This window comes from Labrys sp. (in: a-proteobacteria) (genome assembly GCF_047605565.1).
Classification (GTDB): Bacteria; Pseudomonadota; Alphaproteobacteria; order Rhizobiales; family Labraceae; genus Labrys; species Labrys neptuniae.
In genome coordinates, this window is record NZ_JASGFM010000013.1 from 1 (window position 1) to 57,325 (window position 57,325).

At 65.5% G+C, this 57,325-nt stretch carries 50 protein-coding genes (1 of these 50 cut by a window edge); 20 read left to right on the forward strand and 30 right to left on the reverse strand.

Annotated elements, in window-relative coordinates:
• Positions 1 to 233: 233 nt before the first annotated feature.
• Genes QM672_RS13620 through addA form a run of 4 tightly spaced genes read left to right on the forward strand, consistent with a single transcriptional unit; the run spans position 234 to position 7,589 of the window.
• Positions 234 to 704 carry a hypothetical protein gene (locus tag QM672_RS13620; protein ID WP_367625481.1) on the forward strand — a complete coding sequence of 157 codons (471 nt, stop codon included), beginning with the start codon at positions 234 to 236 and terminating at the stop codon, positions 702 to 704.
• Positions 705 to 707: 3 nt separating this feature from the next.
• Complete coding sequence (locus QM672_RS13625) at positions 708 to 995, forward strand: type II toxin-antitoxin system RelE/ParE family toxin (RefSeq protein WP_149253385.1); 288 nt, start codon at positions 708 to 710, stop codon at positions 993 to 995.
• A 43-nt stretch (positions 996 to 1,038) separates the two neighbouring features.
• On the forward strand, positions 1,039 to 4,149 hold the full coding sequence (gene addB, locus QM672_RS13630; RefSeq protein ID WP_415083166.1) for a double-strand break repair protein AddB: 3,111 nt from the start codon (positions 1,039 to 1,041) through the stop codon (positions 4,147 to 4,149).
• Entirely contained in the window at positions 4,146 to 7,589 is a 3,444-nt protein-coding gene (addA, locus tag QM672_RS13635) for a double-strand break repair helicase AddA (RefSeq protein WP_415083168.1), read from the forward strand. The genes addB and addA overlap by 4 nt, the downstream gene beginning before the upstream one ends.
• Before the next feature lie 212 nt (positions 7,590 to 7,801).
• Here addA and QM672_RS13640 read toward each other — a convergent pair whose 3' ends face one another.
• On the reverse strand, positions 7,802 to 8,188 hold the full coding sequence (locus QM672_RS13640; protein WP_311937958.1) for a helix-turn-helix domain-containing protein: 387 nt from the start codon (positions 8,186 to 8,188) through the stop codon (positions 7,802 to 7,804).
• A gap of 97 nt (positions 8,189 to 8,285) precedes the next feature.
• On the opposite strand from QM672_RS13640, the gene QM672_RS13645 reads away from it, so the two are divergent.
• Positions 8,286 to 9,263 carry a quinone oxidoreductase family protein gene (locus tag QM672_RS13645; RefSeq protein ID WP_415083170.1) on the forward strand — a complete coding sequence of 326 codons (978 nt, stop codon included), beginning with the start codon at positions 8,286 to 8,288 and terminating at the stop codon, positions 9,261 to 9,263.
• A gap of 9 nt (positions 9,264 to 9,272) precedes the next feature.
• Here QM672_RS13645 and QM672_RS13650 read toward each other — a convergent pair whose 3' ends face one another.
• From QM672_RS13650 to QM672_RS13705, 12 genes are all read right to left on the reverse strand, one after another.
• Positions 9,273 to 10,067 carry an ABC transporter ATP-binding protein gene (locus QM672_RS13650; protein WP_311937962.1) on the reverse strand — a complete coding sequence of 265 codons (795 nt, stop codon included), beginning with the start codon at positions 10,065 to 10,067 and terminating at the stop codon, positions 9,273 to 9,275.
• Between the two features lie 10 nt (positions 10,068 to 10,077).
• On the reverse strand, positions 10,078 to 11,019 hold the full coding sequence (locus QM672_RS13655) for an ABC transporter permease (RefSeq protein ID WP_367625486.1): 942 nt from the start codon (positions 11,017 to 11,019) through the stop codon (positions 10,078 to 10,080).
• A 182-nt stretch (positions 11,020 to 11,201) separates the two neighbouring features.
• A complete protein-coding gene (locus tag QM672_RS13660) occupies positions 11,202 to 12,182 on the reverse strand; it encodes an ABC transporter substrate-binding protein (RefSeq protein WP_311937966.1) in 981 nt (326 codons plus the stop codon).
• Between the two features lie 96 nt (positions 12,183 to 12,278).
• Positions 12,279 to 13,244: an ABC transporter substrate-binding protein gene (locus tag QM672_RS13665; RefSeq protein ID WP_311937968.1), complete on the reverse strand. Its 966-nt coding sequence runs from the start codon at positions 13,242 to 13,244 to the stop codon at positions 12,279 to 12,281.
• Between the two features lie 482 nt (positions 13,245 to 13,726).
• Positions 13,727 to 15,424, reverse strand: coding sequence for a 30S ribosomal protein S1 (gene rpsA / locus QM672_RS13670; protein WP_082980020.1), 1,698 nt, complete (start codon positions 15,422 to 15,424; stop codon positions 13,727 to 13,729).
• Between the two features lie 313 nt (positions 15,425 to 15,737).
• Entirely contained in the window at positions 15,738 to 16,103 is a 366-nt protein-coding gene (locus QM672_RS13675; RefSeq protein WP_311937971.1) for a cupin domain-containing protein, read from the reverse strand.
• A 32-nt stretch (positions 16,104 to 16,135) separates the two neighbouring features.
• Positions 16,136 to 16,390, reverse strand: a complete 255-nt coding sequence (locus tag QM672_RS13680) for a formate dehydrogenase subunit delta (protein WP_311937973.1) — start codon at positions 16,388 to 16,390, stop codon at positions 16,136 to 16,138.
• On the reverse strand, positions 16,380 to 17,210 hold the full coding sequence (gene fdhD / locus QM672_RS13685; RefSeq protein ID WP_311937975.1) for a formate dehydrogenase accessory sulfurtransferase FdhD: 831 nt from the start codon (positions 17,208 to 17,210) through the stop codon (positions 16,380 to 16,382). Before fdhD ends, QM672_RS13680 begins: the two co-directional genes overlap by 11 nt.
• A gap of 165 nt (positions 17,211 to 17,375) precedes the next feature.
• Positions 17,376 to 20,207: a formate dehydrogenase subunit alpha gene (fdhF, locus tag QM672_RS13690; protein WP_415083175.1), complete on the reverse strand. Its 2,832-nt coding sequence runs from the start codon at positions 20,205 to 20,207 to the stop codon at positions 17,376 to 17,378.
• An 18-nt stretch (positions 20,208 to 20,225) separates the two neighbouring features.
• On the reverse strand, positions 20,226 to 21,779 hold the full coding sequence (locus tag QM672_RS13695) for a formate dehydrogenase beta subunit (RefSeq protein ID WP_415083177.1): 1,554 nt from the start codon (positions 21,777 to 21,779) through the stop codon (positions 20,226 to 20,228).
• Positions 21,776 to 22,249 (reverse strand): formate dehydrogenase subunit gamma, encoded by a 474-nt coding sequence (locus tag QM672_RS13700; RefSeq protein ID WP_105863428.1) that lies wholly within the window; start codon positions 22,247 to 22,249, stop codon positions 21,776 to 21,778. Before QM672_RS13700 ends, QM672_RS13695 begins: the two co-directional genes overlap by 4 nt.
• A gap of 183 nt (positions 22,250 to 22,432) precedes the next feature.
• Entirely contained in the window at positions 22,433 to 22,897 is a 465-nt protein-coding gene (locus tag QM672_RS13705; RefSeq protein WP_068293965.1) for a hypothetical protein, read from the reverse strand.
• Positions 22,898 to 23,411: 514 nt separating this feature from the next.
• Here QM672_RS13705 and QM672_RS13710 point away from each other — a divergent pair.
• Positions 23,412 to 24,452: a carbohydrate kinase family protein gene (locus tag QM672_RS13710; protein ID WP_415083180.1), complete on the forward strand. Its 1,041-nt coding sequence runs from the start codon at positions 23,412 to 23,414 to the stop codon at positions 24,450 to 24,452.
• Positions 24,453 to 24,454: 2 nt separating this feature from the next.
• Here the strand turns inward: QM672_RS13710 and QM672_RS13715 are convergent, their stop codons facing one another.
• Both QM672_RS13715 and QM672_RS13720 read right to left on the reverse strand, forming a co-directional pair.
• Positions 24,455 to 24,988, reverse strand: coding sequence for a DUF2569 domain-containing protein (locus QM672_RS13715; protein WP_415083182.1), 534 nt, complete (start codon positions 24,986 to 24,988; stop codon positions 24,455 to 24,457).
• Positions 24,989 to 25,084: 96 nt separating this feature from the next.
• Positions 25,085 to 26,284 (reverse strand): MFS transporter, encoded by a 1,200-nt coding sequence (locus tag QM672_RS13720; RefSeq protein ID WP_311937986.1) that lies wholly within the window; start codon positions 26,282 to 26,284, stop codon positions 25,085 to 25,087.
• A gap of 163 nt (positions 26,285 to 26,447) precedes the next feature.
• Here QM672_RS13720 and QM672_RS13725 point away from each other — a divergent pair, with 163 nt between their 5' ends.
• Positions 26,448 to 27,350, forward strand: a complete 903-nt coding sequence (locus QM672_RS13725) for a LysR family transcriptional regulator (protein ID WP_415083184.1) — start codon at positions 26,448 to 26,450, stop codon at positions 27,348 to 27,350.
• Positions 27,351 to 27,473: 123 nt separating this feature from the next.
• On the opposite strand, the gene QM672_RS13730 is transcribed toward QM672_RS13725, so the two are convergent.
• The 5 genes from QM672_RS13730 to QM672_RS13750 form a co-directional block, all read right to left on the reverse strand.
• Positions 27,474 to 28,658: an ABC transporter ATP-binding protein gene (locus QM672_RS13730; RefSeq protein WP_367625495.1), complete on the reverse strand. Its 1,185-nt coding sequence runs from the start codon at positions 28,656 to 28,658 to the stop codon at positions 27,474 to 27,476.
• Positions 28,658 to 29,704, reverse strand: coding sequence for a Gfo/Idh/MocA family protein (locus QM672_RS13735; RefSeq protein WP_367625496.1), 1,047 nt, complete (start codon positions 29,702 to 29,704; stop codon positions 28,658 to 28,660). Before QM672_RS13735 ends, QM672_RS13730 begins: the two co-directional genes overlap by 1 nt.
• 6 nt (positions 29,705 to 29,710) lie before the next feature.
• Positions 29,711 to 30,544 (reverse strand): carbohydrate ABC transporter permease, encoded by an 834-nt coding sequence (locus QM672_RS13740; protein ID WP_311937994.1) that lies wholly within the window; start codon positions 30,542 to 30,544, stop codon positions 29,711 to 29,713.
• A gap of 11 nt (positions 30,545 to 30,555) precedes the next feature.
• Entirely contained in the window at positions 30,556 to 31,473 is a 918-nt protein-coding gene (locus QM672_RS13745) for a carbohydrate ABC transporter permease (protein ID WP_415083188.1), read from the reverse strand.
• 274 nt (positions 31,474 to 31,747) lie between these two features.
• Positions 31,748 to 33,184, reverse strand: coding sequence for an extracellular solute-binding protein (locus tag QM672_RS13750; RefSeq protein ID WP_394314653.1), 1,437 nt, complete (start codon positions 33,182 to 33,184; stop codon positions 31,748 to 31,750).
• A gap of 347 nt (positions 33,185 to 33,531) precedes the next feature.
• Here QM672_RS13750 and QM672_RS13755 point away from each other — a divergent pair, with 347 nt between their 5' ends.
• Complete coding sequence (locus tag QM672_RS13755) at positions 33,532 to 34,803, forward strand: ROK family protein (protein WP_415083190.1); 1,272 nt, start codon at positions 33,532 to 33,534, stop codon at positions 34,801 to 34,803.
• 7 nt (positions 34,804 to 34,810) lie between these two features.
• Here the strand turns inward: QM672_RS13755 and QM672_RS13760 are convergent, their stop codons facing one another.
• The gene (locus tag QM672_RS13760; RefSeq protein WP_415083192.1) at positions 34,811 to 35,584 is read right to left on the reverse strand and encodes an SDR family NAD(P)-dependent oxidoreductase; all 774 of its coding nucleotides are present in this window, start codon (positions 35,582 to 35,584) and stop codon (positions 34,811 to 34,813) included.
• A 453-nt stretch (positions 35,585 to 36,037) separates the two neighbouring features.
• Between QM672_RS13760 and QM672_RS13765 the strand changes: the two genes are divergently transcribed.
• The 6 genes from QM672_RS13765 to QM672_RS13790 all read left to right on the forward strand — a co-directional run bounded on the left by QM672_RS13765 (position 36,038) and on the right by QM672_RS13790 (position 42,741).
• The gene (locus QM672_RS13765; RefSeq protein WP_311938003.1) at positions 36,038 to 36,871 is read left to right on the forward strand and encodes a DeoR/GlpR family DNA-binding transcription regulator; all 834 of its coding nucleotides are present in this window, start codon (positions 36,038 to 36,040) and stop codon (positions 36,869 to 36,871) included.
• 19 nt (positions 36,872 to 36,890) lie between these two features.
• Positions 36,891 to 37,691, forward strand: coding sequence for a BtpA/SgcQ family protein (locus QM672_RS13770; RefSeq protein WP_311938005.1), 801 nt, complete (start codon positions 36,891 to 36,893; stop codon positions 37,689 to 37,691).
• 102 nt (positions 37,692 to 37,793) lie between these two features.
• Entirely contained in the window at positions 37,794 to 39,293 is a 1,500-nt protein-coding gene (locus QM672_RS13775) for an FGGY-family carbohydrate kinase (RefSeq protein WP_415083195.1), read from the forward strand.
• Complete coding sequence (locus QM672_RS13780) at positions 39,290 to 39,952, forward strand: HAD family hydrolase (protein ID WP_415083197.1); 663 nt, start codon at positions 39,290 to 39,292, stop codon at positions 39,950 to 39,952. The genes QM672_RS13775 and QM672_RS13780 overlap by 4 nt, the downstream gene beginning before the upstream one ends.
• Positions 39,953 to 39,962: 10 nt before the next feature.
• The gene (locus QM672_RS13785) at positions 39,963 to 40,283 is read left to right on the forward strand and encodes a hypothetical protein (protein ID WP_311938526.1); all 321 of its coding nucleotides are present in this window, start codon (positions 39,963 to 39,965) and stop codon (positions 40,281 to 40,283) included.
• A gap of 193 nt (positions 40,284 to 40,476) precedes the next feature.
• Positions 40,477 to 42,741, forward strand: coding sequence for a N,N-dimethylformamidase beta subunit family domain-containing protein (locus QM672_RS13790; protein ID WP_415083200.1), 2,265 nt, complete (start codon positions 40,477 to 40,479; stop codon positions 42,739 to 42,741).
• Positions 42,742 to 42,770: 29 nt separating this feature from the next.
• Here the strand turns inward: QM672_RS13790 and QM672_RS13795 are convergent, their stop codons facing one another.
• Both QM672_RS13795 and QM672_RS13800 read right to left on the reverse strand, forming a co-directional pair.
• Positions 42,771 to 43,691, reverse strand: coding sequence for a hypothetical protein (locus QM672_RS13795; protein ID WP_415083202.1), 921 nt, complete (start codon positions 43,689 to 43,691; stop codon positions 42,771 to 42,773).
• Between the two features lie 79 nt (positions 43,692 to 43,770).
• Positions 43,771 to 44,277 carry a DUF2569 family protein gene (locus QM672_RS13800; RefSeq protein ID WP_415083204.1) on the reverse strand — a complete coding sequence of 169 codons (507 nt, stop codon included), beginning with the start codon at positions 44,275 to 44,277 and terminating at the stop codon, positions 43,771 to 43,773.
• A gap of 296 nt (positions 44,278 to 44,573) precedes the next feature.
• Between QM672_RS13800 and QM672_RS13805 the strand changes: the two genes are divergently transcribed.
• The 6 genes from QM672_RS13805 (at position 44,574) to QM672_RS13830 (ending at position 51,046) form a co-directional block, all read left to right on the forward strand.
• A complete protein-coding gene (locus QM672_RS13805; protein WP_311938534.1) occupies positions 44,574 to 45,617 on the forward strand; it encodes a LacI family DNA-binding transcriptional regulator in 1,044 nt (347 codons plus the stop codon).
• A 73-nt stretch (positions 45,618 to 45,690) separates the two neighbouring features.
• Entirely contained in the window at positions 45,691 to 46,968 is a 1,278-nt protein-coding gene (locus tag QM672_RS13810) for an extracellular solute-binding protein (RefSeq protein ID WP_415083206.1), read from the forward strand.
• Between the two features lie 18 nt (positions 46,969 to 46,986).
• A complete protein-coding gene (locus tag QM672_RS13815) occupies positions 46,987 to 47,835 on the forward strand; it encodes a carbohydrate ABC transporter permease (protein ID WP_415083208.1) in 849 nt (282 codons plus the stop codon).
• A complete protein-coding gene (locus tag QM672_RS13820; RefSeq protein WP_394314643.1) occupies positions 47,832 to 48,671 on the forward strand; it encodes a carbohydrate ABC transporter permease in 840 nt (279 codons plus the stop codon). The genes QM672_RS13815 and QM672_RS13820 overlap by 4 nt, the downstream gene beginning before the upstream one ends.
• A gap of 11 nt (positions 48,672 to 48,682) precedes the next feature.
• Entirely contained in the window at positions 48,683 to 49,720 is a 1,038-nt protein-coding gene (locus QM672_RS13825) for an ABC transporter ATP-binding protein (RefSeq protein ID WP_415083211.1), read from the forward strand.
• A 42-nt stretch (positions 49,721 to 49,762) separates the two neighbouring features.
• A complete protein-coding gene (locus tag QM672_RS13830; RefSeq protein WP_367625507.1) occupies positions 49,763 to 51,046 on the forward strand; it encodes an MGH1-like glycoside hydrolase domain-containing protein in 1,284 nt (427 codons plus the stop codon).
• A gap of 6 nt (positions 51,047 to 51,052) precedes the next feature.
• Here QM672_RS13830 and QM672_RS13835 read toward each other — a convergent pair whose 3' ends face one another.
• The 7 genes from QM672_RS13835 to QM672_RS13865 all read right to left on the reverse strand — a co-directional run.
• Complete coding sequence (locus QM672_RS13835; protein ID WP_415083213.1) at positions 51,053 to 52,543, reverse strand: HAL/PAL/TAL family ammonia-lyase; 1,491 nt, start codon at positions 52,541 to 52,543, stop codon at positions 51,053 to 51,055.
• 87 nt (positions 52,544 to 52,630) lie between these two features.
• Positions 52,631 to 53,410 carry an ABC transporter ATP-binding protein gene (locus QM672_RS13840; RefSeq protein WP_068293909.1) on the reverse strand — a complete coding sequence of 260 codons (780 nt, stop codon included), beginning with the start codon at positions 53,408 to 53,410 and terminating at the stop codon, positions 52,631 to 52,633.
• Positions 53,411 to 53,421: 11 nt separating this feature from the next.
• On the reverse strand, positions 53,422 to 54,144 hold the full coding sequence (locus QM672_RS13845; RefSeq protein WP_311938549.1) for an ABC transporter permease subunit: 723 nt from the start codon (positions 54,142 to 54,144) through the stop codon (positions 53,422 to 53,424).
• 8 nt (positions 54,145 to 54,152) lie between these two features.
• Positions 54,153 to 54,899, reverse strand: coding sequence for an ABC transporter permease (locus QM672_RS13850; protein WP_311938616.1), 747 nt, complete (start codon positions 54,897 to 54,899; stop codon positions 54,153 to 54,155).
• A gap of 149 nt (positions 54,900 to 55,048) precedes the next feature.
• The gene (locus QM672_RS13855) at positions 55,049 to 55,903 is read right to left on the reverse strand and encodes a transporter substrate-binding domain-containing protein (RefSeq protein WP_311938551.1); all 855 of its coding nucleotides are present in this window, start codon (positions 55,901 to 55,903) and stop codon (positions 55,049 to 55,051) included.
• Between the two features lie 172 nt (positions 55,904 to 56,075).
• Positions 56,076 to 56,933, reverse strand: a complete 858-nt coding sequence (locus QM672_RS13860; protein WP_415083301.1) for a transporter substrate-binding domain-containing protein — start codon at positions 56,931 to 56,933, stop codon at positions 56,076 to 56,078.
• A gap of 36 nt (positions 56,934 to 56,969) precedes the next feature.
• A protein-coding gene (locus QM672_RS13865; protein WP_367625510.1) for a formimidoylglutamate deiminase crosses the window boundary here: on the reverse strand, positions 56,970 to 57,325 show its final stretch. The gene runs 1,039 nt beyond the window's last position; the window shows 356 of its 1,395 coding nt (coding positions 1,040-1,395); its start codon lies off the right edge, out of view; it ends in the stop codon at positions 56,970 to 56,972.

The window sequence follows — 57,325 nt, forward strand, 5'->3', positions numbered from 1 at the left end:
TCTCTCGCCCGCACCAATCCTGACACAGTCTAACTACACAGGGTGCACGGGCATCCTGCCCGTTCTTGGAAACGCAACATTCACGGGAGAAGAAGAACGGGCAGGATGCCCGTGCACCCGGGTAAGGCCGACAATCCTCCAGCATTCGGAGGCGGCGGCTCCACAATCGCGATTGTCCTGCATCCGGAAGTTTATATAATAAGCTTCCGGAAATCATTGAATGAAAGTCAGGCATGGATAAGCCCGCCAAGACACCCGATCTCATCGACAGCAAGGCCGTGAAGGAACTGGTGGCGGCGCGCGCTTTGCGCGGAGCGACCGTGCTGGGGCGACCGGGCGGCTGGGGTGTGTTGGTACGCTACGGCAATGCCGAGCGCGCCGTCGCGGGCCAGAAATCGCGGCGCATGCGCCTGTGGCGCCATGCCGACAGCGCCATCGGCTTCGTGCGCAGCGAACTGGGCATGGACTGTTTCGACGTCGATGCGCAGGATTATCGCCCCGACGAAAGCGGGCGCCGGCGCCCGGATGCCTCGGAGCGGTTGAAGCGGCAGCAGGCGGTCATCGAGCATGATCGCTGGTTCCGCAGCCAAGTCCAAGATGCGATGAATGCCATAACAGAGGGAACGAATCCTCTGGTGGCTGAAGATGACCTGGCGAAGCGCCTCGGCTCACTCCGCGAGACTCTCAAGCGCAAGGCGGGCTGAACGATGCGAATCGTTTGGCGCGAAAGCGCGCTTGCGGATGTCGAGCGGGCGATCGGCTACATTGCACTGGAAAGCCCGAGGAGCGCAGAGCAACAACTGAGCCGCATCGAGCATCACGTACAGGTCCTCGTCGATCATCCGCGCATGGGCCGTGTCGGGCGTGTGACCGGGACGCGGGAACTTGTGGTCCCTCGAACGCCCTTCGTGATCGTCTACAGCCTGGGTGAGGACGTGGAACTGATACGTATCCTGCATGGTGCGCAACAGTGGCCTCCGGAAGCTGAAGCCTGACACCTCTTGTCATCGCGGCGATCGCGCTGTTTATCTCTGCCCCATGGCGTATCGCCCGAATCTCCTGACCATCGCCCCTGGCTCGCCTTTCCTGGAAACGCTGGTCGACGCCCTGCTGGATGGAAGGCTGGTACCGGGCTTCGCGCCGCGCGGGGACCCGCTCGCGCTGGCGAGCGCCACGCTCTATCTGCCGACCCGCCGCGCCATCCGCGCCTTGCGCGGCATCTTCCTCGACAGGCTGGGGAGCGAGGCCGCGCTGCTGCCCAATCTGAAGGCGCTTGGCGAGATCGATGACGACGAGGTCGCCTTCGCCGACGCCAGCGACGACCTGCCCGAACCCGTTGCGGGGCTCGACCGCCAGATCGCCCTCACGCGCCTGATCCTGCAATGGAGCGCGGCGCTGAAGCAGGCCCTTCTGCCTATTCCGGGTGAAGCGGGCGCCGAGCCGTTGCTGATTCCCTCTTCGCCCGGCGATGCGGCGGGGCTCGCGGCCGAACTCGGCAATTTCCTGGATGGCCTGCAAATCGACCGGGTGCCGCCGGAGGCAATCCTCAATCTCGGCGAGAGCCATGCCGGGCTCTATGACAAATATTGGGACATCACGCTGCGCTTCCTCGAGATCGCCACCCTGCATTGGCCCGAGCATCTCAAGGAGATCCGCCGCAGCGACGCCGTGCTGCTGCGCAATGCCCGCATGGAGCGCGAGGCCGCCAGGCTTGCCGAGCGCCCCAAGACGGGCCCGGTGATCGTGGCCGGTTCGACCGGCTCCATCCCGGCCACCCGCGACCTCATCAAGGCGGTTGCCGCCCATCCCCGGGGCGCCGTCGTCCTGCCGGGGCTCGATCTCGACCTCGATGCCATCGGTTGGAACGCCATCGGCAAGGGCGAGGGAGCTCCCGGCCATCCCCAGGCCGGGCTTGCCGCCTTGCTGGCCGATATCGGCGCAGAACGCGCCAGTGTCACCGAACTCGCCTCGACGCCCGCGCCCCTGGCGCTGCGTGCGGCCCTGGTGTCGCAGGCCTTGCGGCCGGCCGAGACCACGGATCTGTGGACCGGCCAGCACCATGCCGATCCCGTGGCGGTGGCCGAGGCCTTTGCCGGTATCGCCCTGATCGAAGCGGCGCATGAGGGCGAGGAAGCCCTGGCGGCTGCCCTGGTGTTGCGCGAAGCCCTGACGGTGCCTGGCCGCAAGGCGGCCCTGGTGACGCCGAACCGCCAGCTTGCCGAGCGCGTGGTCACCGAACTCGGCCGCTGGGGCATCGAGGCCGATGACAGCGCCGGCCAGCCGCTGACGCAAACCCCGCCCGGCCTGTTTGCGCGCCTGGTGCTCGACGCCGCGCTGCATGATTTCGATCCCGTCACCCTGCTGTCCCTGCTCAAGCATCCGCTCGCGCGCCTTGGCCTGCCCCGTGCGGATCTGGAGCGGGCGGTGACGGCACTGGAGATCGGCGCCTTGCGCGGTCCCAGGCCGGCCGGCGGTCCGGCCGGCCTCGCGGCAGCCCTGGCGCTCGGCAAGGCCTCGCTCGGCGATCCCCATTGCCCGCCCGCCCGGCTGGCCCTCGGCGAGGAGGATTGGGCTGGGGCGGAGGCCGTGATCGAGGCCCTGGTGGTCAGGCTCGAACCCTTCGCGGCGTTGCTGCGCCAGTCCGATCCCCTGCCGGCCGCCAGCTTCTTTGCCGCACATCGCACCGCCGTCGAGGCGCTGGGGGAAGCGGCGCCTGGCGAAACCGATGCGCTCGGGGAAGGCGAGGCGGGAGAGGCGCTTGCGGGCTTCCTCGACGATCTCGGCACCATCACCCCCGAGGCCCTTGCCTTGCCGGCGCATGAATATCCCGGCCTGTTCGCGGCTCTGATCGCCGGGCGCTCGGTGCGGGGCGGCGACCCCAAGCATCCGCGCATCGCCATCTACGGCTTGCTGGAAGCCCGCCTGCTGCCGGTCGACCGGCTGGTGCTGGCGGGGCTCGACGAGAGCGTCTGGCCGCCCGACGTCAAGACAGATCCCTGGCTGAACCGGCCGATGCGGGCGGCGATCGGCCTCTCGCCGCCGGAAAAGCGTATCGGCCTTGCCGCGCACGACTTCGAGCAGGCGCTCGGCTATGGCGACGTGGTGATCACGCGCTCGCTCAAGCGCGGCGGTTCGCCCAGCGTGCCGTCGCGCTGGCTGCAGCGGCTCGGGGCCTTCCTGGGCCCAGCCTTCGACGCCATGCGCAGGCAGGGCGAGCATTATTGCGCCCTCGCGCGCCAGCTCGATGCGGCGGAAGGGCCGCCACCCGTGCTCGGCGCGCCCAAGCCGACTCCGCCTCTCGCCCTGCGTCCGACCCGCCTGTCGGTCACCCAGATCGAGCACCTCGTGCGCGATCCCTATACGATCTACGCCCGCCACATCCTCAAGCTCGAACCGCTGGACGAGATCGCCATGCCGCCCGGAGCGGCTGAAAGAGGCACGCTGATCCATGGCGCGCTCGAGCGTTTCGCCGCCCTGTGCGCCGATGGCGTGCCGCCGGATGCCCTCGCGCTGATGATGGCTGTAGGCGAGGAGCTCTTCGTCCCCCTCGCCGATTTTCCCGAGGTCCTGGCCTTCTGGCGGCCGCGCTTTGCGGCCATCGCCGAATTCCTGGTGGAATGGGAGCGCGAGCGCCGGCCACGCCTTGCCCGCGTGCTCAGCGAAATTCCCGGCAAGCTCGCCTGGCCGACCCTGGCCGAGAGATCCTTCACCTTGTCCGCCCGCGCCGACCGCATCGAAGTCGCTGCCGATGGCCGGGTCGCCATCCTCGACTTCAAGACCGGCCAAGCCCCGACCGCCAGGCAGGTCGAGACGGGGCTCGCGCCGCAATTGGCGCTGGAAATGGCGATGCTGCTCGAGGCTGGGTTCAGCGGCATGCCGGCGCCTCAGGCGTTGGGCGATCCCGCCATCGTGCATCTTGCCGGCGGCGTCAAGGGGCCGAGCGAGAAACCGCTGATCTTCAAGGATACCACGCCGATCGAGGTCGCCCTGCAGAGCCTCGAACGGCTCAAGGCGTTGATCGACCGCTTCGAGAATGAGGAGACGCCCTACGCCTCGCTGCTGCACCCGATGTTCAAGGGGCGGCGCTATGGCGATTACGACCATCTCGCCCGGGTGCGCGAATGGTCCGTCAGCGCGGAGGAAGCATGACCCCGCGCAAGCCTTCCGCCGATACGGTTCACAACCAGCGCCTGGCCTCCGACCCCTCGCTGTCGGCCTGGGTGTCGGCCAATGCCGGATCGGGCAAGACCACCGTGCTGACGCGGCGTGTCATCCGCCTTTTGCTCGCCGGGGTCGATGCCTCCGCCATCCTCTGCCTCACCTTCACCAAGGCCGCCGCAGCGAACATGCAGAACCGCATCTTCGCCACGCTCGGCCAATGGGCCGTCGAGGAGGAGGGCAAGCTGGTCGCCGCGATCGAGGGCATCACCGGCTTCAAACCTGACGCAGCCGGCCTCAAGCGCGCACGCCAGCTCTTCGCGGCGGCGATCGAGACGCCCGGCGGCCTGAAGATCCTCACCATCCATGCCTTCTGCGAGCGTGTGCTGCACCTCTTCCCCTTCGAGGCCAATGTCCCCGCACAGTTCTCGGTGCTGGACGACAGGGCCGCGCGCGAATTGCTCGACACGGCCCGCACCAGCCTGATCCTGGAGGCGAACGCGCATCCCGAAGGCGGGCTCGGCCGCGCTATGGCGCGCCTCCTGGAGGATACCGGCGAGGGCGCCTTCGACGGGCTGCTCGCCGAGATCACCTTCGAGCGCGAAGCGCTGCGTCCCTTCCTGGGCGAGAAGGGCGCCGCGGACGCCCTCGACCAGTTGCGCGGCCTGCTCGAACTGGCGGAGGGCGAAAGCGTCGCCGCGATCGAGGCCGAGATCGACGAGGCCTCGATCCCCTTCAGCGAATGGGCGGCGATCGAGGCCGCTATGCGGGACTATGACGGCAAGCGCATCCTCGATCTGGCCGACAGGCTCGGCGCTGCCATCGCGGCGGCGCCGGCACGGCGTGCCGAGGCCTGGCGCGCTATCTACCTCACCGGTGCCGGCGAGGCGCGCTCGGCCAATGCCTTCCTGGTCAAGGATTTCGCCAAGGACTACCCCGCCTATGCCGAGCAGCTCCTTGCCGAGCTGGAGCGCATCGCCGGGCTGCTGCTGCGGCGCAAGGCGGCCTCGGCCTATGAGCGCAGCGAGGCGCTGATCACTGTCGCTGCCGCCCTGCTCGGTCGCTACAAAGCCGGCAAAGTCATGCGGGCGGCGCTCGATTTCGACGATCTCGTGCAGAAAACAGCCGAGCTTCTTGGTAGGGCTGAATCAGCATGGGTACACTACAAGCTCGATCGCGGCATCGACCATATCCTGGTCGACGAGGCTCAGGATACCAGCCCTGCCCAATGGCATATCATCGCCAAACTGGCAGAAGAGCTCACCTCTGTCACAGGCGCGCGCAGCGAACGGCGCACCATCTTCGCGGTGGGAGACGAGAAGCAGTCGATCTTCTCGTTCCAGGGCGCCGCGCCGGCGGAATTCGCCCGCATGCGCAGCCATTTCCGACGCAAGGTGGATGAAGCCGAGGAGCGTTTCGAGGCGATCGAGCTCAAGCAGTCCTTCCGCTCGACGCCCGACATCCTCAGGGCGGTCGACCATGTCTTCGCCGCCGCCGACAATCGCCGCGGCCTGTCTTCGGACGACGTCGCCACCGTGCATGAGACCGTGCGGGCCCTCGATCCCGGCCGCGTCGAGGTCTGGCCGGTGGAAAAGCCGCAACCGGCGGCCGAGATCACCGCCTGGGACGCGCCGTTCGACGAGACGCCCGTCACCAGCCCGGTGGTACGGCTGGCCCGCAAGATCGCCGCCGAGGTCGCGAGCCTGATCCGCGAAGGCGATCCCGCAACGGGCGCGAGCTACGATGCCGGCGACGTCATGGTGCTGGTGCGCAGCCGCAACGCCCTGTTCGAGGCGGTGATACGCGCCCTGAAATTCGCCGGCGTGCCGGTGGCCGGCGCCGACCGCATCGTGCTGACGGACCATATCGCCGTGATGGACCTGATGGCGCTCGCCCGTTTCGTGCTGCTGCCGGCCGACGACCTGACACTGGCGACGGTGCTCAAGACCCCGCTGATCGGGCTCGACGACGAGGATCTCATCCGCCTGGCGCCGGGCCGCAAGGGCACGCTCTGGACCGCCCTGGGCGAAGCGTCGCGGGAGGATGAGCGCTTCGCCGCCGCCTTTGGCCGCCTCGCGGCCTGGCGCGCGGAGGCGGCCGGCAAGACGCCCTTCGCCTTTTTCGCCGACATCCTGGCGCGTGATGGCGGCCGGCGCATCATGCTCGCCCGCTTCGGCGCGGAGGCCGCCGATGCGCTGGACGAATTCCTGCGCGTGGCCGGCGATTATGAGCGGGCCAACACGGCCAGCCTGCAGGGCTTCCTCGCCTGGCTCGCCGAGGCCAAGGCCGAGATCAAGCGCGACATGGACGTGGCGCGCGGCGAAGTGCGCGTGATGACGGTGCATGGTTCAAAGGGGTTGGAGGCGCGCGTTGTCATCCTGGCCGACACCTGCAGCGCGCCGGACGGCCGGCACGATCCCAAGCTGTTTTTCCTGCAGGCGCCGGGAAAGCCTGCGGGTAGCGAGATCCCGGTCTGGTCGCCCAGCAAGACTGCGGACCCGGCGCCGGTCGCCGCCGCCCGCGATGCGATCCGGGCCGAGAACGAGGCCGAGCACCGCCGCCTGCTCTATGTCGCCCTGACGCGGGCCGAGGACCGGCTGGTCATTGCCGGCTTCGAGGGCGCCACCGCGCGGCGGCCGGGCAACTGGTACGACATGATCGCCGAGGCCCTGCGTGCGGCGGGCGCCAGGATCGAACCCGATGGCGAAGGTGAGAGGCTGGTTTATGAGCCGACGCCGCGGCGTGCGGTCGAAGGCCGGCCGGCAAGGGATGAGGAAGCGGCGGTACCGGCCCCGGCCTGGCTGCGCCAGAAGGCGGTGGCGGAGCGGGCCGAGGAGGTCGCTCTCAGCCCGTCCGAGACGGAGCATCCCGAAGAGTTGGCCGGGGTGGCGGGAGCCTTGCCGGCCGATCCCCGCACCCTGCGGCGTGGGGCGCTGATCCACGCTTTGCTGCAATATCTGCCCGATATCGAGGCGTCGGTACGTCGCGACCAGGCCCTCGCCTTCCTCGGCCGGGCGGCAGCGCAATGGCCGGAGGACCACCAGGCCTGGGCCGAGGAGGCCCTGGCGGTGCTGGCCCTGCCTGATCTCGCACCGCTCTTTGCACCCGGTAGCCGCGCCGAGGTTGCCCTTGCAGGCCGCATCATCAGGCCGGGCCGGGCCGACTATGCCGTGTCCGGGCGGATCGACCGACTGGCCGTCGGGTCGGACACGGTCTGGATCGTCGACTTCAAGACCAACCGCCAGCCGCCGCGGGGGCTCGACGCGGTGCCGCAGGCCTATCTCGGCCAGCTCGGGCTCTACCGGCACCTGATGCTGCGGCTCTATCCGGGCAAGGAGGTGCGGGTCGCCCTGGTCTGGACCGCGACGGCCGCGATCTCGGAATTGCCGGCAGAGCGGCTGGAAGAGGCCGTGCAGGTGATTGTGGGGTGATTCCATACGCGGTGCGATACCCCTCATCCGGCTGCCGCCACCTTCTCCCGCAAGGGGAGAAGGGACTCGGGTGGTTCAAGTCGAGTTCAACCGGAGGGTCTTAAGGTGCCGCATCCAGAGCCCAATAAGCTCCCTTCTCCTCTTGCGGGACCCGGCACTTTCCTATGGAAGTGCCTTGGGTGGCGGCAGCCGGACGAGGGGAGAGGCTCCATCTAAGCCGCTCCTACCTCCCTCACCGGCCTGATGATGCAATCGCGTGTCTGGTCGAGCTCGTCGAGTTCGGCGGCGTGTCGCTGGCCCCAGTCGCACAGGGCCAGCAGCACCGGTTCGAGGCTCTGGCCGAGCGGGGTCGCCGAATAGTCGACGCGCGGCGGAACCTGCCGGAAGATCTCGCGATGGACGAGGCCGTGCTCTTCCATCTCGCGCAATTGCTGGATCAGCACCTTCTGGCTGATCTCGGGCACCAGCCGCTTCAGCTCAGAAAGGCGCTTGGGGCTGTCCAACAGGTAATAGAGGATCACCGCCTTCCAGCGGCCCGAGATCACCTTGAGGGCCCGCTCGACCGGCAGCATAGGCAGGCGCTTGATCAGCTCCGTCATGGTTACCTTCGGGTCTGTATGGCACGAAAGAGTGTGTAGAGACGAGAAGGAGAATAGCACAGAACCGGGGCATTCGAGACCAGCATCCGGTGATCCCATGCAAGCCATTCGTTTGAGCCGCTTCGGCGCTCCCGACGTCCTCGAGCCCGTCGAACTGTCCGTCCCCGCTCCTGGCAAGGGCGAGGCGCTGATCCGCATGCAGGCAGCGGGCGTGAACTATTTCGAGGTGCTGATGCGCCAGGATCGCTATGCCGTGACACCCGGACTGCCGATGGTGATGGGTGTCGAGGTGGCTGGCGTCGTCGAGGCCCTCGGCCCGAGCGCTGCGGGGCCGGCGCCCGGTACGCGCGTGGCCGCGCCGCTCTTCGCCATGGGCCGGGCCGGCGGCTATGCGCAGTTCGCCCTGGCCGACGCCGCCTCGCTGGTGCCGCTTCCCGAAGACTTGTCGTTCGAGGCGGCAACCGCCCTGATGGTGCAGGGATTGACGGCCCTGCACCTTCTTCGCCGCAGCCCGCCACGGGGCAAGTCGATCCTGGTCAACGCCGCGACCGGCGGGGTGGGATCGCTGCTCGTCCAACTCGCCCGCAATGCTGGTGCGCGGCAGGTGATCGCTGCCGCCGGTTCGCCGGAGAAGCTCGATCTTGCCCGATCCCTCGGTGCCGATGCCGGCGTCGATTATCGCAGCGCCGGCTGGGTCGACCAGGTGCTGGCGGCGACGCAGGGAGGTGGCGTCGACATCGTCTATGACCTTGTCGGCGGGGCGCAGACCGGTGCCTGCCTGGAAGCGCTCGCTCCAAGCGGCGAACTCGTCTGCACAGCCATGGGACGGTTCGAACTCGGCCGGCCGGAGATCGAAGCCCTGCTCGGACGCAACCAATCCGTGAAAGGTTTCGCCCTGCTGCCCCTGCTGGCGCCCGATACGCTGCGTGCCGATCTCGGCGACCTCTTCGCCCAGGCCGCGGCGGGCTCGCTCGAGGTCACGATCGGTGGCCGCTTCCCGCTGGCCCAGGCCGCCGAGGCGCATGAGAGCGTGCAGTCGCGCCGGAGTATGGGGAAGGTTGTCCTGATCCCCTGAGGGCGAGCCTCAGCCCAGCAGCAGGCTGTCGTCGTCGAGCTGTTCGCCGCGTACCTTGCTGAACAGTTTCAGCAGATCTGGGACATCGAGGCCCTTGCGATGCTCGGCGTCGAGATCGAAGGCGACCTGGCCTTCATGCAGCATCACCGTGCGGGTACCGTAATCGAGCGCGTGGCGCATCGAATGGGTCACCATCAGCGCGGTGAGCTGCTGTTCCTCGACGATCTTGCGGGTGAGTTCCAGCACGAAGTCGGCGGTGCGCGGATCGAGCGCCGCCGTATGCTCGTCGAGGAGCAGGATCTTCATGCCTGTCAGCGTCGCCATCAAGAGGCTGACAGCCTGACGCTGACCGCCGGAGAGCAGGCCCATGGAATCGCCGAGGCGATTTTCCAGGCCGAGGCCGAGCACGGAAAGCTTGTCGCGGAACACCGCGCGGCGGCTTCCGCTCAGCGAAGCGCCGAGACCGCGCGAGCGGCCACGCGCGAAGGCGAGTGCCATGTTCTCCTCGATCGACAGCCTCTCGCAGGTGCCGGCCATCGGATCCTGGAACACGCGTGCGATCAAGCTGGCGCGGCGCGGCGTCGGCCAGCGCTGCACGTCGACGCCCTCGATGACGATGCGGCCGCGCTCGGCCTGGGCATCGCCGCTCAGGACGTTGAGCAGCGTGGATTTGCCGGCGCCGTTGGAGCCGATCACGGTGACGAACTGGCCGGTCGGGATGGTCAGCGAAAGTCCCCGCAGCGCCCGGTTTTCCAGCGGCGTTCCGCGGCCGAAGGTGACGTGGATGTCCTTGATCTCGATCATCGCCGCCTCCTTACTTGGACGCTGATTTCGGCGCGGGCGAGAAGATCGCGCGCAGGCGGGGGAACTGGCTCGGCAGGATCAGCGCCAGGCCGACCAGCACCGAGGTCACCAGGTTCTGATCGCTCGAATTGAGCCCGATGGTGCGCGACCACTCGGAATTGAGCGCCAGCGCGATGGCGAGGCGATAGAGGATGGCGCCGACGATGCAGGCGACCAGCAGCCAGGCGATCGAGCGGGTACGGAACAGGGTTTCGCCGAGGATCACCGCAGCGAGGCCGCCGACGATGGTGCCGGTGCCGAGCGTGATGTCGGCAAAGCCGCTGGTCTGGGCGAACAGGGCGCCGGCGAGGGCGACGAGGGCGTTGGAGATCGCCATGCCGACATAATTGTGCAGCTGGGTGGAGACGCCCTGCGCCCGCGCCATGCGCGGATTGGCGCCGGTCGCCCGCATGGCGAGGCCGAATTCGGAATTGAGAAACCAGCTGAGCAGCGCCCAGACGACCAGCACGATCACGCCGAGCATCCAGACCTTGAGCTGATAGGAGGGCGGAGCCCAGCCCAGGATCGCCGTCAGATGGTCGCGCGTCCAGGTTACCAAAGTCTCCTGGTTGAGCAGGGGAACGTTGGGCTTGCCCATGATGCGCAGATTGATCGAGTAGAGCGCCGTCATGGTCAGGATGCTGGCCAGCAATTGCAGGATGCGGAAGCGGATGTTGAGCCAGGCCGTCATCGCCCCGGCCAAGGCGCCGGCGACGATGGCGAGCGCCGTGGCCGAGAAGGGATCGAGGCCGGCGACGATGGCGGCGGCGGCCGTCGCGGCGCCCAGGGGGTAGGAACCGTCAACCGTCAGGTCGGGAAAGTCGAGCACCCGGAACGACAAAAACACGCCCAGCGCGATCAGCGCATAGATCAGGCCGATTTCAATCGAACCGATAAAAGCGAAAAGGCTCATGCATCAATCCCAACGGAATAGCGGGTCACGGGTGAATTGCGACGGCCCTGGTGCTCGACCGATCGGGCGTCATTGCGAGCGTAGCGAAGCAATCCAGGACCGGAATGCGTTGTACGCGGATGTGTGGATTGCTTCGCTACGCTCGCAATGATGCATGAGTCAATCACTACCGCCCGCGGATACTACTTTGCGACGTCCTTGGCACGAGCCAATACGGCTTGCGGCAGGGGCGCTCCCATCTTCTCGGCTGCCTTGGAGTTGACGACCAGGCTGACGCCCTTGGAGTTCTCGACCGGGATGTCGCCCGGTTTCTCGCCCTTGAGGATACGGGCCGCGACATGGCCGGCCTGGCGGCCGATCTCGAACTGGTCGAGGCCGAGGGCGGCGACCGCGCCGCGTCCGACGCTGTCGGGATCGCTGGCGAACACCGGAAGGCGGCTGTCGAAGCCGACCTGCAGCACCGATTCCAGCGCCGACACCACCAGATTGTCGTTAGGGATGTAGATCGCATCGGCCTTGCCCACCAGATTCTGGGCAGCCGAACCAACGTCGGAGGATTTGGTGGCCGGCGAGGGCAGGATCTCGAAGCCGCGTTCACCCGCCAGCTTGCGCAGGGCCTCGATCACCGACAGGCTGTTGACCTCGCCGGAATTGTAAACGACGCCCACGACTTTGGCCTTGGGCAGGACTTCCTTGATGAGGTCGAGCTGGCCGGCAGCCGGCGGAAAGTCGCTGACGCCGGTGATGTTGCCACCGGGCTTGTCGAGGGCCTTGATCAATTGAGCGCCGAGCGGATCGGTGACCGCGGCGAAGACGACGGGGATGTCCTTGGTCGCCGCGGCGACGGCCTGGGAGGAGGGCGTGGTGATCGGCACGATCACGGCCGGGGCCTCTCCGACGAATTTCTGGGCGATCTGGGCTGCTGTCGCCGGGTTGCCCTGGGCGGATTCGTAGAGGACGGTGATGGCCTCACCCTCGGCGTAACCCTTGTCCTTGAGGCCGGCCTTCACGCCCTCGCGGATGGCGTTGAGCGAGGGATGCTCGACAATGGCGGTGATGGCGACCACGGGCTTGTCCGCGGCAGCGGCCGCCTGGATCAGGCTGCCTTGGGCCAGGCTGGCGAGAAGAGCGGCGGCAAGGCCGAGGGAGCGGAGGGGGATCATGGCGCGGCGTGCTCGGAATGGGTTGATCTTACGAGGGCGGCCGCGCGTGGCGCGGCCGCTTTTCCGGTTATACGGATCCGGATTACTTGACGGCAGTCACTTGACGACCGTCTTGGCCTTGGCGACCAGATCGGCAGGCAGCGTCACACCCATCGGACCGGCGGTCTTCTGGTTGAGGAAGAGGTCGGTGGCGGAGGGAACGGCGACGGGAATGGCGCTGGGCTTTTCGCCCTTGAGGATACGCACCACCATCTCGCCGGCCAGGACGCCGGACTTGAAATAGTCGACGCCGATGGAAGCCACCGCGCCGCGCTCGACGCCGTTGGTGTCACCGGAGAAGACGGGGATCTTGTTTTCTGTACCGACCGTGATCACCGCTTCCAGGGCCGAGACCACGAGATTGTCGGTGGGCACGAAGATGGCGTCGGCCTTGCCGATCAGGCTCTGCGCCGCGGCGCCGACATCGGCCGACTTGGTGGCCGGTGCCTCGATCGTCTCGAAGCCGAGGGCGGCGGTTGCCTTTTTCATATTCTCGAGCTGCACGACCGAATTGGCCTCGCCCGGATTGTAGATGAAGCCGATCTTCTTGGCGTTGGGGGCGATCGCCTGGATCAGCTTGAGCTGGTCGGGCATCGGGGTCGCATCGGTCACACCGGTGACGTTGCCCTCGGGCTTGGCCGGATCCTTGACGAGCTGGGCGGCGACGGGATCGGTCACGGCGGTGAACACGATCGGAATGTCCTTGGTGGCGGCCAAGGCGGCCTGGGCCGACGGCGTGGCGATGCCGACGATCACGTCCGCTTTCTCGCCGACATATTTCTGTGCGATCTGCGCGGCAGTCGCCGGGCTGCCCTGCGCCGTCTCGAACTGGAAGTTGAGGGTATCGCCATCCTTGTAGCCGGCATCCTCCAGCGCCTTCTTGACACCGTCACGGGCGGCATTGAGGGCCGGATGCTCGACGATCGAGGTGACGGCCACGGTCTTCTTGTCGGCAGCAAAGGCGACGCTGCCGAGGAGGGCGAGTGCCACGCCGGCTACGAGTGTCAAACGATTGATACGCATGTGGTTGTTTCCCCCTTGCTCGCGAATTTCCCGCCGGGTGACGGCCATTCGGGGCTTGTAAGGCACAACCGATCAACCAAACGCTGCGGCAATGCAAGATGCTCATGCGCCGGAAAGGGGAAAAATTCACCAAACAAGCAAGGGCACCCGTTTAGGCGCCCTTTTTGGAAAGATTATTAAGCTGGAACGGTCCAACGCGAAATCTTGCCTGTGTATCGCTGGTACCAATTTTGCTGCCCGAACAGCTTTCGGCCGAGCGGTGTCAGGTCGGCCCATGCAATCTTTTCTTCGCCGACGGTGCTGCGGTCCGAAGACCGGCACACCAGTTTGACGCGCCTTTCCCGGTGTGCCGGTCTTCAGACCGGCATGGGCCTCCGATGTTGGCGGGGGGCCTGAAAAGAAAGGGCGCGAACCCTGAAGGTCGCGCCCTTTCTGCAATCGTGATGGCTCCAAGAGCCGGCTGAAAGCCGGCGGTCCCGGGCTTACTTCTTCTCGGTGCGGGCGCGCAGGGCGGCGCCGAGAATGTCGCCGAGCGAGGCGCCGGCGTCCGAAGAACCGTAAGCGGCAATCGCTTCCTTCTCTTCGGCCATTTCCAGAGCCTTGATCGAGACCTGGACCTTGCGGGCCTTGCGGTCGAACTGGATGACGCGGGCGTCAACCTTTTCGCCGGCAGCGAAGCGCTCGGGGCGCTGATCGGCGCGATCGCGGGCCAGATCGCCACGGCGGATGAAGGCCGTGAGGTCGGTGCCGGTGATCTTGACGTCGATGCCACCTTCCTTGACGTCGGTGACTTCGCAGGTGACGACCTGGTTCTTCTTCAGTTCGCCGGCATCGACGAAGGGGTCACCCGCAAGCTGCTTGATGCCCAGCGAGATGCGCTCCTTCTCGACGTCCACGTCGAGCACCACGGCCTTGACCATGTCGCCCTTGCGGAAGTCGTCGATGACCTGCTCGCCCGGACGGTTCCAGTCGAGGTCGGAGAGATGGACCATGCCGTCCACATCGCCGTCGAGGCCAATGAACAGGCCGAACTCGGTCTTGTTCTTGACTTCGCCTTCGACCACCGAGCCGTTCGGGTGCTTGTCGGCAAAATCTTCCCAGGGGTTGGAAAGGGTCTGCTTGAGGCCGAGCGAGATGCGACGCTTGATCGGGTCGACCTCGAGGATCTGCACTTCCACTTCCTGCGAGGTGGAAACGATCTTGCCGGGGTGGACGTTCTTCTTGGTCCACGACATTTCGGAAACGTGGATCAGGCCTTCGATGCCCGGCTCCAGTTCCACGAACGCGCCGTAGTCCGTGATGTTGGTCACGCGGCCGGTGAACTTGGCCTGCAGCGGGTACTTGGCGTCGATGCCCAGCCACGGATCGGCCTGGAGCTGCTTCATGCCCAGCGAGATGCGGTGCGTCTCGTGGTTGATCTTGATGATCTTGACCTTGACCTGCTGGCCGATGGTCAGAAGCTCCGTCGGATGGTTCACGCGGCGCCATGCAATGTCGGTGACATGCAGGAGGCCGTCGATGCCGCCCAGGTCAACGAACGCACCGTAATCGGTGATGTTCTTGACCACGCCGTCGACCACCTGACCCTCTTCGAGGTTCTGGACGATCTCGTGACGCTGCTCGGCGCGGCTCTCTTCGAGGACCGTGCGGCGGGAGACGACGATGTTGCCGCGGCGGCGATCCATCTTGAGGATCTGGAAGGGCTGCGGAACGTTCATCAGCGGGGTGACGTCGCGGATCGGACGGATGTCGACCTGGCTGCGCGGCAGGAAGGCCACGGCGCCGTCGAGATCGACGGTGAAACCACCCTTGACCTGGTTGAAGATGACGCCGTCGACCTTTTCATTGGCCTCGAACGACTTCTCCAGCTTGATCCAGCTTTCTTCGCGGCGAGCCTTGTCACGCGAGATGACGGCTTCGCCCAGCGCATTTTCGATGCGCTCGAGATAGACCTCGACCTCGTCGCCGACCTTGAGCGCGCTGTCGCGGCCCGGGCCGTTGAATTCCTTCAGAGCTACGCGGCCTTCGGTCTTGAGGCCGACATCGATGACCGCGAGGTCCTTCTCGATGGCGACGACGATACCCTTGACGACCGAACCTTCGGCCATATCGCCGGTGCCGAATGCTTCGTCGAGCATCGCGGCGAAATCTTCACGCAGCACGTTTTCCTGTACGGACATATGTTTTCCTGGCGCCGGCGGTTGGTGTTGATCATCGTTTCCGGAAAGCGGCAGGGCTGCTGGAGCAGCCACAGGCGGAGTGTTTTGAGAAAAAACACACCCGGCCGGCGCAAGGCCCGCAAGGCGGAAACGTCTTTCTGGTCTATTTTTCGAACGCCCGTCACATCTGCAATGACGGCTGAGCGTCAGATGGGCGGTTCCATATCAAGATGGAAGGGGCGGAGCAAGGCAAAAGGCGAATTTTTGCCGTTTTCCGGCCGGGAATCCTGCAAAAAAAGCCGAGGGACGCAGCGAGCGGGCGAGCGGGCTCCGATTAGTCCGGCATCGCCTGCTGCAGCACGCTGGGGGCGCCCGTGCGATAGTCCTCGCGCAGGGGATGGAAGACGTCCATCGTCCGGCAGGCCGTCAGGGCCCGGCCGGAATGCGGGGCGTTGGGTGGCACCACGGCGACCATGCCCGGCTTTAGCACCGTGGTAAGGCCGTCGACGGTGACTTCCAGCTCGCCTTCGAACTGATGCACCACCTGTTCATGCGGATGGGAATGCAGGGGCAACGTGGCACCGGCATCGATCTGCCAGAGCACGAAGGTCATCGAGCCCGAATGCATGAAGCGACCGTGGAAGCCCGGAATGACCGTGCGAGGCTCGATCTTGTCCCAGTCGAAGAGGGTGTCGGGCATGGAAATCCCCTGGATGCCTGCGATCCCGGAATTCACGCCTTCTCGCGCAAGCTCTCCAGGGCCTTCCTGACCAGGGGATCGATGCCCTCGCCGCCGGCATCCAGATGTTCGAAGATCTGGTTGCGCATGCGGGGTTCCCAGAATTTGCGGATATGCTCGGCGATGCCGGGCACCCGCACTTCCTCGCGCTGGGACGCGAAGAACAGGCCGATCTGGTTGGCCATCCTCACCAGCTTGGCGGAGGGGTCATGTGCGTGGCCCTCATGCGCGGCTTCATCATGCGACATGGGCGAGTTTCTCCGGAACGATACGGTGGGGATGGGTGAAGATCTCGAAGCCGTCGGAGCGGGCGATGCCGACCAGCGTGATGCCGGCCTCCTCGGCAGTGCGGATGGCGAGGGCCGTGGGGGCGGAGACCGCCACCACGATGGAGGCACCCATCGCGGCCGATTTCTGCACCATTTCCACCGAGATCCGGCTGGTGAGGACGACGATGCCCGGCAGGCCTTGCGGTGCGGGAGCGATGGAACGCCGGGCCAGCGCGCCGGCGAGCTTGTCGAGCGCATTGTGCCGGCCGACATCCTCGCGCAGGGCGACGAGGCCGTCGGCTTTGGTCCAGAAGGCTGCAGCGTGCACGGCGCGGGTCTGGTGGTTCAGTATCTGGGCGGGCGCGAGTGAAGCGAGGGCGGTTTCGATATCGGCGGGTGACAGCTTGAGGTCACCGGCGACCGGCTGCGGCTTGCGCACCGCCTCGGTCAGGCTGTCGATGCCGCACAGGCCGCAGCCCGTGGGCCCGGCCAGCATGCGCCGACGGGCGGCGAGCGCGGCGCCTCGATCGCCCTTCAGCCACATACGAAGTTCGACACCTTCCTCGTAATCGACGCGTTCGAACTCGGTGACGTCGTCGAGCGAGGCAATGATGCCTTCGGTGAGGGAGAAGCCGTAGGCGAAGTCCTCGAGATCGACAGGGCTTCCCATCATCACGGCATGGGAACCGCCATCATAGACCAGCGAGATCGCCATCTCCTCGGGAACCATGCGCTCGCCTGGCGTGAACATGCCGTCACGCCAGGCAAAGCGGGAGATGGTGCGGACGGGATCGGTCATGGTGTTCTTCTCCTTCTCCCCCTGTGGGAGAAGGTGGCCGAAAGCCGGATGAGGGGTTGGATCAACCTCTCAACCCCTGATTTCAGCAATATGATCTGCATAGGTCACGAGACCCCTCATCCCCCTGCCGGGACCTTCTCCCGCAAGGGGAGAAGGGTGCTGTCCTCACTCCGCCGCGATGCGACGCGAATTCTTCGCCATCGCCTCATATTCCTCCTGCCATTGCGACGGGCCGTTGGAAGGCATGACCTGAACCGCCGTCACCTTGTATTCGGGGCAATTGGTCGCCCAGTCCGAGAAGTCGGTGGTGATGACGTTGGCCTGCGTCGAGGGATGGTGGAAGGTGGTGTAGACCACACCCGGCGCCACGCGATCGGTGATGGTGGCTCGCAGCGAGGTCGAACCAGAGCGGCTTTCCAGGCGCACCCAGTCATGCTCGCGAATGCCACGCTGCTCGGCGTCGTGCGGATGGATTTCCAGCACATCCTCCTCGTGCCACATCGAGTTTTCGGTACGCCGGGTCTGCGCGCCGACATTGTACTGCGACAGGATGCGGCCGGTGGTGAGCAGCAGCGGGAAGCGTGCCCCGGTGCGCTCGTCGGTCGGGATGTATTCGGTAACCATGAAGCGGCCTTTGCCGCGGACGAAATGGTCGATATGCATGATCGGCGTACCCTCGGGCGCCTTGTCGTTGCAGGGCCACTGCACCGAGCCGTCCTGCTCCAGCTTCTCGTAGGAGACGCCGGCGAAGGAGGGTGTGAGCCGCGCGATCTCGTCCATGATCTGCGAGGGATGCTCGTAGGGCATGGGGAAGTCCATGGCTTCGGCGATCAGCAGCGTGACCTCCCAGTCGGCATAGCCGGCCTTGGGGGCCATCACCTTGCGCACACGCTGGATGCGGCGCTCGGCATTGGTGAAGGTGCCGTCCTTCTCCAGGAAGGAGGAGCCGGGCAGGAAGACATGGGCGTAGTTGGCGGTCTCGTTCAGGAAGAGATCCTGCACGACGACGCACTCCATGGCGGCCAAGCCCGCCGTGACATGCTTGGTGTCCGGATCGGACTGCACGATGTCCTCGCCCTGCACATAGAGGCCGAGGAACGAACCCTCGACGGCGGCGTCGAGCATGTTGGGAATGCGCAGGCCCGGTTCCTTTTCCAGGTGCACGCCCCAGAATTCCTCGAACATGTGGCGCACTTCATCGCCGGCGATGTGGCGATAGCCGGGCAATTCATGGGGGAACGAGCCCATGTCGCAAGAGCCCTGCACGTTGTTCTGGCCGCGCAGCGGGTTCACGCCGACGCCGCGGCGCCCGATATTGCCGGTGGCCATGGCGAGGTTGGCGATCGCCATCACCGTGGTCGAGCCCTGGCTGTGCTCGGTGACGCCGAGGCCGTAATAGATGGCGCCATTGCCGCCGGTGGCGTAGAGGCGAGCGGCGCCGCGCACCAGTTCGGCCGGCACGCCGGTATATTTCTCCACTGCTTCCGGCGAATGCCGGGGATCGGCGACGAAGGCGGCCCAGTTCTGGAACTCGTCCCAGTCGCAGCGCTCGCGCACATAATCCTCGGCGACCAGGCCCTCGGTGACGATGACATGGGCCAGCGCCGTCACAATGGCGACATTGGTGCCCGGCAGCAGGGGCAGATGGTAATCGGCTTCGACATGCGGCGTGCGTACGATGTCGGTCTTGCGCGGATCGATGACGATCAGGCGGGCCCCTTCGCGCAGGCGCTTCTTCATGCGCGAGCCGAAGACCGGGTGGCCGTCCGTCGGATTGGCGCCGATGACGACGATGACGTCGCTGTCCTCGACCGAATCGAAATCCTGCGTGCCGGCGGAGGTGCCGAAGGTCTGGCCAAGGCCGTAGCCGGTCGGCGAATGGCAGACGCGGGCGCAGGTATCGACATTGTTGTTGCCGAAGCCACCGCGGATCAGCTTCTGGACAAGATAGGTCTCTTCATTGGTGCAGCGCGAGGAGGTGATGCCGCCGATCGAGGCCTTGCCGTGCTTGGCCTGGATGCGCTTGAACTCGGAAGCGGTGTAGGCGATCGCTTCTTCCCAGCTCACTTCCTTCCAGGGATCGGTGATCTTGGAGCGGATCATCGGCTTGAGGATGCGCTCCTTGTGAGTGGCGTAACCCCAGGCGAAGCGGCCCTTGACGCAGCTATGGCCGCGATTGGCCTTGCCGTCCTTGTAGGGCACCATGCGCACGACTTCCTCGCCGCGCATCTCGGCCTTGAAGGCGCAGCCGACGCCGCAATAGGCACAGGTCGTCACCACCGAATGCTCGGGCTGGCCGATCTCGATCACCTTGTTCTCGGTGAGGGTGGCCGTCGGGCAGGCCTGCACGCAGGCGCCGCAGGAGACACATTCGGAATCGAAGAAGGCCTCGTCCATGCCCGGCGACACGCGGCTTTCGAAGCCGCGGCCGGAAATGGTCAGCGCGAAGGTGCCCTGGACTTCCTCGCAGGCCCGTACGCAGCGCGAGCAGACGATGCATTTTGAGGTGTCGAAGGTGAAGTAGGGGTTGGACGTATCCTTGTCGAGGCCGAGATGGTTGTCGCCCTCATAGCCGTAGCGTACTTCGCGCAGGCCCACCGCGCCCGCCATGTCCTGCAATTCGCAATCGCCATTGGCGGCGCAGGTCAGGCAGTCGAGCGGATGGTCGGAGATGTAGAGCTCCATCACGCCCTTGCGGATCTCGGCCAGGCGAGAGGTCTGCGTCTTCACCTTGATGCCCGGCGCCACCGGCGTGGTGCAGGAGGCCGGCGTACCGTTGCGGCCTTCGATCTCGACCAGACACATGCGGCAGGAGCCCCAGGCGTCCATCATGTCGGTGGCACAGAGCTTGGGGATCTGCGTCCCCATCTCCATGGCGGCGCGCATGATCGAGGTGCCCTCGGGCACGGTGATTTCCTGGCCGTCGATGGTCAGCGTGACCATCTTCTCCGACTTGGAGAGCGGCGTGCCGTAGTCGATTTCGTGGACGAGGGACATTGACTGTCTCCTTGGCGATTATTCGGCGGCGATGCGCTGGGGCGTGCCGTGGAAATCTTCGGGGAAATGGCGGATGGCCGAGAGGACCGGATAGGGCGTGAAACCGCCGAGGGCGCAGAGCGAGCCGAACTTCATGGTCTGGCAGAGATCTTCGACCACGGCGATGTTGCGGGTCACATCCTTGCCGGCGATGATCTTCTCGATGGTTTCCTTGCCCCGGACAGCGCCGATGCGGCAGGGCGTGCACTTGCCGCAGCTTTCGATGGCGCAGAATTCCATGGCGAAACGGGCCTGGCGGCGCATGTCCACGGTATCGTCGAACACCACGATGCCGCCATGGCCGATCAGGCCGTCCTTGGCTGCGAAGGCCTCGTAGTCGAAGGGCGTGTCGAAGAGTTCGCGCGGGAAATAGGCGCCCAGGGGGCCGCCGACCTGCACGGCGCGCACGGGACGGCCGGTGAAGCAGCCGCCGCCGATATCGTCGACGAGTTCGCCCAGCGTGATGCCGAAGGCGGTCTCGAACAGGCCGCCATAATTGAGATTGCCGGCGAGCTGGATCGGCATGGTGCCGCGCGAACGGCCCATGCCGAAATCGCGGTAATGCTCGGCGCCCTCGGCCAGGATGATCGGCACGGTGGCGAGCGAGAGCACGTTGTTGATCACGGTCGGCTTGCCGAACAGGCCCTTATGGGCCGGCAGCGGCGGCTTGGCGCGTACCGTACCGCGCTTGCCTTCCAAGCTTTCCAGCAGCGAGGTTTCCTCGCCGCAGACATAGGCACCGGCGCCGGTGCGGGTTTCCATGTCGAAATCATGGGCCGAGCCGAGAATGCCCTTGCCGAGCACATTGGCGCGGCGGGCCTTCTCGATGGCTGCATCCATGGCGGCGATGGCGTGGGGATATTCGGAGCGGATATAGACATAGCCCTTGGTCGCACCGGTGGCGACGCCGGCAATGGCCATGCCCTCGATCAGGCAGAAGGGGTCGCCTTCCATCAGCATGCGGTCGGCGAAGGTGCCGCTGTCGCCCTCGTCGGCATTGCAGACGATGTATTTCTGTGGCCCGGCAGTGTCGGCGACCGTCTTCCACTTGATGCCGGTCGGAAAGCCTGCGCCGCCGCGGCCACGCAGGCCGGATTTGGTGACTTCGTCCACGATGGCCGATGGCCCGATGGCAATCGCCTTTTCCAGGCCCTTGAGGCCGCCATGGGCCTTGTAGTCGTCGAGGTCGCGCGGATCGACGATGCCGACGCGCGCGAAGGTCAGGCGGGTCTGACGCTTGAGGAAAGGCTGGTCTTCGGGCTTGCCTATCCGCAATTTATGGGCGCCGTCGCCGGCGAAGGCGGCGATCAGGCTGTCGGCGTCTTCCGGCTCGGCCGGGCCGTAGCCGATGCGGCCTTCAGGGGTGACCAGCTCCACCAGCGGGTCGAGCCAGGCCATGCCCCGCGAACCGTTACGGATGATCTCGATATCGAGCTTGCGGGCGATCGCTGCAACCTTGAGAGCTGCAGCGAGTTCATCGGCGCCACAGGCAATGGCGGCGGCATCGCGTGGAACGTAGATGCGCATGGTCATCGCACCACCTCTTCCAGGGCCTTGTCGAGACGCTTGGCATCGAGCCTGGCTACCAGGCGGCCGTCGATCATCGCGGCGGGGGAAATGGAGCACAGGCCCAGGCAATAGACCGGTTCGAGTGTAACGCGTCCATCCGGCGTTGTCTCGCCGAACTCGATACCGAGCTTTTCGACGAGGTGATCCGCCAAGGCTTCGCAGCCGGCGGATTGGCAGGCCTCGGCACGGCAGAGCTTGATGACATGCTCGCCGGCGGGTTCCCTGCGGAAATCATGGTAGAACGTCACCACGCCATGCACCTCGGCGCGGGAGAGATTGAGCGCTTCGGCCACCATGGGGACGGCCGGCTCGGGGACATAGCCGAAGGTTTCCACAAAGGAGTGGAGGATCGGCAGCAGCGGGCCTTCCAACGTCTGGCCTGCCGCGATGAGTTCAGCCGCGCGTGCGGTATTCCAATCTTCGTGGGCTGGCATGCCACTCTCTTTCGACTAGTTCCAGAGAGGAACAATGTGCCCTCGTTCCAACGCGATCAAGCATCAATTTTCGTCGAACGATAGAGATCTTCTATTAAGCTCCGCTCGTCACGAGAGACACTGGAAGACGGTTCGATCCGGGATCGTTCCGCAGCGGCGGACGATCCCGGATCTCCAAGAAGGTCAATATTGGTAGCAGACGCGCTGACGACGGATGCGCCAGCCATAATCGGTGTAGACCCGCACCCGCCGCCAGCGGCAGGCCGGTGCATAATCATAATAGCCGTCGTCATAATAGCCGCCGCCATAACCGCCATAGAGGCCCGGCGTCATCAGCAGGGGAGCGAGCGCGAGACCGGCGCCCCAGCCCCAGCCATCGTCACGCCAGCGCCGGCCGTAGCCGCCGCCATACCAGCGGCGATGACCCCAGCCGCCACCCCAACGACGGCCACCCCAGCCGCCACCGCCCCAACGGCGCCCGCCCCAACCGCCGCCGCCCCAGTGGCGGCCACCGCCGCCCCAGTTGCCGCCGCCATGATGGGGAAAGAAATAGCCGTTGCTGCGCGCTTCGGCCGGCGCGGTCGCTGTCATGGACGCCGCGCTCAGGGTAAGGGCCGCCAACGCGGCCACCAACAATTTACGAAACATGGAACACTCCTCGGAGAGGGAGTTCCGGCCTTCGTCGTAGCCGGGCCGGCAGGGCCTCTCCACCTGGAAATTACCTTAAGTTAACCATTAATCCAGAACAGATGAACTCTTGCTATCATCGCCGTTCATGTGGCGTTCATCTTGGCAGGCATGTCCGCCTAAGATCTTGAGATCATAGCATAAAACGGCGTGTTTGTCATCGAGGGACGAAGGGGCAGCAGGCGGAATGATTCCAGGCCCTGCTTGGGCAACAGCTTCTGCGTGCAGTGGAGACGGTGCCGGTTGCCTGCAGGCCCTCAGTCGCCGCAAGTATTCGCCTTCCGATACCACCCAAGGTAGAGTCATGCCGGACACGGCCTGCGTGCAGCGGCGATCAAGCATGGCTCGGCCGCGGCAATCGCGCCATTGCAAAAGGCGGCAATTGATTGTTTCTTTTCGCTACAAATAAACTCCGGGCCGTCGGTGAGTCGTGAGAGCGTCCTGCCGCCGGCCTGACATTCGACGGGTAGAGGAAATGCAGGGTGAGCGTCCAGCCTCGGCGCGTTCCGGGATCGTCACGGCGGGAACCTGGTGCGTCGACGGCAACAAGCTGGTTGAATATTGGCCGGGCGAGGATGGCCTCGTCGAGATCCTGCACGAGGAATCGCGCGGCGGCGGTTCGGGCTGCAACCTCGCCATCGATATCAAGCGCCTGGATCCGGACATCTGGGTGGAGACGCAGGGGCTGATCGGCGAGGACGAGGATGGCCGCCTGCTCCATGCCGAAGCCGACCGCTATGGCATCGATCGCCGCCGTCTGGTGATGACGCCGGAAGCCCGCACCTTGCACACCGATGCCTATACTTCCCAGCGTAGCGGCCGGCGCACCCATATCTTCAATCCGGGTGTGGCCTCGCTGATGACGCCGGAGCATTTCGATTTCGCCGACACGAAAGGGCGCATCCTCCATCTCGGCCTGCCCGGCGTGCACAAGAAGATGGACGCGCCCTGGAACGGGGACGCCAATGGCTGGCTGACCGTGCTGCGCATGGCGAGGCAGGCCGGCCTCATCACCAATCTGGAACTGGCCACCGCTTCGCCGGCGCGACTGCGCGAACTGGTTCGCCCGTTGCTGCCCCATCTCGATCTCCTCGTCGTCAACGATGCCGAGATGGGAGCGATCGGCGAGGAGGAGACGGTGCGGGACGATCGCACGGTGGTCGATGCCTGCATCAAGGCGGCACGCAAGGTCCTGGAGGCAGGCAATTGCCAGGTGGTGGCGGCGCATTTTCCGACCGGCGCCGTCGCCGTGACCCGGGACGGCGATATCGTTACCCAGCCCTCCATTCGCGTGCCCAAGCAGGCCATCGCCGGTGCCAATGGCGCGGGCGACGCCTTTGCTGCCGGTTTTCTCTACGGCTTCCACGAAGGCTGGGAGCTCCGGCGCTGCCTGGCGCTCGCCCACGCCGCCGCGGCGGCCTCGCTGCGGTCCGTGACGACCTGCGACGCCGTCGCTCCCTGGCGCGAATGCCTGGCCCTTGCCGACGAATGGGGCTGGAACGACGGGATCGGCTGAGGTCAGAAGATTTCACCGATCTTGCGGTCGACGGCGGCATCCCGCGTGCGGAAGGTATTGGCGACACGGCGAGAGCGGTGGAAATAAGGAATCCAGATCGCCGAAGCGATCAATGCCCGGACGAGATCCTTGATATGGGTCGGATCGCTCGGCGTATTGGTCAGGTTCGAGATATAGGAATCCCCGCCCAGCTCCGCCAATGAGATCACGACCAACCCAATGTAGAAGGCTGTCATCAGGCGGGGCACGCTGGGTGAATGGGTGAAGATCCGGTAGAGGCATAGGGCGGCGAGCCCGCTCAGGGCAAAGCCCCCAAGAAGCGATGCCGCCACCGGCAGTCTCAGGGCCGCTGTCGTCTGGTTCTCGCCGGCGATGATGGCCTTCATCCCCTCCCATTCGGTGACGACGCCATAGAGGTTGATCATGGTGAACACCAAGGTTCCGATCAGTCCGATGATGGGCAGGATCATCCAGCCGCCGATGCCCCGTGGCCCATCCTGTACCTGCGCCGTCATCGTGTCGCTTGAATTGGCCATGTCGTTCCCCCACTGCCGTCGGGGATCATAATCGAACGGCCTCGTTCATTTGTGCAACACCGCACGGAACGCGTCCTTGCGGTCCTGTCGTGCTCGTCAAATCGCAGGAGGCTTTGGAAAGCTCGACGACCGCGCAAGCCAGGCCGTGAGCCAGGCCAAGGCCAGCAAGCACGCCATCGCCCAGGGCAGCACCGTGGCGCCTAAAGATCCGAGCAGGGCGCCGCCGGCCAGGCCCGCCACCGCAACGGCACTGTTCCAGACCGTGACGAACAGGGCCTGCGCGACATCGGCGGCCTCGCCGGCCGCCTGCACCGACGCAGTCTGGAACAGGGTCGGTATGCCGCCGGCGACCATGCCCCACACGGCCGTGGCGGCCAGCACGACGACGGGAGACGTCGACCACAGGCCCAAAGCGACCGCGCAGGCGCCGAAGAGGACGAGATTGCCCAGCACCATCAGGCGCAGGCGCCGGTCGATCAAGGCGCCCACCACCCACAGCCCCGCCAGCCCGGCGAGGCCGAAGCACAGCAACACGACATCCACGCGCTCCGCCAGGCCGGAGAGCACCAGGAAAGGCGCGATATAGGTGTAGAGCAGGTTGTGGGCGACGACGAACAGCCCCATCACGGCGAGGATCGGCCTGATGCCGGGCAGGGTCAGGATGGGCCGCAGCGCCAGGCGCTGATCCCCGCGGCGGCCGGCGAAATCTGGAAGGACGGCGAGGATCCAGCCGGCCAGCAGCAGGGCTACCACGCTCATCAGGCCGAAGGCGAGGCGCCAGCCGATCAGGGTACCGATGAAGGTGCCGGCCGGCACGCCGAGCGAAAAGGCCAGTGGCGCACCGATGCCGGTGAGGGCGATAGCCCGGCCGGCGAGACGGGAGGGGGCCATGCGGGCGGCATAGCCGGTGAGCAGCGCCCAGACCAGGCCGCCGCAGGCCCCGGCGAGGAAGCGGGCCACCAGCGTGACGGAAAGGCTCGAGGACATGGCCGTGACGGCATTGAGCGCGGCAAAGCCGATGATGGCGATGAGCAGCAGCAGGCGCCGTGGCAGGCTTTGGGTCAGCGTCATCAAGGGAATGGCGGTCACCAGCGAACCGGCCGCATAGGTGGTGACCAACTGGCCGGCGACAGCGTCGGAGACGCCGAGGCTCCCGCCCATCTGCGGCAGCAGCCCCGCCGGCATCACCTCCGTCATAATGGTGATGAAACCGGCCATGGCGAGGGCCAGCAGGCCGCCGACAGGCAGGCGATCGATGGCGGGCGAAGGGCCGCCGATCGAAACAGTCGAACTCATTGCAAGAACTCCCGAGGGAAGGCCATGGAAAGGGGCCCTCCACAGGAGGCGACTTGCCGGCCGTACGGGCAGGACCTTAGCCCTTTTTGTAAGGGCGAATAACTGGCTATAGTTCAAAACACTTCTGACATTTATGTCACAAATAATCGAGGCGGGAGACCTCATGGACAGTCTGGGCGCCCTCAATGCCTTCGTGCAGGCGGTCGATGCCGGCGGATTCACCGATGCCGGACGGCGGCTGGGCATCTCGCCTTCCGCGGTCAGCAAGGCGGTGGCGCGCCTGGAGGACAGGCTGGGCACGCGCCTGTTTCACCGCTCGACCCGCAGCGTCACCTTGACGGCGGAAGGCATGCTTTTCCTTGAACGCTGCCGGCGCATCCTCGGCGAATTCGAGGCGGCGCAGACCGAGCTTGCCCGCAACCAGGCCGCCCCGCAGGGCAGGCTGCGCATCAGCCTGCCCTCGATGGGGCTGCGCTTCATGTCGAAGCTGGCCGAATTCCGGCGGCTCTATCCCCTGATCGAGCTCGAGCTCGACTTCTCCGACCAGCTCGTCGACGTGATCGAAGATGGTTTCGATGCGGTGATCCGCACCGGGGAGCAGGCCGATTCCCGCCTGATGAGCCGCACGCTCGGCTTCTATCGCAGGGCCCTCGTCGGATCCCCCGGCTATTTCCGCCAGGCCGGCTTGCCGCAGCATCCCGAAGACCTGTCGCGCCATGCCTGTCTGGTCTATCGCTTCCGCACCAGCGGCAAGCTGGACAAATGGCCGCTGCGCCGCGACGGCGAATGGCTGGATATCGAGCTGCCGGTCAGCATGGTGATGAACACGCTGGAGCCGCAGATCACCCTGGCGGAGGAAGGGCTCGGCCTTGCCTGCGTCCCCGATCTGGCTGTCCGGGAGCAGTTGCGTGCGGGAACGCTGGTCAGCGTTCTCGGCGACTATCTCGAGACGACCACCCGTATCCAGGTGATGTGGCCGTCCAGCCGACACTTGTCTCCCAAGCTGCGAGTCTTCGTGGACTTTCTGGCGGCTGCCGAACTGATCCCGCCCCTCGACCCTCCCTGAAGCTGTCATTCCCGGCGAGCGAAGCGAGGGAAGGCAATCCAGGGGCAATCATGGCGGCGCTGGCCCCTGGATCCCCATCCCGGGGCCTACGGCCCGCCGGGGATGACGGAGCGCGTTTCCAACCTATCGCAGCGCCAGTCCGCTATCAGGCGCGAAGAAGCGGGCCTGGCCCATGTCGACGCCGATCTCGATATGGTCGCCGCGCTCGGGCAACCGGGCCGGCTCGACGCGCGCGGTGATGCGGTTGGCCGCGCCGGCGCCCGCTTCCGACCCCGTGGCAAGCCGCCCGGTCCCTGCCACCGACGAGGCGGCGGGCAGGTCGAAGAAGACATAGGCGTCGGCGCCGGTCATCTCGGTAAGCAGCACTTCGCAGGAAAGGCCTTTGCCCGCGGCAACGGGCAGGCGGAAGCTCTCGGGCCTCAGGCCGAGAATGACGTCGCGGCCCTTGAAGGCGGCGAGGCCTGCATTGGCTTGAAGCAGTCCGGCCGGCAAAGGCAGGCGCAGCGAGGTGCCGGCAATCGCGGCAAAGGCAGTGCCGGCCTCCTCGCCGAGGCGCACCGTGAAGAAATTCATGGCCGGCGAGCCGATGAAGCCGGCGACGAACAGATTGACCGGGTTTTCATAGAGTTCGCGCGGCGGTGCGCATTGCTGGAGATTGCTTTCGCCCTCCTTCGCCACCGGCCGCAGCACGGCGACGCGGTCGCCCATGGTCATCGCCTCGACCTGATCGTGGGTGACATAGAGCGTGGTGACGCCGAGCTGCGCGTTGAGCAGCTTGAGTTCGGCGCGCATCTGCACGCGCAGCTTGGCATCGAGATTGGAGAGCGGCTCGTCCATCAGGAAGCATTGTGGGTCGCGCACGATGGCACGGCCCATCGCGACACGCTGGCGCTGGCCGCCGGACAGGGCGCCGGGCTTGCGCTTGAGCAGATGGGTGAGATCGAGGATGCGGGCGGCCTTTTCCACCTTGTCCTTGATCACCGCCGGCGGCACTTTGCGCTGCCCGAGGCCGAAGGCCATGTTCTCGTAGACGTCCATATGCGGGTAGAGCGCATAATTCTGGAAGACCATGGCGACGTCCCGGTCGCCCGGATCGGCATTGGTGACGTCGCGGCCGCCGATCAGCACCTGGCCTTGCGACAGGTCCTCCAGGCCGGCGGCGCTGCGCAGCAAGGTCGACTTGCCGCATCCCGAAGGGCCGACCAGCACCAGGAATTCGCCATCCCTGATGTCGAGATCGACATTGGCGAGCGCCAGCGTGCCATCGGGGAAGCGTTTACCGACGGATTTGAAGGACAATGTCGCCATCAGACCCCTCCCTTCGCCAGCGTCACGGCATTGCCGCTGGCGGCGGCCTGTTCGATGGCCGCGAGCACGCGGGTGACCTTGAGGCCATCGGTGGCATCGGCCAGCACAGGCGAACCGGTGGTGACGGCATCGACGAAGCGGGCGATGGCCTCCATCACGAAGCCGCCGATGCGCCCGCCCGCGGCGGGCGTCACTCCGAGCAGGTCAGCGGTCTTGAGGCCGGCGCCGGCATATTTGCGGAAGGCGCCGTTCTGGGCGGTGTCGAGCTGCAGCGAGCCCTTCTCGCCGACGATCTCGGCCCGGAAGTCGAAGACCAGCGGCAGGTCGCGCGGCAGCACCCAGCTGTTCTCCAGAGTGGCGACGGCGCCATTGTCGAATTCCAAGAGCGAGATATGAACGTCGGCGGTGTCGACGCCCTGGGCGGCGAGGTGGCCGCGGCGCATCATCGCCTGCACCTTGACGACCTCGGCATCGAGCATGAAGCAGAGCGCATCGACCGCATGGCTGCCGAGGAACCACAGGGCAGAGGAGCGGCTCGCCCAGGACAACAGCTCGAAGGGCACGAATACGGTGTTGGAGAGCCGGGCCGAAGCATGCAGCGGCTTGCCGATCTCGCCCTGGGCGATGGTTTCCCGGGCGGTGTGGACGGCGGGGTTCACGCGGTTGTGGAAGTCCACCATCACCTTGACCCCGCTCCTAGCGGCGGCCTCGGCAATGGTCTCGGCTTCGGCGAGCGTGGTCGCCAGCGGCTTTTCGCTCATGACGTGCTTGCCGGCCTCGATGGCCGCCAGCACGATGTCGGCATGGGCGAAGTCGGGCGTGGCCACCGTCACCGCCTCGACATCAGGATCGGCGATGAGGGCACGGAAATCCTGATAGACCTTCTTCGCCCCGAACTGGCGCTGCATTTCGGCGGCGCGTTCCGGATTGAGGTCGCACACGGCCGCCAGCTCGGCGCCGGGAATGGCGTTCAGCGTCTTGCAATGGAAGGAGCCCCACAGGCCGGCGCCGACGACACCGAAACGGGCGGATTTCTGGGTAGACATCAACACTTATCCTTTGACAGAACCGAAGGTGAGGCCGCGCACGACATAGCGGTCGAGCGCGAGAAAGATGATCATCGGCGGCAGCATGGCGGCCAGCGCCGCGGCGCCGATGAAGCCCCAGGTCACGCCGGCCGTGCCGAAATACTGCAGCGTGCCGACCGGCAGCGTCGCCGTCGCGCGGTTGGCCAGCACCAGGGGAAAGGCGGCATTGTTCCAGGCGAAGACGAAGGCGAACATCGAGGTGACGATGATGCCTGGGCGCACCAGCGGCAGCACGATCTTGAGCACGATGGCCGGCGTCTTGGCGCCGTCGACGCGCGCGGCCTCCTCGATCTCCACCGGCACCTCGTCGATGAAGCTCTTCATCAGCCAGATCGAGAAGGGGATGGTCAGCGTCTGCATGATCAGGATCATGGAGAAATAGCTGCCCTTCAGGCCCACCGAGCTCGCCAGGATCGAATAGGGGATCAGGAAGGCCACGGGCGGGGCCATCAGGAGGCCGAGATACCAGAGCATGATGTTCTTGCGGCCGCGGATGCGGAACCGCGACAGCGCATAGGCCGCCGGCAGGGAGAAGGGCAGGTTGAGCAGCACCGCGCCGATGGCGACGATCAGGCTGTTGACGAGCTGGGGCAGGTTGTTGCCGGGATCGCCGAACGTATAGTGCAGCGAGGTCCAGTCCGGCTTGAAGGCCAGCACCGGCGGCATGGTGAAGAAGGTGTCGGACGGGCGGATCGCCAGCAGGGCGAACCACAGGATCGGGCCGATGAAGAAGGCGAGCAGCAGCAAAGTGAGCGCGTAGCTTGTCGCGGTGCCGGCCAGTTTCTTGCCCTTGCGCATTGGTCGGCTCCTCAGTCCAGGTCTTTGAAGGCGAAGAAGACGAACAGGCCGATGATGGCGTTGACGATGATGACCATCATCCAGGTCATGGCGCTGGAGAGCCCGATGTTGAAGTCGACGAGGCCCTGCTGGTAGAGGCTGTAGCCGAGTGTGCGGGTGGAGGAGCCCGGTCCGCCCTTGGTCAGCACCAGCACCAGGTCGAAGGTGTTGAACAACTGCATGAAGCGCAGCATCACCACGATCAGCGCCGTCTTGCGGATCAGCGGCAGCTTGATGCGCACCAGCATCGCCCGGGGCGAGGTCTTGTCGAGGCGGGCGGCCTCGATGATGTCGGGCGGTACCGAGAGCAGGCCGGCATAGAGCACGATGGCGAAGAACGGTGTCCACTGCCAGATGTCGGCGAACAGGATGGCCCAGAGGGCGGTGCTGCCGGAGCCCAGCAGGCCCTGCGCCGGCAGCGGAATGCCGGCCGAGGACAGCATCCAGGGGATCAGGCCGCCATTGGGATCATACATGTAGCGGAAGAGGAAGCCGACCACGATCGGCGCGATGGTGGTGGGCATGATCAGCAAGGCGCGGGCGAGATTGAGCCCGGGCAACTTCTTCACCAGCAGGAGCGCAATGGCCAGGCCCAGGCAGAATTCGATGGCGGTGCCCACCAAAGTGAGCAGCAGCGTGTTCCACAAGGCGCCCAGGAAGAAGGAGTTCGAAAACGCCATCTCGTAATTGCCGCCGCCGATATAGCCCATCGGCACCGGGCTCATCTGCAGATTCCAGAAGTAGAAGCTGTTCTTGAGCGCGAAGAGCAGCGGGAAGGCGATCAGGGCCAGCAGCAGGATGATCGAGGGGCTGATCAACAGATAGGGCAAAAAGGCCGGCACCCGGCGCTTCGGCCGGGCCGGGATGGCTGATGTTTCGGCTATGGTCATGGCTTTGCCCTCGCTGGTCTCGCGAATTTTCAAACGTCACGCAGCCCCTCACCCTTACCCTCTCCCCGTAAGAACGGGGCGAGGGAGTGGCAGTCGTCGCGCGAGAGGATAGCCGTGCCGAATACGGAACAGCGTCAAAGTCCCCCTCGCCCCGTTCTTACGGGGAGAGGGTAAGGGTGAGGGGCTGCACAAAGCTGTCTGAAGACGAAGTCACCCCGCATCGTGAAAACGGCACGGCCCGCGCGGTGGGAGACCCGGCGGGCCGTGCCCACCCTCACGCGAGCGAGGCGATCAGGGCCTTGGTCGCGTCGAGCGTGTCGTCATAGGTGGGCTGCTTGTAGGGAATGAGGAAATTGCCGGTCAGGATGTTGGAGAAGAAGGATTCGGTGTCCTTCAGCGCGGCATCCGGAGCGGTGTCGCCCGACAGCACCTTGTTGAGGTTGAGGCCGTAAATGCCCTCGAGCGTGGTGTAGACGGGGCAGGGCGGCCGCACGATCTTGCCGTTGCCGCGCTTGAGATCGGCGATCTGGGCGGGCAGATAGGGATAGATCTTCAGGAGCTCGGCGTCCTCGTAGAGCGAGGGGCGGGCAAAGTCCGAGAACTGGTGGCCATATTTGGTGTAGAGCGCCATGGCCTTCTGCGTCTTGGCCGAGGTCGCCCATTTGATGAACTTCCAGGCCCCGTCCTTGTTGGCGGTGTTGGAGGGGATGCCCAGGCTGTGGCCGCCGATCGAGACCACCTGGTCCTTGCCGGGGGAGCGCGGCAGGCGGGTGATGCCGAGCTTGTCGGCCACCACCGAATCCTTGCCGGACATGTAGCCGTCCTTGCGGCAGAGATAGGAATAGGGCGTCCACCAGTAGAACATGCCGACATCGCCCTTGGCGAAGCGCATGCCGGCATCGAACCAGTTGTATCCGATCGCCTCGGGCGGGGAGTTCTTGTAGAGCTCGAGGAAGAGCTTGAGCGCCTCGACATTCTCCGGCGTGTTGATGGTGGGGGTGAAATCCCACTGGCCGGTGGGGAACTGCTTGAACCAGCGCACGCCGGAGCTGGCGGCGAGCTGGGTATACATGTGCACGATGGGCGCAGGTTGCTGGCCGGCGAGCACCGTGCCCGCCATCTTCTTGCCGTCGAATTCCTTGCCGTTGAGCTTCTTGACGATGTCGAGATAGTCGCTCCAGGTCCAGGAGCCGTCGTCGGGAATCTTCACGCCGGCGGCGTCGACGAAGTCCTTGCGATAGAGCACGCACTGGCCATAGGTCGCCACCGGCAGCGTGCCGACCTGGCCGCGCCAGGTGTTCATGGAATAGAGAACCTCGGGCACGAAGTCCTTGATGTCGGTGTCCTTGTCCGCCTTGATGAAGTCGTTGAGCGGCAGGATCCAGCGACTTTCCAGATATTGGCCGAGCCACATCTGGTCGACGGAGATGACGTCGGCATCCGGCTGGTTGGAGATGAAGGAGGAGGTGAGGCGGGCCTGCAGGGCTTCCAGCGAGATGCTCTCGATCTGCAGTTCGATGCCGGTCTCCTGCTTGAACTGATCGGCGAGGCCCTGGATGGCGTAGTAGAAGGGGTCGCCCGCCAGCAGCACCCGCAAGGTCTTGCCCTGCGCGGAGGCTCGTCCGGAATTCAGGCCCAGGGCGGCGGCTCCCGCAAAGGCGGCCGTGCTGCGAAGCAAGGCGCGGCGCGAGATCTCAGGTATCGTAACCATGCTCGTTCTCTCCTCTGATGTCGGTCTGGTGGTGCAGTTCTTGTTGTTGCGAGGTCGGGCCGGTGGACCTGCCGCCTCGCTTGAGTGCTTGAACGCTGACCAGTTGGGGGCACTGGATGAATGCCCCTCATAGCGACCGGATGGTTGTGTCCCGCCGGTTTCTCTAATATGTTTGATGCTCACACAAACTAACTATATCGTCAAGGCGAAGCCTGACGATTCTGGGCGGGACGCGCGGGAAAGGATGGGGGACATTCCCTCGCGCTGGCACTAAGAGTTGGCGGGCAATTCATTTCCCTGCGACGACCAGTGGTCTTCGCAGGCCTTTCAGTTCGGGACTGGCGGCCATGGCGTCCGAAGATAGGTTCTCGTCCGATGGCGAACGCGGCGGCCTTGCCGCGCTGAACGATTTGTTCGATGACACGTCGCGTCCCGATGCCCGTCGGCAGGGCCTGATTTCCTCGAGCTCCATAGGCCTGGCCAATCGTGGCCGCGTGCTGCAGGTGCTGTTCGATCTCGGACCGACCAGCCGTGCCGAACTGGCCAGGCATGTCGGGGTCAACCGTGCCACCATAACCGGCATCATCCAGCCCTTGATCGACCAGGGCATCCTGGTGGAAGGCGAGCCGCTGCCCTCGAAGGAAGGCGGCGGCAAGCCGGCACGGCCGATCTGGTTTGCCGAGGACGCTGCCCCCATCTGTGCGGTCCTGCTCATGCATGACGGCGTGCATTGCTGCCTGGTGTCGCTGGACGGCACCATCACGGCGGAAGTCAGGGCCCCCTTCCCTGAGGATGCTGCGACAGTGGAACCCCTGATCGACATCCTGTTCGACTGTGTCGGGCAGGTCCTCGATCTCGCCCATCGCCCGCCGCTCGGCATCGGCGTGGCGGCAGGCGGCATGATCGACACCGATACCGGCACGATCGTCGCGGTCAATCTGGCGCCCCTGCTCGACGGCTTCCCGCTCGGGCAGGCCCTGGCGCGCCGCTTCGGCCTGCCGGTGCGGGTCGACCACCATCCCCGCGCCTTGCTGGTCGGCGATCGCTGGTTCGGTATCGGACGCGGCAAGCCTAATTTCGCGGTGATCTATACCGGGGACGTGCTCGGTGGTGCCATCTTCCTCGACGGTCACCTGTATCGCGGGCCGGCCGGAGCGGGCGGGGAACTCGGCCATACCTTCGTCCAGGTGGACGGCGCGACCTGCCGCTGCGGGCGCAGGGGATGCTGGGAGACGATCGCCACCCTGGGCTGGCTGCGCCGCGAGGCCCTGCAACGCCATCTTCCCTCCTGTGAGGCCATGGATTCGCGCAGCCTTGCCCTGCTGGCCACGGAAAATGACGGCGCGGCAGCCGGCCTCCTCGACCTCTATGCCCGCAACGTCGCCATCGGTATCGCCAATCTTCAGCAGACCATGGCGCCGAATTTCTTCGTACTGCACGGCGACGTGGTGGGCGGCGGCGCGACCCTGCTGGAGGCGATCGCCGCTCATATGCGCGACCTCGTGCCCTGGCGTCCTGGCAACGATATCCAACTCGTCATGGGGGACCTCGAAGACCGGGCGGCGCTACGCGGAGCCGCCGGCTTGATTCTGTCTGAGTTGCTGCATTTCGCGCTGTGACAGCGGATCAGCCCATATAGACGCCGCCGGTGACGTTCACGGCCTGGCCGGTCATGAAGGCGGCACCTTCCGAGGCGAGGAAGGCGACGAGGGGGGCGATGTCCTCCGGCGTCTCGATGCGGCCGAGCGGGGTCTGCGCGATATAGTCGGCGGCGACGGCTTCCGGCGTGATGCCACGAAGCTTGGCCTCCCACTCGATCTCGCGCTCCTGCATCGAGGTGCGCACGAAGCCCGGGCAGACGCAGTTGACGCGGATGCCGTGCGGCGCCATTTCGCGGGCGATCGCCTGGGTCCAGCCGACGACGGCGAATTTGCTGGCCGAATAATGCGCCAGCAGCGGCGCGCCGACCTTGCCGGCCAGCGAGGCCGTGTTGACGATCACGCCCTTGCGGCCCGCTTGAAGGAAATGGCGTACGGCGGTCTGGTTGGTCAGGAAGATGCCGCGAATGTTGACGTCGAAATTGAAGTCCCATTCCTCGTCGGTGAGGTCGACCACCTTGTTCATGGTGGAGACGCCGGCATTGCCGATCAGGAGGTCATAGCCGTCCCAGTCCTGTGCGATCGCCGCGAAGGCCGTTTCGACTGAATCGCGCTTGCGCACGTCGATGGCGATGCCGTGATGGCCTTGGCCGAGGCTGGCCGCCAGCTCCGAGGCGCGCGTCTCGTCGAGGTCCGCCACCGCGATCCTGACGCCCAGGCTTGCCAGGTGGCGGGCGATCGCCGCGCCGATGCCGGAGGCGCCACCTGTTACGATTGCCCGTTTTCCGGCCAGATCCTGCATCGATATGTTCCCGCTTTCGGATGAATCTCGAACATATTGAAACATAATCGAGCGTTATCGCACAAGCGTAAATGTTGGCGCGGTGGGATGCAGCTGTCATGAGAGCCGGAGGAACGGACCGGTGCCGGCACGTGGCCGGACTTTGGTCGTCATTTCAGGTGGCGATCGAGGACAAATAAAGACCAGGTAGCCGAAACCCTCCCTTGTGGACAAGTTTTGGCTGATGGCCCCATCACGAGACGGCCTCCGCGACAAGGCGCGCCCAGGCGTGAACCCTGCCGGATCTGCCTGCCTTTATCGGCGGAAAATTCCTGCAGCTTGTGCAGATGGGGCTTGCTACCTGATCGAAGATGTTACATCTTGTGATCGATTATGTTCGATTTCGTCATGGTGCATGCTGCCTTTGTGGGCGCTACAAGGGCAATCTGAATGCAGCTGAACATGGCGAAGAGAATGCAGATGACGCCCGTGATGACGAATGCTTCCCGGATCCCGGCAACGGCGCGGCGCGACAGGCTGATCCAGATGATCGGCCAGCGCCGCTACATCAACGTATCCGATGCGGCGGTGGAGCTTCAGGTGTCGGAAATGACGATCAGGCGCGACCTCGACCGTCTTGCCGAAAGCGGGCTGATCAGCCGGGACCATGGCGGGGCGACGGCCCGGGCGCCCGAGACGGCGTTCGACGCCGAGGAGCCTGCCTTCGAAGTCCGTGGCCGGCGGCAGGCCGAGGCCAAGGAGAAGATCGCGCGGGCGGCAGCGCGTCTGGTGCAGCCGGGGCAGACCATCGGCATCGACACGGGCAGCACCACGCATCGTTTCGCGCGCGAGTTGCTCGACAGGCCCGGGCTCCGGCTGTTCTGCAGCAATCTGCGCACGGCGGGATTGCTGGCCGGCGGCAAGAGCCCGGTCTATGCCCTCGGCGGATTGATCCGCCCCCATGAATTTTCGGTATGCGGGCCGATGGCGAGTTCGCAGCTCTCGTCTCTCTGGCTCGATGCCGTCTTCCTCGGCGTCTCCGGTATCACCGCCCAGGGCATTTTCGACTACACGCTCGAAGATGCCGAGATCAAGCGCGCCTTCATGGAGCGTTCCCGCCAGGTGGTGGTGCTGTGCGATTCCTCGAAGTTCGACCACCGCTCCCTCGTGCAGGTCGGCCCCTACGGGCAGATCCACGTCCTCGTCACCGACGCTGCCTTGCCCGAACACCTCGCCGAGCCGCTGGAAGCCGCCGGCGTTCGTATCCTTATCGCCGGGCAGGACGCGCCGGCTCTCTCAGAACCTTAAGTTTAGACAGGAGTTATCGATGGTTTTCGACTTCCTCGGCCCTCGCCGCAAGGCCGTGATCGCGATGGTGCATATCGGCGCGCTGCCCGGCGCCCCGCTCTTCGACGCGAAGGGCGGCGTGAACAAGCTCATCGACGATGCCGCCAAGGATATCGAGAACCTGCAGGACAATGGCGTGCATGCCGTGATGTTCGGCAATGAGAACGACCGGCCCTATCGCTTCAAGGCTCCGATCGAATCCCTGGCGGCGATGACGGCGATCGTCACCGCCCTGAAACCGCTGCTCAAGGTACCTTTCGGCGTGAACTATCTGTGGGATCCTGCCGCCTCGGTGGCGATCGCGGGAGCGACCGGCGCCTCCTTCGCCCGCGAGATCTTCACCGGCCTGTTCGCCTCCGACATGGGATTGTGGCAGCCCAACGCTGCCGATGCCCACAAGCTGCGCCGCGAGATCGGGCGTCCGGACCTCAAGCTGCTCTACAATATCAATGCCGAATTCGCGTCTTCGCTGGACAGCCGGCCGATCGAACTGCGCGCCCGCAGCGCCGTGTTCTCCTCGCTGGCCGACGCCATCCTGGTCTCAGGCCCGCTCACCGGCCAGCCGGCCGCCGCCGCGGACCTCAAGAAGGTGGCCGAGACGGTCAAGGACGTACCCGTCTTCGCCAATACCGGCGTCAATATCGACAATGTCGCCGACGTCCTGTCGGTGGCCTCCGGCGTGATCATCGGCACCCATTTCAAGGTTGACGGCAACACCTGGAACGCGGTCGATCCGGCGCGGGTGAAGCGCTTCATGGACAAGGTGGCGCCGCTGGCGTGAGGCTGGTGCCGCATCGGGGGGCGGGTCTTCAGACCCGCCTTCATGGAGCCGGGTCTGAAGACCCGCCCCCCACCTGCGAACACGCGTATTTCGGAACTTTCCATGCCCTGCGTCCTCGGCCTCGACATCGGCACGACCTCCACCATCGGCATCCTGATCCGCCTGCCGGGTGAGGTGCTCGGCCTCACTTCCCGCCCCGTGACGCTGCGCTCGCCCCATGCGGGCTGGGCGGAGGAGGATCCGAACCAGTGGTGGGAGAATGCTTGCGCCATCACCCGTGAGCTGATCGCCACGAGCGGCATCGCGCCCGGCGAGATCCACGCCGTCGGCGTCACCGGCATGCTGCCGGCCGTGGTGCTGCTGGATGGGAACGGCGAGTTGATCCGTCCGAGCATCCAGCAGAGCGATGGGCGTTGCGGCGAGGAGGTGGCCGAGCTCGCCGCGGAGATCGCCGAAGACGTCTTCCTCGCCAGGGCCGGCAACGGCATCAACCAGCAATTGGTGACGGCCAAGCTGCGCTGGCTGGAAAAGCACGAGCCGGATGGTTTCAAGCGCATCGCCACCGTGTTCGGCTCCTATGACTACATCAATTGGCGCCTGACCGGCGTGAAGGCGGTCGAGCAGAACTGGGCGCTCGAGGCCGGCTTCACCGATCTTTCCACCCAGGACATCGCCGACGATCTGGTGGCTCTGGCCCATATTCCGCGCAGCGCCGTGCCGCCGCGCAGGCTTTCCCATCAGATTCTCGGTGCGGTGACGGCGGACGCGGCCGCCGCCACGGGCCTCAAGGCGGGAACACCCGTGGTGGGCGGGGCAGCCGACCATATCGCCTCGGCCCTGTGCGCCGGGGTGGTGGCGCCCGGCGACGTCCTCCTGAAATTCGGTGGTTCGGCGGATGTGCTGATCGCCTCCGACAAGGTGGCGCCGGATCCGCGCATGTATCTCGACTACCATCTGGTGCCGGGGCTCTATGTGCCCAATGGCTGCATGTCGACCGGCGGTTCGGGGCTCAACTGGTTTGCAGCGACCTTTGCGGGCGGCGAGCGCGAGGCTGCCGCCCGAGAGGGCCTCAGCCTGCATCAGCATCTCGACCGGCTCGCCGCCGAAATCCCGGCCGGCGCCGAAGGCGTGCACATCCTGCCCTATTTCCTCGGCGAGAAGACGCCGATCCACGACCCCGTCATCCGCGGCTCCTTCTCGGGCCTCAGCCTGGCAACCGGTCTTCCCCATCTCTGGCGCGCCTTGCTCGAGGCCTATGCCTACGCGATCCGCCATCATGTCGAGACTTTGAACGACATGGGGCACGCCACCACCAACTACCTGGTTTCGGATGGCGGTTCGAACAGCGCGGTCTGGATGCAGATCGTCGCCGACGTGCTGCAGGTTCCCCTGCAGCGCCTCAACGGCCATCCCGGTTCCTGCCTCGGAGCGGCCTGGACGGCGGCCATCGGGGCGGGGCTTGCCTCGGAATGGCCCGAAGTCTCGCGTTTCATCAGCCTGCGCGATCGAATCGAGCCGAATGCGCAGAACAAGGCAGTCTATGAAGCGGGATACCGGGCCTTCCGCGGGCTCTATCGCCGGCTTCGTGAGGAGGATGTATGAGAATCGAGGCCATCGCCTGGGACATCGACGGCACGCTGGTGGACAGTGAGCCGCTGCACCAGGAGGCGCTCAACGCCATCAGCCACGATCTCGGCATCGACATGTCGGACCTGCATGACGACCGCTTCCGTGGCATCCATATGGGCGATGTCTGGCACCTGCTGGAGAGCCGCATGCCGGCCGGGGTCACCGAAGAGAGCTGGGGCAAGGCGATCGTCGACTATTACATCGCCCGTGCCCACACGCTGGAACCCCTGCCAGGCGTGCTCGATCTCGTGCGCCGCTTCGCCGCCGCCGGTATCCGGCAGGCCTGCGTCTCCAATTCGAGCCGCCGCGTGGTCGATGCCAACATCGCCGGCCTCGGCATCCTGCCCTTCATCGATTTCTCGATCAGCCTCGACGATGTCGCCAAGGGCAAGCCCGATCCCGAGCCCTATGCCACGGCCTGCCGCAGGCTCGGTGCTTTGCCGGCTTATGTTCTCGGCGTCGAAGACAGCCATACCGGGTTTGCCTCGGCCAAGGCCGCGGGCCTCCTGACCGCCTTTCACACCGTCGGCGGCAATGCCCCTGCAGGCGCCGACCTCGTCTTTTCCGATATGCGCGATCTCGGGGCCTTCGTGCTCGCGCCGGTCGTCTCCGCCGCTCCATCCAGTTCGTGAAGGCAGTGCCATGGTCTACAAGATCGATCCCCAGGCGGACCGTCAATATATCGAGGAATTCCGGCGCTGCCCGATCGGACGCCACAGCCCCGGCCTGCAGCGCGTGCTGCATATCATGCGCCAGGACCCCAGCGGCAACCAGGTGATCCTGTTCTGCCGTAAGCCCTTCGAGGAATGGGTACTCGCCACCATGCCGCCCGACCGGCGCGATCCGATCGTCTACGAGGGCGAGCCCGTCTTCACCAGCCGCGAGGAGGCGGAATGGGAGATCTTCCGCCGGCGCTGGCGCCTGCTCACCGGTGAGAGCATCAACCTGCCGTACCGGGATTGAGGCGCGGCGCGAAAACCTTCTCCCCTTGTGGGAGAAGGTGGCATTGCGAAGCAATGACGGATGAGGGATGACGGCAAACACCCGCAAAGGTTGGGCCTCTCCCCTCATCCGCCCCTTCGGGGCACCTTCTCCCGCAAGGGGAGAAGGCTTTCCCGCCCCAACACGATAACAATTCCATCCGAGAGCCCACGCCATGCTGAAAATCACCGGCTATCCCGATCGCTATTCGGTCGCTCCCGGCGAGACCATCGCCTTCCAGATCTCGCTCGAGGAAGGAGATGGCTTCGAAGCCCGGCTGGTGCGCGTGCGGCATGGCGATTGCAACCCCGAGGGACCGGGCCTGAAATTCCCGCATGTGCCGACTGCCATCGACGGGCGCCACGCGGGCCGGCCGCAGCGCATCGATGCCGGCTCCTACATGCAGGCCGAAACCGTGCCCGCGCTCGGCAGCGCGCCGTTCACCTTCTTCGCCATGCTCTGGCCGACCCTGCCTTCCCGCGGACCGCAGACCATCGCGGCGCAATGGGACCCCGTCACGCAGCGAGGCTTCCGCATCCAGATGCTGGAAGGCGGGCGCCTCGCCCTCATCGTGGGGGACGGCCCCGGCTGGCAGGCCGAATTCTCCCTGCGTGACGGCATGCTGGTGCGCCAATGGTATGCGATCGCGGTCGCCATCGATCCTGCCACAGGCCGCGTCATGCTCTCCCAGCGCCCGGTGAAACCCTATGCCCATGTCTTCGACGCGGGCTTCGAGGAAAACAGCCTGGGCGTGTCGCTACCCTTGGTCGAGGCAACCTTCATGCTGGCGGGCTGCCATCAGGCCGACGGCACGGTGGCCGAGCATTTCGACGGCAAGATCGACGGACCCGTTCTCCTGGCCGGCTTCCACGCCCCCGAACAGCATCAGGCCCTGCTGCTGTCGCCGCAGCCTGCAGCCTTGCGGGCCGGGATCATCGCGCAATGGGATTTCTCGCGGGAGATCGGCTCGACCAGGGCCGTCGATATCGGGCCCTCGCATCATCACGGCGAACTCTTCCATCTGCCGACCCGCGGCATGAAGGGCTGGAACTGGACCGGCGAGGAGCATGATTTCAACCTGAAGCCGGAACATTACGGCGCCATCCATTTCCATCACGACGATCTCTACGATGCGGGCTGGGAGACCTCCGTCAGCCTCGTCATTCCCGAGGAGCTGAAGAGCGGCCCCTATGCGCTGCACGTCACCTGCGGCGACAGCGACGAGACGGTCACGCGCGAAAACTACATCGCCTTCTTCGTGCGTCCGCCGCGCCGGCGCCCGAAAGGCTCACGCCCCAAGCTCGCCATGCTGGCCCCGACGGCCTCCTATATGGCCTATGCCAATCATGGCGAGCACATCACCGCACGGGGGGCGGAGCTTGCCATGAACCGTCTGCTCACCTTCGGCCATTCCGACGTCTATCTCTATGAGCATCCCGAACTCGGCGGTTCGCTCTATGACTGCCATGCCGACGGTTCGGGCGTGCATTATTCGAGCCGCCTCAGGCCCGTGCTCAATTTCTCGCCGCGCTATCATTCCTGGCTCGGCGGGCACGGTTCGGCCCTCTACCAATACAATGCCGATACCCATCTCTATGACTGGCTCGATTTCCGCGGCGTCGACTACGACGTCATCACCGACGAAGACCTGCACGAGGACGGCTACGAACTGTTGCGCGACTACCAGGTGGTGATCACCGGGACCCATCCCGAATATCATTCGACCCGGATGTGGGATGCCATGAAGGCTTGGATCGATCGCGGCGGCCGGCTGATGTATATGGGCGGCAATGGCTGGTACTGGCGCATCGCCTATCACCAGACCCTGCCGGGCGTGATCGAGCTGCGCCGGGCCGAGGACGGTATCCGCACCTGGATCGCCGAGCCGGGCGAATACTACCAGTCCTTCAACGGCGAATATGGCGGGCTGTGGCGCCGCATCGGCCGGGCGCCCAACGTGATCTGCGGCGTCGGCTTCATCGCCCAGGGCTTCGACGTCTCCAGCCCCTATCGCCGGGCTCCCGATGCCGACAATCCCCGCGCCGCCTTCATCTTCGAGGGGGTGCCCGACGAGGTCATCGGCGATTTCGGCCTGATCGGTGGCGGCGCGGCCGGCATCGAGCTCGATTGCCTGGCCACGGATCTGGGATCGCCGCCCAACATGCTGCGCCTGGCCTCCTCGGTCGATCACTCCCCGATGATGCTGCTGGTCAACGAGGAATTCGGCGTGGTGCCGCCCAATATCGGCGGCGACACCAATCCGCGCGTGCATGCCGATCTGGCCTTTGGCGAAACACCCTCGGGCGGTGCCTTGTTCGCGACCTCTTCGATCGCCTGGTGCGGCTCGCTCAGCCACAACAACTACGACAACAACGTCTCCCGGATCACCTGGAACGTGCTGAGGCGCTTCCTGGAGGACGAACCCTTCCCGGTGGCGTGAGAAAGGAGTTCGGCGAGCAGAACCGCTCCCTATTTCCCGTAAGTGAGATTGATCCACCCGTCGGGGAATAGCTCGCCGGGCGTGGCGCCGCCGATCATGATGCGGAAGACGTCGTCGACCCCCACGGGCTGAGGCAGCTTGATCGAAAGATAGAAGGGCTTGGTGGCCTTGGGAAAATCCGTCAGCGCGGCGATGGTGTCGTCGACCTGTGCCGGGGGCATGTTGGTGAGGCTCAGGGTGATGCGCAGCCAGGCCGCGGCCTGGTCCTTGATCTGCTTCAGGCGGGCTGCAGGATCGGCCGAACCGCGCAGCAGGGTATAGCCGACCGGCAGGAGAAGCAGGCGCTGGATCTCGCCTTCCTCGTCCTGCAGGCTGAATTCGAGGGACTTCAGGGCTGTCCGTGTGACGATCGTCTTCGATTGGCCCCCGGTCGCTGTGGGATCGAAACGGGCGATTTCGGCGGAGGCGCTGAGTGCGCCATGCCGCGTGTTGAAGGTGAACGCGGTGAGCTTCAGCGTCTTGCTCGTCGTGTCCAGCTCATAGTCGATGGAGAAGGCGAGTGGGTCTCGCGAGAGCTGCAGCATGTAGTCCTGGGCGGCATCGCCTGAACTGCCCAAGAGACGCATCCCGGCTGCCGTCAGGCGAAGCGCCAGCGGCAGCTTGCCGCTGTCTGCGGGATCGGGCTCGATCATATCGACATCGACCGTATCGATGGTGAACGATGTTGGCTTGGCCTCCGAACGCAGATTGCCGAAGAGGCAACCCTTCGTCCCCTTGGCTCCGGCTTTCTCGGCCGCGAGGTCGAGGGAGTGAGCCTTGGAGAAGGCAGCCAGCAGGTCGCGGCAGCCTTGCTCGGTACCTGGCGCGGCATTCTGGGCCAGGGCCGGCGTAGCCGACAGCAACCAAACCGCCAGCAGGCCTGGCCAGAACGATCGGTGCTTCATCGTCATCGTCTCTCCTCAGGTCCAGCGATGCTTGCCGGTAAGGCTCTTGGAGAAAACGCACCCGGCCGGGGTAATCGTTCCCGCCTCACGAGAATATCTCGCTGAGTTGCCTGTCGGCCTCCTCCTGCGAGCGGAACGTATTCGCCACCCGCCGGGAGCGCCGGAAATAGGCGATCCAGATCAGGCATATGGCGGCGATGAAGGGCAGAACCCAATAGTCCTGTGGATTTGCCTGCTGCAGCATGTCCTCCACCACCCGATAGAGAAAGAAATCCAGGAAGCCGAGCACGAGTTCCACCGCATAATAGATGATCATCCATCTCGGTGTCCGGGGCGAGCGTTTCAGCATCAGATACAGGCAATAGGCGGCAAGGGCGGCCCTGACGACCGATGTGAAGGCGTAGGCAAGAAGCGGCAGCCGGGCAGCCTCGAAGCGGCCATCCTCTGCGCCACCGACGAACGGGCCGAGCAGGTTCCAACCGGTCAGTGTGGAATAGATCTCGTAGGCTGAATAGAACGGATTGATGAGGATATCGAGCAGGGGCAGAAGGAGCCAGCCGCCGATGCCCACGGGACCGGCAATTCGGAGCAAAGAATCCGGCCTGTGTTCGCCCTCAACGCCCATGGGGTGTCACCATTGCCTCTTCCATTCTGTCCTTCGTGCATAGCATCCGTCGAGGACTCACCCAAGTGACGTAGTGACCGGCAAGTGACCTGGGTTACCCCACGGCGATGGTGCACCCAAATCTTCAGGCGAATGCCTGCCGAAATGGATCGTCGTTGAGGCGAGCCCGTGGCACGGGCCATGGCTCGTTCAGCAAGACGGTGCTTGACATTGATCAAAACGTTTTGGATTTTATTCAAAACGTTTTTGAAGAGAAAAAAGCGGTGAGTGAAACGTCGCGGGCGATCGGGCTCAAGGAGCTCGCCAGGGTGCTCGGCCTGTCGGTGCCGACGGTCTCGCGTGCGCTCGGCGGCTATTCCGACGTTTCCCAGAAGACGCGGGAGCGGGTGGTCCAGGCGGCCCGGGAGCATGGCTATGTCGCCAGCCGTGCTGGACGCATGCTGGTCTCGGGGCGCTCCAATGCCATCGGCATGATGTTGCCGCAGCCGGCGGGACAGATCACGGACGCCTTTGTCGGCGAGTTCCTGCTCGGCCTTGCCGACAGCCTTGCCGAATTGGGGCGCGATCTCTTCCTGGCCGCCAGTTCCCAAAGCCGCGACGAGCTGCAGGTCTTGCGCCACATGGTGGACGGCTCGCAGGCTGACGGCATCGTCATCAATCGCCTGACCGTCGACGATGCCCGGGCGCGCGTGCTGATCGCACGGCGCATTCCCTTCGTCGCCCATGGCCGGTTGATCGAGGCACCCGGTCCCTATTCCTGGCTCGACACCGATGGCGAGAAGGCGCTGGACGGGCTGGCGCGCCAGCTGGTCTCCCTCGGCCATCGGCGCTTCGCCCTGGTCATGCCCGACGTCGCCTACACCTTTGCCCATTTCCGCAGCCGCGGCCTGGAGCGGGCCTTGAGCGAGCTCGGCCTGCCGCTGCGGCCGGATCACATCGCCAAGGTCGCTCCCAACGATCATGACGGCGCCCATGCCGAGGCGCGTGCCCTGCTGTCGCTCGATCCCCGGCCGACGGCGGTGATCGCATTGACCGACCAGCTTGCCTTCGCTGTACTCGAGGTCGCCCGCGAGCTCGGCCTCGGCGTGCCCGGGGATGTCTCGGTCGTCGGTTTCGACAATGTGCCGATGGCTGTGTACGCCAATCCGCCCCTCACCACCTTCGACCAGAACATCCGGGAGAGCGGCCGTATCGCCGGCGACATGGTGGTGGCGCGGATAGAGCTGGGCGAGGCCGGCATCAGGACGCTGCTGCTGGAGCCGAAGCTGGAGCTTCGGGCCAGCCATGGTCCTGCGCCGGCCGACTGAGCGGCGCTACCGGTTCCAGGGCCCGCAGAGGCCCCGCACCAGGAGGAATGACCATGCACAAGGGGAGGCAAGCATGACCGTATCGATGAGAAGGCTCCTGGCAGGCGCCGTCCTGCTCGGTGCCCTGGCCACGCCTGCCGTGGCGATCGCGCAGAACCTGCTGTTCTGGTCGACCCAGGCGACGCCCGTGGAGGAATCGCAGGCCATTCGTGACGGCGTGCTGCCGGGCTTCGGCAAGTCTGTCACCTATTCGGCCCAGGAGGCCGGCCCGTTCATCACTCGTATCCAGGCCGAGCTGCAGGCAGGGTCCGGCGCCATCACCGTGCTGGGCGGGCTGCATGGCGAGCTTGCCAGTATTCCCGACGGTCTCGTCAATCTCGACGGCGTGGTGCCCGCGGGCGCCATCGCCGAAAGCTATATGCGCTTCGGAAAGCTCGGCACGGCAGAGCAGAAATACATTCCCTGGATGCAGGCGACCTATGTAATGATCGCCAGCAAGCAGGCGCTGCAATATCTGCCCAAGGGCGTGGACCTGCAGAAGATCACCTATGATGAGCTCTTTGCCTGGGGCAAGGCGATGGCTGAGGCCACCGGCGGTCCCAAGATCGGCTTTCCGGCCGGGCCGAAGGGACTGTCGCATCGCTTCTTCCAGGGCTATCTGCTGCCTTCCTTCACCGGTGCGGCGGTGGTGAAGTTCAAGTCGCCGGAAGCCGAGAAGATGTGGAACGATTTCCGCGATTTCTGGCATGCGGCGGTGACGCCGGCCTCCACCTCCTATGCCTTCATGCAGGAACCTCTCCTGAACGGCGAGGTCTGGGTGGCCTGGGACCATGTTGCCCGGCTCAAGGACGCACTCAACCAGAAGCCGGGTGATTTCGTGGTGTTTCCGGTGCCGGCCGGGCCGAAGGGACGCGCCAACATGCCGGTGATCACCGGTATCGCCGTGCCCAGGACCTCGAATGCGCCCGAGGATGCCAAAGCGCTGGCCGCCTATATGCTCAAGCCCGAGACGGAGATCGCCATGGTCAAGGCGACCGGCTTCTTCCCGGTGGTCGACGTCAAGCTGCCCGACGACATGCCGGTTAGCGCCAAGATCCTCGGGCCCGTGGTGGCGGCGCAGAATGCGGCGACCGATTCCCTGCCCGTATTGCTGCCGATCGGCATCGGCGATGCGGGTGGGCGCTACAACAAGGTCTTCTCCGATACCTTCCAGCGCATCGTGCTCGGCGGCCAGCCGGTGCGTGATGTGCTCGACCAGCAGGCGCAGGCCCTGCAGGCCATCCTCGATGAGAAGAAGGCGCCCTGCTGGGCGCCTGATCCGAAAAGCGAAGGGCCCTGCAAGGTTGAATAGCAAGCCTGGGAGCATGTTGTGAGCGACACTCGCCTTCTTCCCTATCTGCTGCTGGCTCCTGCGGCGATCTTCCTGATCGCCTTCTTCCTGGTGCCGTTCGGCCAGGTGGCAGTGGAGGCCTTCACCCAATACGGCCAGCTCTCCACCGGCAATTTCCGCTCGATCATGAGTGATTGGAAATTCTGGCCGGCCCTGCGCAACACGGTGGTGCTGACGGCGATCGTGGTGCCGCTGCAGATCGCGCTTGCCCTGGCCATGGCCGCCCTGGTGATGAATCTCGGCAAGGGGCGCGATCTCGCCCTCTATGTCTTCACCATCCCGCTCGGCATCTCCGATCTCGCAGCCGGGCTGATCTGGCTGGCCATCCTCGAGCAGAACGGCTTCCTCAACAGTGCCCGCCATGCCCTCGGCCTGATCGCCGGCCCCCAGCTCCTGCTCGGCTACCAGAACGTCATCCTGCTCTTCGCCGCGATCGTGCTGGCCGAACTCTGGCGGGCGACGGCGGTGGTACTGGTCATCCTGGTGGCCGGCATGTCTCTCATCCCGCGCGAATATTACGAAGCAGCGGAGGTGTTCGGCGCAGGGCCCTGGAAGCGCTTCGTCAGGATCACCCTGCCGCTGCTGCGGCCCAGCCTGCAGACGGCGCTGATCCTGCGCACCATCCTGGCCTTCGAGGTCTTTGCCATCGTGCTGGTGCTGGCCGGCACCAATCTGCCGGTGCTGATGGGCGAGACCTATGGCTGGCAGTTCACCCTGCAGGACCGGGCCGGTGCTTCCGCCTATGCCATGGTGATCCTGGCGATCTCGATCGCCCTCACGATGTTCTTCCTGTGGGTGCTGGGCGAGAAGAAGGAGACGGCGCCATGAGCGAGGCCGTCGTCAGGCAGGACGATGCGGGCACCGTCGCCCCGGCCCGCTGGGGCCTGCGCTTCGCTGCCATCGTCCTGTGCGCCTGGGTGCTGGTGCCGATCTATCTGCTGGCGGTGGATGCCTTCAATGCGCCGAAGGCGGTCACGGGCTGGCCCAAGCAGTTCTGGCCGGCCTTCGACCTCACCAGCCTCGCCTTCTTCTGGAACTATGCCGGCGTCACCAGGGCCCTGGTGAATTCGCTGCTGGTGGCGGGCCTGACCATGGTGCTCTCCATCCTGATCGGCGCGCCGGCGGGCTATGCCCTGGCCCGCTTCCGTTTCCGGGGCAAGGGCGCCTTCCGCATCCTGGTCTTGATGACGCGGGCCTTTCCCCTGCCGCTGCTCGCCCTGCCTCTGGCGGTATTCTATCTGCGCACCGGCCTCGACGACACGCTGCTCGGCCTGGCGCTGATCCACACCGTGCTGGCGTTGCCCTTCGCCATTCTGATCACCGCCTCGCTCTTCCTCTCCATCCCGGTGGAGCTGGAAGAGGCAGCCTGGGTGTTCGGCTGCAGCCGGGCCCAGGCCTTCGTCAGGATCGTGGTGCCCTTGGCGCTGCCCGGCATTGCGGCATCCGGCGTGTTCGCCTTCGTCACCTCCTGGAACGAGGTGTTCGCCGCTTCCGTCCTCACCGTGCAGAACCAGACCCTGACGGCCTTCCTGCTCACCAGCCTGGATGTCTCGCCGCTGCCGCTGAAATTCGCTGGCGCCTTCGTGCTGATCATCCCGGCCCTGATCTTCCTGTTCCTGGTGCGGAAATATCTGTTTTCGCTCTGGGGTATCGCCAATCGCTGAGGGAGGCTTCGATGGCGGACATCGAGATCCAGGGCGTGCGCAAGAGTTTCGGTTCCTACACGGCGCTGCACACGCTCGACCTGGCCATCCGGGACCAGGAGTTCCTGGTCCTGCTCGGCGCCTCGGGCTGTGGCAAGACCACGCTGCTGCGCATCGTCGCCGGCTTGGAGAGGGCGAGCGGCGGCGAGGTCCACATCGGCGGCAGGCGGGTCGACGGGCTGCCGCCGCGCGAGCGCGGTATCGCCATGGTGTTCCAGAACTATGCGGTGTTCCCGCATATGACGGTGTTCGAGAACATCGCCTTCGGCCTGCGCATGAAGAGGCTGCTCAACCAGGAAGTCGAGCAGCGCGTGAAGAGGGCCGCCGGGCTGATGCATATCGACCAGCTCCTGCAGCGTTATTCCGGCCAGCTCTCCGGCGGCCAGCGCCAGCGCGTCGCCGTCGCCCGCGCCCTGGCGGTGGAGCCGGCCGTCCTCCTGATGGACGAGCCGCTTTCCAATCTCGATGCGCTGCTCCGGCTCGAAATGCGGGCCGAGCTCAAGGGCATCCTGCAGGAGAGCCGCACCACCACGATCTATGTCACCCACGATCAGGTCGAGGCCATGAGTCTCGCCGACCGCATCGCCGTGATGCATCAGGGCCGGATCGTGCAGGCGGCTCCGGCGACGGAGGTCTATGCCTATCCGGCCACGCGCTTCGTCGGCGGCTTCATCGGCAATCCGCCGATGAATTTCCTGCCGGCGGCGGTGAGCGGGACCATCGCCGAGGTAGCCGGACTGAAGCTGTCCGCGCCCGCGACATCCCGGCCGATCGAGTTTGCCATCCGGCCCGAGGAATTGGCGCCGAGCGGCGAGGGTTTGACGGGACGGGTGCGGGTGGTGGAGCCGCTCGGACCGCACCAGCTCGTCTCTCTCGATGTCGGCGGCCATCTCTTCCGCGCCATCGTCGACAATGACCATGCCGTGCGCCCCGGCGAAAACCTCACTCTGGCGCCGCGTCCCGGCAGCGTGCGCTGGTTCGACGTCGAGAGTTCGGCGGCCGTTCTCTGACGACATCACCCCTTTTCATGACGAACCGCTTGGGAGCCTTTCATGAGCCGACTTGACCGTGCCGCTGCCTTCGAGCGGGCTGCTGCCGTGCTGCGCGAGAATGATCGCGGCGCCTACACCATCCCAACCAAGGGGCTTTATCCCTTCCAGTGGAACTGGGATTCCTGCCTGACGGCGCTGGGGCTGCGCCACCTCGACGAGAACAGGGCCTGGCAGGAGGTCGAGACCCTGCTCGACCACCAATGGCCGGATGGCATGGTGCCGCACATCGTCTTCCATGTCGAAGACGACGGCTATTTTCCCGGTCCCGGCGTCTGGCGCACCGGCCGCCCGGTGCCGACCTCGGGCATCACCCAGCCGCCGGTGCTGGGCTATGTGATGAAGCGCCTGCATGACGAGGCCGGCGATCGCGAGCTCGCCCGGCGCAGGGCCCACGGCCTGCTGGCCAAGGCCGACGCCTGGCACCAATGGTTTTATGCCTGCCGCGACCCCGAAGGCACAGGCCTGGTCGCCATCATCCATCCCTGGGAATCCGGACGCGACAATTCCGTCGACTGGGACGAGGCGATGATGCGGGTGCCGACCGACGGGGTGGAGCCCTATGAGCGGCGCGACACCCGGCATGTCGATGCCGCCCAGCGCCCGCACAAGGCCGATTACGACCGCTTCCTCTGGCTGCTGCAGCGCTTTCGCAGCCTGGGCTGGGACAATGCCAGGCTGCACGAGGCCTCGCCTTTCCGCATGGTCGATCCCGGCTTCAACGCCATCCTGATCCGTTCCGACAGCGATCTTGCCGAGCTTGCGCAGACGCTGGGCGAGCCGGCGATCGCCGCCCGCGCCCGCGCCCGTGTCGCCAGGGCGAGGGCGGGCTTCGAACGCTTGTGGAGCGAGCGCTTCGGCCAGTATCTGTGCCTCGACCGTGTCTCGGGCCAATTGATCGACAGCCCGTCGATCGGCGGGCTCCTGCCCGTGTTCGCGGGGCTGGGCGAGGAAGCACGTCACAGGGCCATCGCCGAACGAATCGCGGCCTGGCGCCGGCGCACGCGCTACGGCATCGCCAGCCACGATCCCGCCGACCGGCGCTTCGAGCCGAAGCGCTATTGGCGTGGCCCGATCTGGATCATCGTCAACATGCTGGTCGCCGACGGGCTCCGGCGCTGCAAACTCGTCGAAGCCGCGGCCAAGGTCGAGGCCGACAGCCTGTCCCTGATCGAGGAAAGCGGCTTTGCCGAATATTACGATCCGATCTCCGGCGAGGGCCTCGGCGGCGGCCATTTCACCTGGACGGCCGCCATGGTGGCCGAACTGGTGAAGCGGGCGACCTGAACGGCCTCAGGCCGCGCCGGCGTCGGCACGGCGGATGATGCCGCGCGCGACGGCGATGTCGCCCGCCAGGGGGCGGTCGTCGCGATAGGGGGGCAGGGCCGTGCGCACGTCGCGGTAGAAGGCATCGGTGCCGGGGGCCTTGGCAAGGTCTTCGGCCTGCAGGTCATAGGCCTGGGCATCGGCGAGGAGTTCGATCGCCAGGATGTGCTCGGCATTGTCGAGAATCTGCAGCGCCTTGAGAGCAGCCGGTGTGGCGTGGCTGAGATGGTCCTCCTGCAGGCCCGAGGTGATGCCGCCATCCAGGCTGGCGGGGCTCGCCAGGCGCCGGTTGAGCGCTACCAGCGAGGCGGCGGTATATTGGGCGATCATGAAGCCCGAGGAGACCCCGCTGCCTACGGCGAGGAAGGCCGGCAGATCGCTGACATGCGGATTGACGAGGCGGTCGATCCGCCGCTCCGCCATTGCCGCGAGCTCGGCCACCGCAATGGCGAGCGTATCCATGGCGAGCGCGATGCCGGGCGCCACGGCATGCGCCTCCGAATAAACCTCGGGCGCTTCGGGCGTGCCCAGCACGGCCGGATTGTCGGTGACGGAAGCCAGTTCCCGGTCGATGGTCGAACCGATCTCGGCCAGCGCGTCGCGTACCGCGCCATGGACATGCGGCACGGCCCGCAGGCTGAGCGGGTCCTGGGTCTGGCGCCCGGCCGCGGCGGCGAGGATGGCGCTGCCGTCGAGCAAGGCGCGCAGATGCCGTCCCGTTGCCTGCATGCCCACGGAGATGCGCAGGGCGAGCGAGGTCTCGTCGAAGGCCCGGGGCTGGCTGCGCAGGTTCTCGAAGCTCATGGCGGCGGTGACGTCGGCCCAGTCGACCAGCCTTTCGCTGCGGGCCAGAGCGAGCGCGGCGAGGCCGGTGACGCAGGGCGAGCCGTTGACCAGGCTCAAGCCCTCCTTGGCCTCCAGCACCAATGGCGTGCGCCCGATGCGGGCCAGCGCCTCGCTGCCCGTCAGTCTTTGCCCGTCGAGCACGGCGTGGCCTTCGCCGATCAAGACCAGGGCGATATGGGCCATGTGGCTGAGATAGCCGACCGAACCGAGCGAAGGCGCTTCGGGCAGGCAGTCATGCGCCAGCAGGGCCAGCATCTGCTCGACGACCTCGGGCCTGACGCCGGAACGGCCATGGGCGTAGTTGTTGATGGCCGCGGCAATGATCGCACGCGTCTCGGTCTTGCCGACAGGAGCCCCGACGCCGACAGCATGGCTCATCAGGATGTTGCGCGACAAGTGCCGCTGCTGCGGCCGGTCGACGATGACGTTGGCAAGGCCGCCGACGCCGGTGTTCACGCCATAAGCGAGGATGCCACGCTCGACGATCGCATCGACGATGGCCCGGGCATAGGAGAGGCGCTGCCAGGCAGCTTCGGAAAGGGCGAGTTCCACTCCTTCGGCGATGGCGGCGATTTCTCGCCAGGTGAGGGGGCGGTCAAGGATGATGGACATGGGGAAACCAGGACGAGGAGGAGGTATCGGGATAGAGAAATTGAGGCCGAGGTTGCACAGCCCCTCACCTGCCGTCGCGCCAGATCGTCAATGATGCTGGCTGGAGATGAACTGCTTGAAACGCTCCGACTTCGTCTCCTTGAACAATTCATCGGGCGAGCCGTCCGCCTCCACCTCGCCCTTGTGCAGGAACATCACGCGGTTGGAGACGTTGCGGGCGAACCCCATCTCGTGGGTGACCACCAGCATGGTGCGGCCTTCCTCGGCGAGGCCGCGCATCACGCGAAGGACTTCGCCGACCAGTTCCGGGTCGAGCGCCGAGGTCGGCTCGTCGAACAGCATTACCTTGGGCTTCATCGCCAGGGCCCGGGCAATGGCGGCGCGCTGCTGCTGGCCGCCCGACATGTGCGAGGGGTAGTAATTGCGACGCTCGGCGAGGCCGACGCGCTCCAGCAGGGCCTCGGCCTCGGCGATGCACTCGGCCTTGGGGCGGCCCAGCACATGCACCGGGCCTTCGATCAGGTTCTGCAGAACCGTCATGTGCGACCAGAGATTGAAGCTCTGGAACACCATGCCGAGTTCGGAGCGGATGCGATCCACCTGCTTGCCGTTGGTCGGCTCGAGGTGACCTTTCTTGCCGCGGCGCATCTCGACCTTCTCGCCGGCGACGACGATCTCGCCGTCATCGGGGGTCTCGAGCAGGTTGATGCAGCGCAGGAAGGTGCTCTTGCCCGAGCCCGAGGCGCCAAGAATGGAGATCACGTCGCCCTGGTGGGCATCGAGCGAAATGCCCTTGAGCACTTCATGATCGCCGAAGCTCTTGCGGATGTTCTTGACGCTGAGAGCGATTTCGCTGGAAGCGGCCATGGCGTTTCCTTTCAGCCGACGATGGTGCGCGGTGTCTGCGCGCTCGGCGGCATGAAGCGCAGATGGGGGGAGAGGACACGCTCGGCCCGGCCGAGCAGGAAGATGATGACATAGCTCAGGGCGATGTAGACCAGGCCTGCCAGCGCCAGGACAGGCACGTCGAGCAAGGCCTGGCGGCCGATCTTCTGGGCGATGCCGGTCATCTCGACCACGCCGATCAGTCCGGCCAGCGAGGTCGATTTCAAGGTCAGGATCACCTCGGTCGAATAGGCCGGCAGGGCCTGGCGCAGGGCGATCGGCGCGATGATGCGGTAGAGCAGCTTGAAGCCGGACATGCCGATGGCACGCGCCGCCTCGATCTCCTTGGTCGAGACGGCCAGCAGGCCGCCGCGCAGGATTTCCGCCTGATAGGCAGCGGTGCAGAGCGCCATCACGAACACCGCCGAGGCGATGCGGTTCTTCAACACCAGCCAGAACCAGGATTCCTTCATGAACTGGAACTGGGCCAGGCCGTAGAAGATCAGGAAGATCTGGATCAGCAGCGGCGTGCCGCGAAAGATGAAGATGTAGGTCTTGGCGATACCGGACAGCAGCCCGTTGCTGCTCATACGCATCCACAGCACGATCAGGGCGAAGACCAGGCCGAGCAGGACGGAGAAGATGAAGAGCAACAACGTCGTCGGCAGGACGGCGAGGATCTTGCTGAGGGCTTCGAGGGCGAAATCGAGAGTCATGGCGGCACCTACGATCCCACGGGACGGCGGAAGCTCTTGGCTACCCGCCGTTCGCCGGCACTGAAGATCTGGGTCGAGAAGGTCGTCAGGATGAGATAGAGGCAGGCGGCCACGGTGTAGAACAGGAAGGGCTGGCGGGTCGATCCGTTCGCCTTGTTGGCGGCGTTCATGATCTCGACCAGGCCGGTGACGGAGATCAAAGCGGAGTCCTTGACGCTGAGCTGGAAGACGTTGCCGAGGCCGGGAATGGCAAAGCGCATGATCTGCGGCGCGATGATGCGGCGAAAACGCATGAAGCGCGGCATGCCGATGGCGCGACCCGCCTCGATCTCGCCCTTGGCGATGGCGGTGAAGGCGCCGCGGAAGACTTCCGCCTGGTAGGCGGCGGAGATCAGGCCGACGCCGAGCGCGCCGGCCAGGAAGCTGTTGATCGTGGTGCTGTTGCCGATGCCGAGCGCACCCAGCGAATTGCCGATCACATCGACCACACGGCCGAAATAGACCATGTAGATGATCAGCAGTTCCGGGGCTCCGCGCAGCACCACCGTATAGACATTGCCGACCAGGGTAGCCGGCATGTTGCCGGCAATCTTGGCCCAGGCGACCAGGGCGCCGACGACGGCGCCGATCAGCATCGCCGCGACGGTGACGGCCAGCGTCATTCCCGCGCCGCCGAGGAGATAGAGCCCCCAACCTGTCTCGCCGAAGCCGAGCGTGGCAACCAGATAGGAGATCTTGTCGGATAGGCTGGTGATCACGTCCACAATGCGGCTCTCCTCTCGGGGTAGGCCAGTGAGACATAGGCGATGGCGGCTCGCCGCGGCCGCTGTGGTGGCAGGGCCGGCAGTGTCGTCCCTTCAGTCCGCGGCCGGAGCTGGCCGGCCCGCGGACTGAGGCCGAAGACTTACGAGCCCTTGACGGGGGTCACGTCCAGCTTGAACCATTTCAGGCTGAGCTTCTTGACGGTGCCGTCGGCGATGGCGCTGCCGATCGCCTTGTCCCACATCTCGCGCAGATCGTTGTCCGACTGGCGGAAAGCCGGGCCGATGCCCTCGCCCCAGATCGGACCGGCAATCTGAGCACCGACGAGGGTCATCTGCTCATTGCCCGATTTGGCGAAGGCGGAGGTGAAATAGGTGTCGTCGTCGAAGCCGACATCGATACGCCCGCCCGTGATGTCGAGGTCGCGTTCGCCCGAGGTCTTGTATTCGGTGATGGTGGCGATGTCCTTGAAGTTCTCTTCGACGAATTTGGTGTAGACGGTGGCGGTCTGGATGCCGATGGTCTTGCCCTTCAGGGCTTCGCGCATCTTCTCGACCGTGCTCTTGTCATGGCCGGCCTCGCCCGTCAGCGTCACTGTGGTGCCGGTGCCGTCCATCTTGGCGAGGTCGCCGGTCTTCAGGCCGGCAAAACCCGCCGGGGTCTGGGCGTAGGGCTGCGAGAAGGCGACCTGCTTCTTGCGGTCGTCGGTGATCGACATCGCATCCATGATCATGTCGAACTTGCCGCCGTTCAGGCCGGCGATCATGCCGTCCCAGTCCTGCGCGATGAATTTGCACTCGATCTTCATGCGCCCGCACAGATCCTTGGCGAGGTCGATCTCGAAGCCGTCCATGCTGCCGTCGGGCTTGGTCAGGTTCCAGGGCTCATAGGCGCCTTCCAGGGCGATCGTGACCGTCTTCCACTCCTTGGCCACCGCCGGCATGGCCGTCAGGGCGGTCAGCGCCAGCAGCGCCGAGGAGATCAGGTACTTCTTCATTGTCGGTTCCCCTTTTGGGTTTTGGCCGCCCGGTCTTCCGGTCCGGCTTCATTCTGGATCGCCCTTGCAATGCCTCAATCGGTCTTGTGCCGCTTGCTTGAGGCGCGATCCGGGCGGACCATGGTCCCCCGCCCGGATGCCAGCGTGGTCAGCGCTTTCGGACTTGCCTGACTCAGGACTTGGTCTGAGGCGACATGTCCGTCTTGAACCATTTCATGCTGAGCTTCTTGATCGTGCCGTCGGCAAGGGCTTCGCCGATCGCCTTGTCGAACATGTCGCGCAGTTCCGGATCGGATTTGCGGAAGGCCGGGCCGATGCCTTCGCTCCACACCGCGCCGGTGATTTCGGGACCGGCCAGCATCATTTCCGAGTGATCGGGGCGAGACAGCACCGAGTAATAGAAGGTGACGTCGCCGACGGTGGCGTCGACGCGGCCGGCAGAGAGGTCGAGATCGGCCTCACCCACGGTCTTGTATTCGGTGATGGTGGCCACGTCCTTGAAGTTCTTGGCCAGCCATTCGGCATAGTTGGTGGCAACCTGCACGCCGATGGTCTTGCCCTTCACGGCATCGCGCAGGGCGTCGACCGTCGGCTTGTCATGCGCGGCATCGCCCGTCAGCGTCACGATGGTGCCGGTGCCGGCGAGCTTGGCGAGGTCGTTGGATTTCAGCGTGGCGAAACCGGCACGTTCGCCGGCATAGGGACGCGAGAAGTCGATCTGCTTCTTGCGCTCCTCGGTGATCGACATGCCGTCCATGATCACGTCGAATTTACCGGCATTGAGGCTTGGGATCATGCCGTCCCAGTCCTGGGCGATGAACTTGCACTCGACCTTGATGCGTCCGCAGATATCCTTGGCGAGGTCGATCTCGAAGCCGTCCATGGTGCCGTCGGGCTTGGTCAGGTTCCAGGGCTCATAGGCGCCCTCCAGGCCGATGGTAACGGTCTTCCACTCCTTGGCCTGGACGGCCGGAACGCTCATCAGCGTCGCCAGCGCCAGGATGGCGGTGGAAATGAGGGTCTTCTTCATCATCAATTCCCCTATGTTGACAGCAACCTGCCCGCCTCAATGACGGGCCAGGTTTCTGATCGCGGTCTTGAAGGCCGCATTGATGATGTCGTCCTGGTCGTGACGCCCGTTGCGGATACGCCACTGCCCCTCAACCATGACGTCACGCACCGTACGGTCGCCAAGCGCGAACAGCCAGCGATCGACAATAGCGTCATCCTTGGCGCTGTCCATGAAAGCATCGTCGCCGTCGAGGACGACCAGGCTGGCGAGCTTTCCGGGGGCAATGGCGCCGATGGGCTGGCCGAGGGCCTGGGCACCGCCGGCGAGGGCCGCATCGTATATGTCGCGCCCGACCGAGCGATGCGGGCCATTGGCGAGGCGGTTGCGTTTTTCGTCGCGCAGGCGCTGCG

Coding starts and splice junctions, on each gene's coding strand:
- QM672_RS13795 (WP_415083202.1), bottom strand. CDS start 43,691: ATGACGATGAAGCACCGATCGTTCTGGCCAGGCCTGCTGGCGGTTTGG.
- QM672_RS13770 (WP_311938005.1), top strand. CDS start 36,891: ATGGTTTTCGACTTCCTCGGCCCTCGCCGCAAGGCCGTGATCGCGATG.
- QM672_RS13740 (WP_311937994.1), bottom strand. CDS start 30,544: ATGCGCAAGGGCAAGAAACTGGCCGGCACCGCGACAAGCTACGCGCTC.
- QM672_RS13735 (WP_367625496.1), bottom strand. CDS start 29,704: ATGTCTACCCAGAAATCCGCCCGTTTCGGTGTCGTCGGCGCCGGCCTG.
- QM672_RS13835 (WP_415083213.1), bottom strand. CDS start 52,543: ATGTCCATCATCCTTGACCGCCCCCTCACCTGGCGAGAAATCGCCGCC.
- QM672_RS13680 (WP_311937973.1), bottom strand. CDS start 16,390: ATGTCGCATGATGAAGCCGCGCATGAGGGCCACGCACATGACCCCTCC.
- QM672_RS13665 (WP_311937968.1), bottom strand. CDS start 13,244: ATGCGTATCAATCGTTTGACACTCGTAGCCGGCGTGGCACTCGCCCTC.
- QM672_RS13655 (WP_367625486.1), bottom strand. CDS start 11,019: ATGAGCCTTTTCGCTTTTATCGGTTCGATTGAAATCGGCCTGATCTAT.
- QM672_RS13760 (WP_415083192.1), bottom strand. CDS start 35,584: ATGCAGGATCTGGCCGGAAAACGGGCAATCGTAACAGGTGGCGCCTCC.
- QM672_RS13750 (WP_394314653.1), bottom strand. CDS start 33,184: ATGGTTACGATACCTGAGATCTCGCGCCGCGCCTTGCTTCGCAGCACG.
- QM672_RS13765 (WP_311938003.1), top strand. CDS start 36,038: ATGCAGATGACGCCCGTGATGACGAATGCTTCCCGGATCCCGGCAACG.
- QM672_RS13720 (WP_311937986.1), bottom strand. CDS start 26,284: ATGAGTTCGACTGTTTCGATCGGCGGCCCTTCGCCCGCCATCGATCGC.
- QM672_RS13700 (WP_105863428.1), bottom strand. CDS start 22,249: ATGCCAGCCCACGAAGATTGGAATACCGCACGCGCGGCTGAACTCATC.
- QM672_RS13810 (WP_415083206.1), top strand. CDS start 45,691: ATGACCGTATCGATGAGAAGGCTCCTGGCAGGCGCCGTCCTGCTCGGT.
- QM672_RS13640 (WP_311937958.1), bottom strand. CDS start 8,188: ATGACGGAGCTGATCAAGCGCCTGCCTATGCTGCCGGTCGAGCGGGCC.
- QM672_RS13645 (WP_415083170.1), top strand. CDS start 8,286: ATGCAAGCCATTCGTTTGAGCCGCTTCGGCGCTCCCGACGTCCTCGAG.
- QM672_RS13785 (WP_311938526.1), top strand. CDS start 39,963: ATGGTCTACAAGATCGATCCCCAGGCGGACCGTCAATATATCGAGGAA.
- QM672_RS13855 (WP_311938551.1), bottom strand. CDS start 55,903: ATGAAGAAGTACCTGATCTCCTCGGCGCTGCTGGCGCTGACCGCCCTG.
- QM672_RS13820 (WP_394314643.1), top strand. CDS start 47,832: ATGAGCGAGGCCGTCGTCAGGCAGGACGATGCGGGCACCGTCGCCCCG.
- QM672_RS13730 (WP_367625495.1), bottom strand. CDS start 28,658: ATGGCGACATTGTCCTTCAAATCCGTCGGTAAACGCTTCCCCGATGGC.
- QM672_RS13710 (WP_415083180.1), top strand. CDS start 23,412: ATGCAGGGTGAGCGTCCAGCCTCGGCGCGTTCCGGGATCGTCACGGCG.
- QM672_RS13790 (WP_415083200.1), top strand. CDS start 40,477: ATGCTGAAAATCACCGGCTATCCCGATCGCTATTCGGTCGCTCCCGGC.
- addB (WP_415083166.1), top strand. CDS start 1,039: ATGGCGTATCGCCCGAATCTCCTGACCATCGCCCCTGGCTCGCCTTTC.
- QM672_RS13860 (WP_415083301.1), bottom strand. CDS start 56,933: ATGAAGAAGACCCTCATTTCCACCGCCATCCTGGCGCTGGCGACGCTG.
- QM672_RS13775 (WP_415083195.1), top strand. CDS start 37,794: ATGCCCTGCGTCCTCGGCCTCGACATCGGCACGACCTCCACCATCGGC.
- addA (WP_415083168.1), top strand. CDS start 4,146: ATGACCCCGCGCAAGCCTTCCGCCGATACGGTTCACAACCAGCGCCTG.
- QM672_RS13745 (WP_415083188.1), bottom strand. CDS start 31,473: ATGACCATAGCCGAAACATCAGCCATCCCGGCCCGGCCGAAGCGCCGG.
- fdhF (WP_415083175.1), bottom strand. CDS start 20,207: ATGTCCCTCGTCCACGAAATCGACTACGGCACGCCGCTCTCCAAGTCG.
- QM672_RS13845 (WP_311938549.1), bottom strand. CDS start 54,144: ATGACTCTCGATTTCGCCCTCGAAGCCCTCAGCAAGATCCTCGCCGTC.
- rpsA (WP_082980020.1), bottom strand. CDS start 15,424: ATGTCCGTACAGGAAAACGTGCTGCGTGAAGATTTCGCCGCGATGCTC.
- QM672_RS13755 (WP_415083190.1), top strand. CDS start 33,532: ATGGCGTCCGAAGATAGGTTCTCGTCCGATGGCGAACGCGGCGGCCTT.
- QM672_RS13725 (WP_415083184.1), top strand. CDS start 26,448: ATGGACAGTCTGGGCGCCCTCAATGCCTTCGTGCAGGCGGTCGATGCC.
- QM672_RS13705 (WP_068293965.1), bottom strand. CDS start 22,897: ATGTTTCGTAAATTGTTGGTGGCCGCGTTGGCGGCCCTTACCCTGAGC.
- QM672_RS13650 (WP_311937962.1), bottom strand. CDS start 10,067: ATGATCGAGATCAAGGACATCCACGTCACCTTCGGCCGCGGAACGCCG.
- QM672_RS13825 (WP_415083211.1), top strand. CDS start 48,683: ATGGCGGACATCGAGATCCAGGGCGTGCGCAAGAGTTTCGGTTCCTAC.
- QM672_RS13830 (WP_367625507.1), top strand. CDS start 49,763: ATGAGCCGACTTGACCGTGCCGCTGCCTTCGAGCGGGCTGCTGCCGTG.
- QM672_RS13620 (WP_367625481.1), top strand. CDS start 234: ATGGATAAGCCCGCCAAGACACCCGATCTCATCGACAGCAAGGCCGTG.
- QM672_RS13660 (WP_311937966.1), bottom strand. CDS start 12,182: ATGATCCCCCTCCGCTCCCTCGGCCTTGCCGCCGCTCTTCTCGCCAGC.
- QM672_RS13695 (WP_415083177.1), bottom strand. CDS start 21,779: ATGACCATGCGCATCTACGTTCCACGCGATGCCGCCGCCATTGCCTGT.
- QM672_RS13715 (WP_415083182.1), bottom strand. CDS start 24,988: ATGGCCAATTCAAGCGACACGATGACGGCGCAGGTACAGGATGGGCCA.
- fdhD (WP_311937975.1), bottom strand. CDS start 17,210: ATGACCGATCCCGTCCGCACCATCTCCCGCTTTGCCTGGCGTGACGGC.
- QM672_RS13780 (WP_415083197.1), top strand. CDS start 39,290: ATGAGAATCGAGGCCATCGCCTGGGACATCGACGGCACGCTGGTGGAC.
- QM672_RS13675 (WP_311937971.1), bottom strand. CDS start 16,103: ATGCCCGACACCCTCTTCGACTGGGACAAGATCGAGCCTCGCACGGTC.
- QM672_RS13625 (WP_149253385.1), top strand. CDS start 708: ATGCGAATCGTTTGGCGCGAAAGCGCGCTTGCGGATGTCGAGCGGGCG.
- QM672_RS13840 (WP_068293909.1), bottom strand. CDS start 53,410: ATGGCCGCTTCCAGCGAAATCGCTCTCAGCGTCAAGAACATCCGCAAG.